The sequence below is a fragment of the Syntrophales bacterium genome (assembly GCA_023229765.1).
In the GTDB taxonomy this organism is placed as follows: domain Bacteria; phylum Desulfobacterota; class Syntrophia; order Syntrophales; family UBA5619; genus DYTH01.
Map to the genome: position 1 here is coordinate 1 of JALNYO010000020.1, position 57,671 is coordinate 57,671.

45 protein-coding genes and 2 pseudogenes (1 of these 47 running past the window's edge) are annotated in these 57,671 nt (G+C 50.5%); 32 read left to right on the forward strand and 15 right to left on the reverse strand.

From position 1 onward, the window contains the following. The 9 genes from M0P74_11365 to M0P74_11405 form a co-directional block, all read left to right on the forward strand. On the forward strand, positions 1-411 hold a 411-nt coding region (locus tag M0P74_11365), incomplete at its 5' end, for a hypothetical protein (protein MCK9364179.1). 57 nt (positions 412-468) lie between these two features. Then, entirely contained in the window at positions 469-2,160 is a 1,692-nt protein-coding gene (locus M0P74_11370; GenBank protein MCK9364180.1) for an FG-GAP-like repeat-containing protein, read from the forward strand. A gap of 137 nt (positions 2,161-2,297) precedes the next feature. Then, on the forward strand, positions 2,298-3,491 hold the full coding sequence (locus M0P74_11375) for an efflux RND transporter periplasmic adaptor subunit (protein ID MCK9364181.1): 1,194 nt from the start codon (positions 2,298-2,300) through the stop codon (positions 3,489-3,491). Next, positions 3,488-4,690, forward strand: a complete 1,203-nt coding sequence (locus tag M0P74_11380; protein MCK9364182.1) for an ABC transporter permease — start codon at positions 3,488-3,490, stop codon at positions 4,688-4,690. Before M0P74_11375 ends, M0P74_11380 begins: the two co-directional genes overlap by 4 nt. Then, a complete protein-coding gene (locus M0P74_11385) occupies positions 4,683-5,402 on the forward strand; it encodes an ABC transporter ATP-binding protein (protein MCK9364183.1) in 720 nt (239 codons plus the stop codon). Before M0P74_11380 ends, M0P74_11385 begins: the two co-directional genes overlap by 8 nt. Next, positions 5,399-6,961, forward strand: coding sequence for an efflux transporter outer membrane subunit (locus tag M0P74_11390; protein MCK9364184.1), 1,563 nt, complete (start codon positions 5,399-5,401; stop codon positions 6,959-6,961). Before M0P74_11385 ends, M0P74_11390 begins: the two co-directional genes overlap by 4 nt. A gap of 40 nt (positions 6,962-7,001) precedes the next feature. Continuing rightward, on the forward strand, positions 7,002-8,486 hold the full coding sequence (locus tag M0P74_11395; protein MCK9364185.1) for a transglutaminase-like domain-containing protein: 1,485 nt from the start codon (positions 7,002-7,004) through the stop codon (positions 8,484-8,486). Further along, positions 8,483-9,226 carry an ABC transporter ATP-binding protein gene (locus tag M0P74_11400; GenBank protein MCK9364186.1) on the forward strand — a complete coding sequence of 248 codons (744 nt, stop codon included), beginning with the start codon at positions 8,483-8,485 and terminating at the stop codon, positions 9,224-9,226. Before M0P74_11395 ends, M0P74_11400 begins: the two co-directional genes overlap by 4 nt. Continuing rightward, the gene (locus M0P74_11405) at positions 9,223-10,914 is read left to right on the forward strand and encodes a hypothetical protein (GenBank protein MCK9364187.1); all 1,692 of its coding nucleotides are present in this window, start codon (positions 9,223-9,225) and stop codon (positions 10,912-10,914) included. The genes M0P74_11400 and M0P74_11405 overlap by 4 nt, the downstream gene beginning before the upstream one ends. 16 nt (positions 10,915-10,930) lie before the next feature. Here the strand turns inward: M0P74_11405 and M0P74_11410 are convergent, their stop codons facing one another. Beyond that, entirely contained in the window at positions 10,931-11,899 is a 969-nt protein-coding gene (locus tag M0P74_11410) for an NlpC/P60 family protein (protein MCK9364188.1), read from the reverse strand. 275 nt (positions 11,900-12,174) lie between these two features. Between M0P74_11410 and M0P74_11415 the strand changes: the two genes are divergently transcribed. After that, positions 12,175-14,145, forward strand: coding sequence for a fused ferrous iron transport protein A/B (locus tag M0P74_11415; protein ID MCK9364189.1), 1,971 nt, complete (start codon positions 12,175-12,177; stop codon positions 14,143-14,145). 33 nt (positions 14,146-14,178) lie between these two features. Here the strand turns inward: M0P74_11415 and hemW are convergent, their stop codons facing one another. The 4 genes and pseudogenes from hemW to M0P74_11435 form a co-directional block, all read right to left on the reverse strand. Further along, a complete protein-coding gene (gene hemW, locus M0P74_11420) occupies positions 14,179-15,297 on the reverse strand; it encodes a radical SAM family heme chaperone HemW (protein MCK9364190.1) in 1,119 nt (372 codons plus the stop codon). A 2-nt stretch (positions 15,298-15,299) separates the two neighbouring features. Beyond that, a complete protein-coding gene (lepA, locus tag M0P74_11425) occupies positions 15,300-17,096 on the reverse strand; it encodes a translation elongation factor 4 (protein ID MCK9364191.1) in 1,797 nt (598 codons plus the stop codon). Positions 17,097-17,158: 62 nt separating this feature from the next. Continuing rightward, entirely contained in the window at positions 17,159-17,833 is a 675-nt protein-coding gene (locus M0P74_11430) for an adenylate kinase (GenBank protein ID MCK9364192.1), read from the reverse strand. 245 nt (positions 17,834-18,078) lie between these two features. Beyond that, positions 18,079-18,393, reverse strand: a pseudogene (locus tag M0P74_11435) (ISKra4 family transposase). A 599-nt stretch (positions 18,394-18,992) separates the two neighbouring features. On the opposite strand from M0P74_11435, the gene M0P74_11440 reads away from it, so the two are divergent. The 8 genes from M0P74_11440 to M0P74_11475 all read left to right on the forward strand — a co-directional run bounded on the left by M0P74_11440 (position 18,993) and on the right by M0P74_11475 (position 28,855). Continuing rightward, positions 18,993-20,249 (forward strand): ATP-binding protein, encoded by a 1,257-nt coding sequence (locus M0P74_11440; protein ID MCK9364193.1) that lies wholly within the window; start codon positions 18,993-18,995, stop codon positions 20,247-20,249. A gap of 20 nt (positions 20,250-20,269) precedes the next feature. Beyond that, positions 20,270-21,646 carry a sigma-54 dependent transcriptional regulator gene (locus M0P74_11445; protein ID MCK9364194.1) on the forward strand — a complete coding sequence of 459 codons (1,377 nt, stop codon included), beginning with the start codon at positions 20,270-20,272 and terminating at the stop codon, positions 21,644-21,646. 238 nt (positions 21,647-21,884) lie between these two features. Beyond that, complete coding sequence (locus tag M0P74_11450) at positions 21,885-23,084, forward strand: ABC transporter substrate-binding protein (protein ID MCK9364195.1); 1,200 nt, start codon at positions 21,885-21,887, stop codon at positions 23,082-23,084. 72 nt (positions 23,085-23,156) lie between these two features. Beyond that, a complete protein-coding gene (locus tag M0P74_11455; protein ID MCK9364196.1) occupies positions 23,157-23,984 on the forward strand; it encodes an ABC transporter ATP-binding protein in 828 nt (275 codons plus the stop codon). Positions 23,985-24,039: 55 nt separating this feature from the next. Further along, positions 24,040-25,968, forward strand: a complete 1,929-nt coding sequence (locus M0P74_11460) for an AMP-binding protein (GenBank protein ID MCK9364197.1) — start codon at positions 24,040-24,042, stop codon at positions 25,966-25,968. A 119-nt stretch (positions 25,969-26,087) separates the two neighbouring features. Continuing rightward, positions 26,088-26,966, forward strand: a complete 879-nt coding sequence (locus M0P74_11465) for a branched-chain amino acid ABC transporter permease (protein MCK9364198.1) — start codon at positions 26,088-26,090, stop codon at positions 26,964-26,966. Positions 26,967-26,973: 7 nt separating this feature from the next. Further along, the gene (locus tag M0P74_11470) at positions 26,974-28,044 is read left to right on the forward strand and encodes a branched-chain amino acid ABC transporter permease (GenBank protein MCK9364199.1); all 1,071 of its coding nucleotides are present in this window, start codon (positions 26,974-26,976) and stop codon (positions 28,042-28,044) included. 10 nt (positions 28,045-28,054) lie between these two features. Beyond that, a complete protein-coding gene (locus M0P74_11475) occupies positions 28,055-28,855 on the forward strand; it encodes an ABC transporter ATP-binding protein (protein MCK9364200.1) in 801 nt (266 codons plus the stop codon). Here the strand turns inward: M0P74_11475 and recJ are convergent. The 5 genes from recJ to purM all read right to left on the reverse strand — a co-directional run bounded on the left by recJ (position 28,852) and on the right by purM (position 34,152). Continuing rightward, positions 28,852-30,588 carry a single-stranded-DNA-specific exonuclease RecJ gene (gene recJ / locus M0P74_11480; protein ID MCK9364201.1) on the reverse strand — a complete coding sequence of 579 codons (1,737 nt, stop codon included), beginning with the start codon at positions 30,586-30,588 and terminating at the stop codon, positions 28,852-28,854. The two genes, M0P74_11475 and recJ, sit on opposite strands and share 4 nt — an antisense overlap. Before the next feature lie 109 nt (positions 30,589-30,697). Further along, positions 30,698-30,895 (reverse strand): 50S ribosomal protein L28, encoded by a 198-nt coding sequence (rpmB, locus tag M0P74_11485; GenBank protein ID MCK9364202.1) that lies wholly within the window; start codon positions 30,893-30,895, stop codon positions 30,698-30,700. A 65-nt stretch (positions 30,896-30,960) separates the two neighbouring features. Beyond that, complete coding sequence (locus M0P74_11490) at positions 30,961-32,409, reverse strand: ATP-dependent 6-phosphofructokinase (GenBank protein MCK9364203.1); 1,449 nt, start codon at positions 32,407-32,409, stop codon at positions 30,961-30,963. 14 nt (positions 32,410-32,423) lie between these two features. Then, a complete protein-coding gene (purN, locus tag M0P74_11495; protein ID MCK9364204.1) occupies positions 32,424-33,134 on the reverse strand; it encodes a phosphoribosylglycinamide formyltransferase in 711 nt (236 codons plus the stop codon). After that, complete coding sequence (gene purM / locus M0P74_11500; GenBank protein ID MCK9364205.1) at positions 33,109-34,152, reverse strand: phosphoribosylformylglycinamidine cyclo-ligase; 1,044 nt, start codon at positions 34,150-34,152, stop codon at positions 33,109-33,111. The genes purN and purM overlap by 26 nt, the downstream gene beginning before the upstream one ends. Before the next feature lie 196 nt (positions 34,153-34,348). On the opposite strand from purM, the gene recG reads away from it, so the two are divergent. The 14 genes and pseudogenes from recG to M0P74_11570 all read left to right on the forward strand — a co-directional run bounded on the left by recG (position 34,349) and on the right by M0P74_11570 (position 50,972). Continuing rightward, positions 34,349-36,799 carry an ATP-dependent DNA helicase RecG gene (recG, locus tag M0P74_11505; GenBank protein ID MCK9364206.1) on the forward strand — a complete coding sequence of 817 codons (2,451 nt, stop codon included), beginning with the start codon at positions 34,349-34,351 and terminating at the stop codon, positions 36,797-36,799. Positions 36,800-36,965: 166 nt separating this feature from the next. Continuing rightward, complete coding sequence (locus M0P74_11510) at positions 36,966-41,393, forward strand: NAD(P)-binding protein (protein ID MCK9364207.1); 4,428 nt, start codon at positions 36,966-36,968, stop codon at positions 41,391-41,393. 40 nt (positions 41,394-41,433) lie between these two features. Next, positions 41,434-41,874: a hydrogenase iron-sulfur subunit gene (locus M0P74_11515; protein MCK9364208.1), complete on the forward strand. Its 441-nt coding sequence runs from the start codon at positions 41,434-41,436 to the stop codon at positions 41,872-41,874. Positions 41,875-41,902: 28 nt separating this feature from the next. After that, positions 41,903-42,913, forward strand: coding sequence for a Coenzyme F420 hydrogenase/dehydrogenase, beta subunit C-terminal domain (locus tag M0P74_11520; protein MCK9364209.1), 1,011 nt, complete (start codon positions 41,903-41,905; stop codon positions 42,911-42,913). Between the two features lie 24 nt (positions 42,914-42,937). Further along, complete coding sequence (locus tag M0P74_11525; GenBank protein ID MCK9364210.1) at positions 42,938-43,480, forward strand: 4Fe-4S dicluster domain-containing protein; 543 nt, start codon at positions 42,938-42,940, stop codon at positions 43,478-43,480. 32 nt (positions 43,481-43,512) lie between these two features. Then, positions 43,513-44,361 (forward strand): CoB--CoM heterodisulfide reductase iron-sulfur subunit B family protein, encoded by an 849-nt coding sequence (locus M0P74_11530; GenBank protein ID MCK9364211.1) that lies wholly within the window; start codon positions 43,513-43,515, stop codon positions 44,359-44,361. Positions 44,362-44,409: 48 nt separating this feature from the next. Further along, a complete protein-coding gene (locus M0P74_11535; protein MCK9364212.1) occupies positions 44,410-45,432 on the forward strand; it encodes a 4Fe-4S dicluster domain-containing protein in 1,023 nt (340 codons plus the stop codon). A 14-nt stretch (positions 45,433-45,446) separates the two neighbouring features. Further along, complete coding sequence (locus M0P74_11540; GenBank protein MCK9364213.1) at positions 45,447-46,286, forward strand: FAD/NAD(P)-binding protein; 840 nt, start codon at positions 45,447-45,449, stop codon at positions 46,284-46,286. 44 nt (positions 46,287-46,330) lie between these two features. After that, positions 46,331-47,647: a homoserine dehydrogenase gene (locus tag M0P74_11545; protein MCK9364214.1), complete on the forward strand. Its 1,317-nt coding sequence runs from the start codon at positions 46,331-46,333 to the stop codon at positions 47,645-47,647. Then, positions 47,644-48,861, forward strand: a complete 1,218-nt coding sequence (locus tag M0P74_11550; GenBank protein MCK9364215.1) for a cofactor-independent phosphoglycerate mutase — start codon at positions 47,644-47,646, stop codon at positions 48,859-48,861. Before M0P74_11545 ends, M0P74_11550 begins: the two co-directional genes overlap by 4 nt. After that, a complete protein-coding gene (locus tag M0P74_11555; protein ID MCK9364216.1) occupies positions 48,854-49,270 on the forward strand; it encodes an acyl-CoA thioesterase in 417 nt (138 codons plus the stop codon). Before M0P74_11550 ends, M0P74_11555 begins: the two co-directional genes overlap by 8 nt. Positions 49,271-49,323: 53 nt before the next feature. Further along, positions 49,324-50,001 (forward strand): tetratricopeptide repeat protein, encoded by a 678-nt coding sequence (locus M0P74_11560; GenBank protein ID MCK9364217.1) that lies wholly within the window; start codon positions 49,324-49,326, stop codon positions 49,999-50,001. Between the two features lie 89 nt (positions 50,002-50,090). Continuing rightward, positions 50,091-50,231: pseudogene (locus M0P74_11565) on the forward strand (DnaJ domain-containing protein). Positions 50,232-50,330: 99 nt separating this feature from the next. Beyond that, the gene (locus M0P74_11570; GenBank protein ID MCK9364218.1) at positions 50,331-50,972 is read left to right on the forward strand and encodes an HSP40/DnaJ peptide-binding protein; all 642 of its coding nucleotides are present in this window, start codon (positions 50,331-50,333) and stop codon (positions 50,970-50,972) included. Between the two features lie 165 nt (positions 50,973-51,137). On the opposite strand, the gene M0P74_11575 is transcribed toward M0P74_11570, so the two are convergent. The 5 genes from M0P74_11575 to M0P74_11595 form a co-directional block, all read right to left on the reverse strand. Then, positions 51,138-51,878 (reverse strand): UPF0280 family protein, encoded by a 741-nt coding sequence (locus M0P74_11575; protein ID MCK9364219.1) that lies wholly within the window; start codon positions 51,876-51,878, stop codon positions 51,138-51,140. 96 nt (positions 51,879-51,974) lie between these two features. Then, complete coding sequence (locus M0P74_11580) at positions 51,975-55,448, reverse strand: DNA polymerase III subunit alpha (GenBank protein MCK9364220.1); 3,474 nt, start codon at positions 55,446-55,448, stop codon at positions 51,975-51,977. Positions 55,449-55,451: 3 nt separating this feature from the next. Then, positions 55,452-56,915 (reverse strand): IMP dehydrogenase, encoded by a 1,464-nt coding sequence (gene guaB, locus M0P74_11585; GenBank protein ID MCK9364221.1) that lies wholly within the window; start codon positions 56,913-56,915, stop codon positions 55,452-55,454. 15 nt (positions 56,916-56,930) lie between these two features. Next, a complete protein-coding gene (gene dtd / locus M0P74_11590) occupies positions 56,931-57,380 on the reverse strand; it encodes a D-aminoacyl-tRNA deacylase (GenBank protein MCK9364222.1) in 450 nt (149 codons plus the stop codon). 263 nt (positions 57,381-57,643) lie between these two features. Beyond that, positions 57,644-57,671, reverse strand: partial view of a DUF5666 domain-containing protein gene (locus M0P74_11595; protein ID MCK9364223.1) — the 3' end only. 1,838 nt of this gene lie beyond the right edge of the window; the window shows 28 of its 1,866 coding nt (coding positions 1,839-1,866); its start codon lies beyond the right edge, outside the window; the stop codon is at positions 57,644-57,646.

Genomic DNA, 57,671 nt, shown 5'->3' on the forward strand with positions numbered 1-57,671 from the left:
ATGAAGGGCCTGAAGTTCAGAAGCAAGAAGGCGGCCGCCTTCGGCTGTTACGGCTGGAGCGGCGAATCCGTCAAGGTGATCCGGGCACAGCTCGAAGCGGCGGGATTCCAGGTCGTGGACGACGGCCTGCGCTGCCTATGGAACCCGGACGCCGATAGCATCGCAAACTGCGTCGAATACGGAAAGAAGCGGATGTTCTTTACGACAACAAGTCAATGCTTAAAGTATTTGAAAAGGCGTCCTTTCCGATCAATGCCGTCATCAAATACGGGGTTTACAAACTGGAAATACCCTTCAAAAAAACATGGTTACCCTTGCAGCATTGATGCCCTCGTCAAAAGTCGAAAAATAGCTGCTTTGTCATTGCAAACGTTGCGCAACAATCCCGTTGAATTCTCAGGGACGAAGTGATAGCGGAGCCATGCGTCTGATGTTTTTTAATTTATTCAAAAATAGAGGAGATCGATAATGAAATATTTGCGAATGCCTGTTTTTTGCCTTTTAGTGCTGCTGTTTTTCGTACAGTTTTCCTGGGCGAAAGACAACTACCGTATTGCCGTTTTGCCTTTTTCTGTCCATAGTGCCGAAAATATTGATTATATCAGACAGGGCACTGAGGATATGCTGCTATCGAGACTTTCCCTGAATGAAAAGATGACGATTATCGGGAAGGATACGCTCCAGCCCTTGATAAAAGAAATAGCGGGGCAGGAGCTCACCGCTGCAGGCGTATCAGCTCTCGGCAAAAAGCTGAATGCCGATTATGTGGTCTGGGGAAGTCTCACAAAAATCGGCGCGATAATAAATATTGACGGTAAATTGCTGAATGCGGCAAACAGTTCTACCGATGTAAATTTCTCCGCGCAATGCAGCCTTGACGACATAATCCCCCGAGTCAACGATTTTTCGGAAAGAATAACAGCGCAGATATTGGGCGTTCAGCCTCTGGCTGCCGCAGGTCAGCCGACCACAAATGAAATCATTGTCTCCCGCAAGCCCTCCCCAACGGCAAAAAGGGAATCTGAAATCATTTCGGCAATGGGAAAAGGCAAGAAGGGCACATTTACTTCCTCGATTAACCCCTACTTTATCAACGCCGAACAGCCGCTTGACCGTAAAACCTTTTGGAAAAGCCAGCAGTTTTCCAATGAGTTCAGGGGAATTGATATCGGGGATGTAAACGGGGACAAGCTGAACGAAACGGTCTTTATCGATACCAAAAATATTTTTATCTATCAAAAAAAAGGCGACTCCTTCAAACTCCTCCAGCAAATTGCCGGGAAAAAGTATGACAATTATCTCAGCCTTGATGTTGCTGATATCAACGGCAACGGGATCAAGGAAATAATCGTGACGACCTATTCGGGGCAGGAGATTATTTCTTTTGTGATGGAATACCGAAACGGCAAGTATGAAACTATAGCCACCAATCTCCCTTGGTTCCTGCGCGTAATCCAGAATGGCGATTCCGAGCCAGTTCTTTTGGGACAGAGACGCGGTCTGGAAGAACCCTTCGACACGCCTATTTATGAAATTTTCTGGAGTGACGGAAGGTACCAGGAGCGAAAGAGAATGAATATTCCCCAGGGGCTTTCCATATACGGGCTTACCATGGACAAACTGGGCGCGAGCGGTGCGGAAAGGATAATCGCGTTAAACAGTGACGATTATCTCTGCATCTTTGAACAGACTACACAACCTCTGTCCAAGGTCTTGGTCTTTGGCGGCAGTGAGGAATTTGTCTGGAAGAGCGAGGAGAACTTTGGCGGAAGCAACACCTCTATCGAGCCCGTAAACATAACGCATTCGGGAGAAGCGGACAACCGGACTTATTTCATAAATTCGCGAATCATTACCTACGATACCAACAGAGACGGCAAACGGGAGATCATTATCCCGAAAAACATCTCTTCCTCTTCGCGGATGTTTCAGAATCTGAAGTTGTTTACGAGCGCCGAGGTATATGACCTCGAATGGGATGGTCTGGGAATCGTGGAAAGCTGGAAAACCAAAAAAATCAACGGTTATGTAGCCGACTTCCAGTTTAAGGATATTGATAATGACGGGGAAAACGACATCGTTCTCGCCCTTGTTCTGTCCACGGGCGGGGCAATACGAGAGCGCAGCGTCATCGTTTCTTATTCCTTGCAGGGCGAATAAACAACGAAGGGTTGACATTTGGCGGGAACTGCTGTCGGGCCTTTTGAAGTAAAAAATGCAAAGATGCAAGAAGCACATTGTGACGCAGTCATAACAAATCGGAAACCGATTTCTGCTTAGGGGAGGCCAAGGAGCCCATGAAATTCTTATCCATTAACCGCCGGGTGTTGGCGCTCTTGGCAGTCGTCGTGCCGCTGCTGGCCCTGTTGATCTACGTGGCATTGCGCTCCGGGCCGCTTGCGCCCATCCCCGTGACCGTGACCACCGCGGAAAGCCGTTCCATCGCACCGGCCCTGTTCGGCATCGGCACGGTCGAGGCCCGCTTTACCTATCGCATCGGACCAACGGTTGCCGGTCGGATCAAACGGGTGGAGGTGCAGGTGGGTGACAGGGTCCAGGCGGGGCAGTTGCTTGGTGAAATGGACCCTGTGGACCTCGACGACCGGGTCGCTGCACAGGATGCCGCGCTCAAGCGCGCCGAGTCGGGTGTGCTGGCCGCCGAAGCCCAGGTACGGGAGGCATCGGCGCGCAAGAGCTATGCCGAAAATCAGGCAAGCCGCTATGAACAATTGCTGCAGGCGCGATCCGTGAGCGAAGAGGCGGTTGAGGGCAAGCGTCAGGAACGCCAGGTGACCGAGGCGAGTTTCGCCGCCGCCCGAGCGAACCTCGATGCCGCGCGCCAGGAGTCGGCGCGGATCCACGCCGACCGCGGGGGGCTGATCCAACAGCGCGCCAATCTGCGCTTGATTGCACCGGTCCGCGGCCTGGTTGCAGCGCGGAACGCCGATCCCGGCACCACTGTGGTCGCCGGTCAGTCGGTAGTGGAGGTGATCGATCCCGCGGGTCTGTGGATCAATGTGCGCTTCGATCAACTGCGCGTATCGGGTCTGCGCACTGGGCTGCCGGTTCAGATCGTGCTGCGCTCGCAAGAGGGGATTCGATTTGCAGGGCGCGTACTGCGCCTGGAGCCGATGGCCGATGCGGTCACTGAGGAAACCCTGGCCAAGGTGATTTTCGATGCATTGCCGAAAAGGCTGCCTCCCGTCGGTGAACTGGCCGAGGTCACGGTTGCGATGTCCGTGTTGCCGGAGACGCCTGTGGTGCCCAATGCCAGTGTGCAGCGGGTCGCCGGCCGTCTTGGAGTCTGGCTGATCGAAGAGGACAAACTGCGCTTCGCGCCGATCAGAGTGGGCGCGACCGACCTCGACGGACGGGTGCAGATCCTCGAAGGGATCAAGGCGGGCGAGCGGGTGGTCGTTTACAGCCAGCGCGCCCTTGGACCCCGCAGCCGCGTCAAGGTTGTTGAGCGCCTGGAAGGGGTTTCGCCATGATCAGTCTTGCAGGCCGCGACATCCTGAATTCCTGGGGGAAGTTTGTCTTTACCGGCGTGGGGCTGGGGCTGTTGATCGGCGTGACGCTGACCATGGCCGGCGTGTACCGCGGCATGGTGGACGACGCCAAAGTGCTGCTCGATAACAGCGGCGCCGACCTCTGGGTGGTGCAGCAGGACACCCTCGGCCCCTATGCCGAGCCGTCCAGCCTCTACGACGACGTTTATCGCACCATTCGCGGAATGCCCGGGGTTGACCGGGCGGCCAACGTCACCTATCTGACTATGCAGGTACGGCAGGGCGAGCGCGACGTACGCGCCATGGTGGTGGGCGTCGTGCCCGGCGGCCCCGGCGAACCCGGGCAGCCCGGCTATCTCATCGCTGGTCGGCAAATCACGCGCAGCCACTATGAGGCCGTCGCCGATGTCGCCACCGGATTTAAACTTGGCGAGCGCATCCATATCCGCCGCAACCACTATGCGGTGGTCGGGCTGACCCGGCGCATGGTCTCCTCCGGCGGCGACCCGATGGTGTTCATCCCGCTCAAGGACGCGCAGGAGGCGCAGTTCCTCAAAGACAACGACGCCATTGCCCAGCAGCGCCGCCGAACTGCCGGGAACCCGGCCTTCAATCGTCCTGGGACGCCGGGTCTTCTCGATGCGGTGCTTGCCTCGCAAAGTGTCAACCCTTACATCAATGCGGTGCTGGTGCAGGTCAAGCCCGGCTTCATCCCCGAGGAGGTGGCTGAACCGATTAGGCGCTGGAAGCGCTTGCAGGTTTATACCCGCGTACAGATGGAAGAGATCCTGATCGGCAAGCTGATTGCCACCGCGGCCAAACAGATCGGCATGTTCCTGGTGATTCTCGCCATCGTCAGTGCCGCCATCGTTGCCTTCATCATCTATACCTTGACTCTCGGCAAGATCCGCGAGATCGCGGTGCTCAAACTAATCGGCACCCGAAACCGCACCATCGCCTGGATGATCATGCAGCAGGCGCTGGGCTTGGGTTTGATCGGCTTCGTCGTGGGAAAGATTGCCGCCACCTTCTGGGCGCCGATTTTTCCAAAATACGTGCTGCTCGAACCGGGCGATGCGCTGCTCGGCTTCGCCGGCGTTTTTGTGATCTGTGCCCTGGCGAGCGTCCTGGCCATCCGCGCCGCCCTCAAAGTGGATCCGGCGGAGGCGATCGGTGGCTGACGTGCTCGAAAAAGGGATCCGCATTGAGGGATTGCGCAAACGCTACGGAAAGGGCGACACCGCTGTCGATGCGCTCAAGGGGGTGGATATGCAGGTCGCCCCCGGCGAGGTGGTCGGGCTGATCGGTCCGTCGGGCTCCGGCAAGAGCACCCTGCTCAAATGCCTGGGCGCCGTGATCGAGCCGACCGCCGGGCGGATGACGCTGGGGGAAGAGGTGATCTATGACGACGGCTGGAAGATTCCCGATCTGCGCGCCCTGCGTCGCGACAAAATCGGATTCGTCTTTCAGGCGCCCTACCTGATCCCGTTCCTCGACGTCACCGACAACGTGGCTTTGCTGCCCATGCTGGCCGGACACCCCAATGCCGAATCCCGGAAGCGCGCGCTGGAATTGCTTGAAGCGCTGGACGTGGCGCATCGCGCCAAAGCCATGCCGTCGCAACTCTCCGGCGGCGAACAGCAGCGTGTCTCCATCGCCCGGGCGCTGGTCAACCGGCCACCGGTGATCCTCGCCGACGAGCCGACAGCGCCGCTGGACAGCGAACGGGCCTTGGCCGTGATTCGCATTCTCAATCAGATGGCCCGCCAATACGAGACCGCCATCATCGTCGTGACGCACGACGAGAAGATCATCCCGACCTTCAAGCGCATCTACCACATCCGGGATGGCAAGACCCAGGAGGAAGCCGGCGAGGGGCGGGCGTTCGAATGAGAACCATGCATTTTTTAGAAACGGAGTCGTCCATGAAAACACCTAGCCGCACACGCCCCATGGGCGCATTGCTTCGACCGGCCTGCTTGGTCCTGTGCGCGGGAATACTGGCCGGATGCGTCGTCGGTCCCGACTTCCAGCGACCCGAGCCGCCGCCGGTTTCCGGCTACACAGCCACGGCCCTGCCTGTGCAAACCGCTTCGGCCCCCGGCAGCCTGGGCGACGCCCAGCGCTTTGTCGCCGGCGGGGCAATCCCCGCCGCCTGGTGGCAGGAATTGGGTTCGGAAAAACTGAATGAGCTGGTACAACAGGCGCTGCAGTCCAGTCCCACACTGGAAGCGGCCAAGGCCACGCTTCGGCAGGCGCAGCGAACCTACGAGGCGCAGGCCGGATCATCGCTGTACCCTCAAGCGACCGGCAAACTGGGTGGACAGCGCCAGAACATCAACAACGCTCCCTCCGGCCAGGAGGGTGGGGAACGTACGTTCGATCTGTACAACACCAGCGTGGGTGTGAGCTACAACCTGGACCTGTTTGGCGGCAACCGCCGCGCCCTTGAAGCTCTTGCCGCTCAGGCGGACTACCAGCGCTACCAGCTCGAAGGTGCGCGCCTTACACTGGCGGCTAATGTGGTGACGACAGTCATCCTTCAAGCGCAACTGGCCGTGCAAATCCAGGCCAGCGAGACCATTCTTACAACGCAGGAAGCACAACTCGCCCTGACGCGCCGGCGTCTCGCACTCGGCGCCGCTTCTCAAAACGACGTCTTGCCGCTGCAAATCCAGTTGGAGCAGATCCGTGCCGGCATACCACCGCTACGCAACCGGCTGGAGCAGACAAATCATCTGCTGGCGATGCTCATCGGCCGGCCGCCGGGGAGCACCGCCATGCCGCAATTCGCCTTGGCCGATTTCATCCTGCCGACCGAATTGCCGCTTCGCGTGCCCTCCGAACTGGCGCGGCGGCGTCCGGACATTCAAGCTTCTGAAGCATTGCTGCACGCCGCCAACGCCCAATACGGCGTGGCCGTGTCCAAACAGTACCCGCGGATTACACTCAGCGCCGATCTTGGATTTCAAGCCCTCACTGCCGCCAGTCTGTTCGGCAGCGGCTCACTGGTCTGGGGGCTTGCGGGACAACTGGCGCAACCCCTCTTCAACGGAGGACTTCGAGCCGAAGTGCGTGCCGCCGAATCGGGATTCGACGCCGTCGCGGCCAACTATCGCCAGACCGTTCTGCAGGCGCTGCGCAACGTGGCCGATGTGCTGCGCGCACTCGACAACGACGCTCAGACCCTGGCGGCGCAAGCCGCCGCTGATGCATCAGCGCAGGAATCACTGCAACTGATGCGAAAACAGTATGCCCTGGGCGCAGTCAGCTATTTACAACTTCTCATCGCGCAGCAGCAAGCGCAGCAAACAGCCATTGCCCTGATCGCGGCAAGGGCTCAGCGCCTGGCCGACACCGTCGCATTGTACCAAAGCATGGGTGGCGGATGGTCGCACGACGAAGCGATTGCCAGACCAGGCGAGCTACCTGGCGCATCGTTGACAGATTGATTCAAAATCTCCAAACGGCGAAGGATAAGCAGGCTTAATAATGAAAAAATCAGGCGCTAAATGGCGGCATTACGGTACTGGGGGAGGGATGATCCTTCTTTTTATGGTACTGTTGTTTTTTCGCCTGGATATTCCGGATAAAATTTTAAAAGGGTTAGAGAAACAGACGCTTGTCACTAATATATCCTTCTCAAGCGGCGAGGTCTGGATGGAGATAACCCAAAACCAGAGAAAAATAGGTTATGCCTTGCGGCGGCAGGTGCAAACGGAGAAGGGGAGTGAATTTTCCGAGGATATCTTCATGAAAGTCAATACCATGGGAGTCATCCAGCCGGTAACTATTCACACCCAGGCGAATCTCAAGCCGGGAGGCGAGCTGTCCAGTTTTCAGTTCGCCCTTGGCTCGAACCTGTTTAAATTTGCCGCTGTGGGAACGATTGAAAATGGCAAAATGTCGGTTCGTATGGGCGATGACAACAAACAGAAGGTTTTTCCGATCCCGGCCCCCGTCTATTTAGGAGGCTCTGTAATCGCGGCCGCCGGGCGTGGAGAGCTGAAACAGGGTGAGCAGAGAAGCTTTCCGTTGTTTGATCCCGCCTCTTTGTCCAGCCGGGAGGTTAAGATAACGTCCCTCGGGGAAGATAAACTGACGGTCAGGGGAAAGGCAGTTTCGGCAAGAAAGCTGGCTCTTGATTTCATGGGGATGAAACAGGTTGCCTGGGTTTCTCCTGATGGGGTTGTCCTGCGCGAAGAGGGGATACTGGGGATCGTATTGCAGGAGGTTTCAAAAAAGGAGGCGCTATCCGGTCTTGATGACGCGGCCGGTTCCGATTTCACCACTGCCGCCGCAATCCCTGTGTCCCCGCCGATTGATGATGCCCCCGGCTTAAAGATATTAACCGTTCGTCTTCATAATCTTTCCGCCGGACATTTTCTGCTTGAGGGCGGGCGCCAGACATACCGTGATGGACTTCTGACCGTCCATCACGAGAAACAGCTCAAGCAGATGTACCCATTTCCAAGTGTGTCAGAAAATCCTGATCTTTATCTGAAAGAGGCGCCGTTTATTGAGGCGGATAATCCGAAAATACGGCGTAAGGTTTCCGAAATTGTCGCTGCCTCCGATGACGAGATGACGAAAGCTGAGAAACTGGTAAGATGGCTGCATAAAAACATTGCCAAGCGGCCGGTTCTTTCTGTGCCGGACGCTTTGCAAACACTGGAAAACATGGTCGGAGACTGCAACGAGCATGCAGTTTTACTGGCGGCGATGGGAAGGGCGGCCGGACTGCCGACGGAAATCGAAACAGGTCTTGTTTACATGCGCGGCAGCTTCTTCTTTCATGCCTGGAATGCCTTCTATATAAAAAAACTGGGCGGCTGGGTCACCGCGGATGCCACTCTCGGCCAGATGCCTGCGGATGTGACGCATTTGCGTTTTGCCCGTGGTTCTCTTGAGAAGCAAATGGACATGACTGGTCTGATCGGGAGATTGAAATTGGAGATCGTGAGAATGGGAAGATGATCGAACTGACAAATCTGACAAAAAGATATGGGCGCAACCTGGCCGTTGACCATTTGAACCTGACCGTAGAGAAGGGGGAGCTCTTTGGCTTTATCGGGCCCAACGGCGCCGGCAAGACGACCACCCTGCGCATGATGGCGGGAATCCTCGGCGCAACAGAAGGAACCATAGCAATTGCCGGGATCGATGTTGCGCAATATCCTGAAAAAGCAAAGAAAATCATAGGATTTATTCCGGACAGGCCCTTTCTCTACGAGAAGCTGACCGGGAGGGAGTTCATGGGTTTTATCGGCGATCTCTATGGAGTTGCCGAAGAGGACTTCCCTGAAAGAGTTAATGAGCTCCTGCAGAATTTTTCCCTCTACGATTGGGGCGATCATCTCATCGAGGCATATTCGCATGGGATGAAGCAGCGGCTTATCATCGCCTCGGCGCTTTTGCACAAACCGGAAATAATTATCGTTGATGAACCGATGGTAGGTCTGGATCCGGCCGGGATCAGAGTGGTCAAGAACATCTTCCGGGGCTTGGCCGCAAACGGCGTTACCATTTTTATGTCCACCCATACGCTGGAGATAGCAGAGGATCTCTGTGACCGGATCGGAATTATCCACCAGGGCCGGATGATCGCCCTCGGAACCACCGGTGATTTAAGGGGAACCGCCCGCCTGAACGAGGGGGATCTGGAGGAGGTATTTCTCCGGCTTACCCAAAAAAGCGAAGGGGAGGGGGCTTCATGAAAGAGATATGGCTGTTGCTTCTGCCGCGCTGCCTCTCTTTCAAAAACGCGGGCATTTCCCAGAACGGGGGAAACCGTCGCCGGCGGATGCTGATTTTTACCTTTATTGGCATCCTCTTCTGGACAGGCGTGTTCATTGCTTTTTATCGAGTGCTGACATATTTTCGAGGCATCGAGGAATTCGGCGATATACTTGCCCAGAAGCTGCTTTCGATGGTGATCATGACCATCTTCTCGCTGCTTGTCTTCAGCGGCATAGTCGTCTCCCTCTCCAAACTCTACCTGAGTCGCGACCTTATTCTTGTGCATTCTCTGCCGGTAAAACGCGAAAAGATCTTCCTCGCGCGCTGGATAGAAAGCGTCATCGACAGTTCCTGGATGGCGCTTTTCTTCAGCATGCCGGTTTTTCTTTCGTATGGCATTGTTTATAAGGCGCATGCATTTTATTATCTGACGGCAGGCATGACGATGATCTCACTTTGCATCACCGCCTCGGCGCTGGGAGTCTTTCTGGTATTGATGGCAGCTTATATTCTTCCCGCCGGGAGAATTCGCGCTCTTTTCGTTTTCCTGGGGCTGCTTTTTGTCGTCGCGCTGATCGTGGCCTTTCGTCTGATGCGCCCGGAAAGGCTGGTTAATCCGGAGAGCTTCGCCAGTCTTATTTTGTATTTGAAGGAGATGCAAACAGCCGGCTCGCCGCTCCTGCCGACAACCTGGGCATTTGACAGCCTGACAATGGCACTGGAAAATCTAAAGGGGAAGGCCCTTTTTCATCTGGCTCTCTGCTGGAGCTGCGCGGGGGCGCTTTACTTTATCGTCAACTGGACGGCTGGGGTTGTTTATTTTAGCGGATATACAAAGGCGCAGACAGCGTCGGCAAGGCTTCTTATCCACAAAACACTTATCTCTCCCCGGCGTCAGCGACTCTCCGGAATGATTGCCAGACCCGTCAGGGCGATGGCAGTAAAGGAAGTCCGGACCTTTTTCCGCGACCAGACTCAGTGGACGCAGCTTTTTTTGATCGCTGCCCTGATTATTATCTATCTTTACAACTTTTCCGTTTTGCCGGTAAATCAGGCAAAAATCCGAACGGTGTATGTACAGAATATCTTCTCTTTTTTGAACATGGGACTGGCAGCCTTCGTTCTGACGGCAATAGCGGCCAGGTTTGTTTATCCGGCTGTGAGTTGCGAGGGAGATGCCTTCTGGATCATCAGGGCGGCGCCCGTTGAACTGCGCAAGTTTCTCTGGGTAAAATTCCTAGTATATTATATTCCGCTGGCAGTTCTAAGCGAGTTTCTTATCGTTATTTCGAATATTCTTCTTCAAGTTGCGCCATTTATGATGGTTTTATCGGTTGTGACAATTTTTCTTGTGACACCGGGGATTATTGCTCTGGGAATAGGACTGGGCGCTGCATACAATGATTTTCATTCCGAAAATCCCGCTCAGTCGGTCACCAGTTTTGGCGGACTGCTGTTTATGCTGATTTCCGCTGGGTTTATCGCGGCGGTAATTATCCTTGAGGCAGGGCCCGTCTATCAGTTTTTTATGGCGGACATTCAGGGCAGAAGACTTGCCACTCTGCAATGGGTATGGCTGGCAGGCTCCTTCTTCATGGTCTCACTGATCTGCGTGCTGACGGTCATTCTGCCTATGCGTCTCGGCGAAAGGCGCCTGAATGGTTAATCAGGCGTGTTGCCGCTTAGGTGGCATTATCGCTTGCCTTCAGGCGAACGGCCCTTTTATAATGGTTTTTATAGTAAGAAGAATTGAGGCTGTCCACGCGGACTCCCTTGTTTTGCGAGGCAGCATGGACAAATTTATTTCCGCCGATGTAAATGCCGACATGACCAATCCTGTTATTGTTATTGAAGAAGATAAGATCCCCTTCCACCAGGTTGCTCTTGGCAACTTCGATGCCGACATGGGATTGTTCGGCAGCCGTTCGCGGAAGATCAATGCCGAACAACGAATATATTTTCTTGACAAAACCGGAGCAGTCTATCCCCTGGACAGAAGACCCGCCCAAACGATAGGGGGCGCCGAGGAAGGCAAGCGCTACCTTGACGAGCAGTTGCTGTTCATCAGGGGTGTTCCATTCGCCCAGCAGTTCCCTTTTTTCGTTATCGCCAATAACCGCTTCATTTTTTTCAGGTAGGTCGGAGAGAGCGGCAAGATTGATATCCTCTTTTTCGTTCTCTATGCTGGGTTGGGCATCTGTGAGGTTCCCGGCAGACGGCTCCGTTATTTTTTTCGTATTATTTTCTTTATCTAAAGCAATTTTTTGTCCGATCTCTATGCGGGTCGAGGAGAGATTATTGATTCTTCTCAGCTCCTCCGCGGAAACGCCGGTTTTTGCTGCTATCCGGGAGAGGGTATCCCCTTTTTTAACAGAGTAAAACTCAGCTTTTCTCTTTGGGGACAGATTTGCAGTTTCCAGTTCTGCTTTTGCAGAGGGTATAATCAAAGTCTGTTTTAGATTGAGTTTGCTGTTTTTCAGGTGATTGGTCTCTTTAAGGGCAGTTACTGTGACGGCGTTTTTCTCGGCGATTGACGATAGGGTGTCGCCGCGCTGGACCTTGTATTGCTGCTTGGCAAGGGCATTTCCGGATAACAAAATTAGCGCAAATAGAATGCCCAGTGCAATCCGTGGCAAATCAATCCATTTCATAAATATCCCTCCCGGCCGATCCGAAATCGCTACTTATTTGTTGATATTGCTGATATTTTCAACGCATTATCATAGATATGCTTAAATGTTTCGTTCGCTTCTATCGAAATTGTGAAATAAAGTCAAATTAATTTTATAAGGCATGTTGAAACATGGCCTGGCCGCCGCCGCTAAAAACTCCTTGACACCGAGTGCGGCTGAGGATAAATCTCGCAAAGGAAAGATAAGGTTAAGTTGCGACTATTGTACAAATTCATTTCAAAAGGGGCGGCATTATGAATCCTGTGGATGTGGCTACGCTCCTTTCACTGCGTGAAAATGAAACTGCCCAAATAATAGAGATCCAGGGCGGAGCGCTCCTGGAAACAAAACTCAAAGCCATGGGTCTTTACAAGGGCAGGAATATCGTGAAGCGTTCGCCGGCCGATTCTAAGGGACCTTCCATTGTTGAAGTAATGGGGACAAGTCTCGCCTTAGGTCAGGGCATGGCGGCCCAAATTATTGTAAAAATACAACCGCGCAAGTTGATGCTGGCGGGCAATCCCAATGTCGGCAAGAGCGTCGTTTTTGCCCGTCTGACTGGACTCGAGGTCATTTCTTCAAATTACCCAGGTACAACCGTTGAATATACCTCCGGGCACACTGTTTTGGCAGGAGAGCGTTTCACCATTATCGATGTGCCGGGGGCTTACAGTCATCAGGCGACAAACAAGGCGGAGGAGGTCGCTTCCGGTTTGCTTGCCGGCGAAGACAAGTCCCTTATTCTAAACGTAGTCGATGCCACCAATCTGGAACGTAATCTTTTTTATACACTTGAGCTATCTTCACTGGGCGTCCCCATCATCATTCTGCTGAACAAGTGGGATATAGCCAATACTCACGGCGTGAACATCGACACAACCATTCTGCAAAAACATCTGGGGATAAGGGTTATTCCTTTTGTGGCGACTACCGGAGAGGGGATTGCCGAACTGAGAGCCGCCATGGATGATTTTAAAAAGGGGCTATTGTCTCTGCCTGCCCAGCCTCCCGAAAACGCCGACGACCGCTGGAAATTGATTGGACGCATCACGGCGGAATGTCAGAAAATAACTCATCGTCATGCCACATTTCTCGAAAAAATGCAGGATGCGACCTCGCGTCCTGCTACCGGGCTGCCTTTCGCAGCCCTCGTCATGTTCGCCGTTTTTCTGATAATACGCTATGCTGGGGAAGGGCTTATCAATTATCTCCTCGACCCTCTTTTTACAAAAGGGTGGATGCCGCTTCTGAATCTTTTGCTGGACGGCCTCGACGACGGGTTTATTAAGACAATACTTATGGGCGCTACTCCGGAACCGATGCAGTCCTTCGGGCTTTTGACGACCGGGCTCTACATACCGCTCGTAACGGTGCTCCCATATATAGTTTCCTTTTACTTTGTTCTCAGTCTGCTGGAGGATGTTGGTTATCTGCCGAGACTGGCGGTTCTGCTCGACAGTTACATGCACCATCTTGGTCTGCACGGTTACGGGACGATCCCGCTCATGCTTGGCCTTGGATGCAAGGTGCCGGCAATTCTGGCGACGCGAGTGCTGGAAACAACGCGCGAGAGGGTTATCGCGACGGCGCTTACCCTGTCTCTTGCCCCCTGCATGCCGCAGACAGCGATGATCTTCAGCCTGCTTTCCCCTTATCCAGTAAAATACACGCTTACCGCTTTTCTATCGATAGCTTTGGCCGGAATTATCAGCTCGTTTATTCTCAGCCGGATGCTGAAAGGGGAAACGCCTGAACTTTTTATTGAGATTCCCCCGTATCAGATTCCTTCCGCTTCCATTCTGGGCAAGAAATTATATTTCCGCTTAAAGGATTTTATCGTCGAGGCGGTCCCGATGATCATTTTCGGAGTCCTGCTTGTCGGTCTGCTGGAGACTGCTGGTTTACTGAAGGGGCTGTCGCAGTTTTTCAAGCCCGTGGTAACGGGCCTGCTCGGGTTGCCCCCGGAAACGGTATCCGTACTGACGCTGGGGTTTCTCCGCAAGGATGTATCCATAGCCCTGCTTATCCCGTTTAATCTGGCCCCTGGCTCGATCGTGGTTGCAAGTGTCTTTCTCACTCTTTTTCTCCCCTGTGTGGCGAGCTTTATGATTACCTTAAGAGAACTGGGAGCTAAAAATGCGGCACTGGTGTTTTTTTTCAATTTGACGGCCGCCGTTGTTTTCGCGTCTCTGCTGAATTTGTTTTTTGGATTGATCAACTGGTAGTTTTCCTGCGTCTTGTCGCCAATAGTCAACCGCCTATATCAGCGCCAGACTGTCGGCAATGGCCATACCGCGACGCGTCGGTTTCAGAAAACCCTCGCTGAGCTCAACAAAACCGCCCGCAACGAGCTGGTCGATCGCCGGTTTTTTTTCTTTTAGTAAATCCTGACCGTAGCGAACCCGGAACCCCTCGAGACATATTCCCCGCTGTGTCCTGAGTCCCAGAAAGAGGGCCTCCAGCCGGAGCTTTCCCGGAGTGAGCCTTTCTCGTTCCTCGACAGGCAATCGTCCTGCTTGCAGTTCTTCGATGTAGGAGGCGACGGAGGTGCGGTTCCAGCTCCGTTCGCAGCCGGAAAAAGAGTGGGCGGATGGTCCTAACCCGAGGTATGGTATGTGGTTCCAGTATTTTTGATTGTGACGCGACTCTCTGCCCGGAAGAGCGAAATTCGAAACCTCGTACTGGCGATACCCCTCCCTTTCAAGCAGTTCGGCTGTGCGGAAAAAGAATTCCGCCTGCAGTTGTTCGTCGGGAAGAACGACCCTGCCTTGGGAAACAGCTTGCGCAAAAGGCGTTCCTTCCTCAATGGTCAACTGGTAACAGGAGAGATGTTCGGGATGGAGGGAGATCGCTTGACGGAGCGTTTCCTCCCATTTCTGTATGCTTTGTCCGGGTATGCCATAGATCAGGTCAAGGGAGATGTTCGCAAATCCGGACTTGCGGGCGGCTTTCACGGTTTCCATCGCCTGTCTGGCCCGATGGCGTCTGCCCAGAAAAGTCAGGATGTCGTCGTTGAAGGATTGCACGCCGATGCTAAGCCGATTCACGCCGGCTCGATAAAGAAATAACAACGTTTCGCGTTTAGTGTCGGCGGGGTTTATTTCGACAGTAATCTCCGCCCCCGCCGCAATGGCAAAGGAGGCGCGGGCATTCGCGATCAGATTTTCGATTTGCTGGCGAGTAAGGACGGAGGGGGTGCCACCCCCGATATAGAAGGTGTCAAAGGTTTCTGTCCAGTTTTTGTAATAATCCATCTCCCGGCAAAGGGCGTCAAGGTAGCCGTCGATCAGGGAGCTGTCGGTAATTGAGTAAAATCCGCAATAACGGCATTTGCTTAAGCAGAAGGGAACATGAATGTACAGTCCCGGCGAGAGCACTTTTATTCCGTATCTGATTTTAAAACGGAGAGGAAGGCGCTTTGCGGGATGCTCACGTTGCCGATCATCTTCATCCGTTTTTTGCCCTTTTTCTGTTTTTCGAGCAGTTTCCTTTTGCGGGAGATGTCGCCGCCGTAGCACTTCGCGATTACGTCTTTTCGGAAGGCGGAAATGGTTGTGCGGGAGATTACCTCGCCGCCGATTGCCCCCTGGATCGCAATCTTGAACATTTGGCGGGGGATCTCCTCCTTGAGCCTTTCGCATGCCTGAAGTCCGCGGGAACGGGCCCGCTCGCGGTGAACGATTTGCGACAGCGCATCCACCTTTTCCCCGTTTACCAGAATATCTAGCAAAACGAGGGTGCTTTCCCGATAATCGATGATGTCGTAGTCAAAAGAACCGTATCCCTGGGTAATGGATTTGAAGCGGTCATAGAAATCGAAGATCACCTCGGCGAGCGGCATCTCATAGGTAAGCTCGGCGCGCCCGGGGCTTGGGTAGTTCAACGTTGAGTTGACGCCCCTTTTTTCCATGCAGAGCTTCATGACGACGCCCAAATACCTCTCCGGCAGCATCATCGCTGCCCGTATGTACGGTTCCTCAGCTTTCATTATGGACAACTGATCCGGATAATGCGCTGGGTTGTCCACAAAAAATGTCGTGCCGTCCTTCAGCGTGAACCGGAAGCGGACGCTGGGGACGGAAATGATAATAGAGAGGTCGAATTCCCTCTCTAAACGTTCCTGGACGATATCGAGGTGGAGAAGACCGAGGAACCCACAGCGGAAACCTTGACCAAGCGCCGCGGAAGAATCCTTTTCATAGATGAATGAGGCGTCATTGAGCTTGTATTTTTCCAGAGAATCAGACAGATCGGAGTAATCGTCAGCGGCGATCGGATAAATTGAGGCGAAAACAACCGGTTTTACCTCCTTGAAGCCAGGGAGTGGTTTTTCGCAGGGACGATTTTCGAGCGTTATCGTGTCGCCGGTGCGCACATCCGAGACCGTCTTCACGCCGGCGATAATGTAGCCAACATCCCCGGCGCGGAGGCTTTCCCTTTTTACCCGCTGGAGCAGAAAATGGCCGACCTCTTCAACCCTGTACGAAGAATTGTTATAAACAAAGCGGATAATGTCTCCGGCCTTTATGGTTCCATCAAATATCCGGCAATGGATAACCGTTCCCCGGAAGGAATCGTATTTTGCGTCAAAGATCAACGCGGCAAGCGGCGCATCCGGATTGCCCTGCGGCGGGGGAACACGAGCCACAACAGCTTCAAGTATCTCCTCTATGCCGATACCCATTTTTGCTGAACATTTCAGGTGGTCGGTCGCATCCAGCCCCAGTTCCGATTCGATCTGCTCGATTACCCTGTCCACATCCGCGGACGGCAGGTCTATCTTGTTGATGACGATGATTATCTCCAGATTGTGTTCCATGGCCAAATAGAGGTTGGCCAGGGTCTGGGCCTGCACCCCTTGCGCGGCGTCGATGAGCAGCAAGACCCCTTCGCAGGAGGCCAGCGAGCGCGACACTTCATAGCTGAAATCTACGTGACCAGGGGTATCGATCAGATTAAGCGTATAATCAATGCCGTTCTTGGCCCGGTAGGGTAAAGAAACTACCTGGCTTTTGATCGTAATTCCCCGCTCGCGTTCTATGTCCATATTGTCGAGTATCTGATCCTGAAAATTGCGATCCTCGACAATGCCGGTAAACTGGATAAGCCGGTCGGCAAGGGTTGACTTGCCGTGGTCGATATGAGCTATAATGCTAAAATTTCTTATGTTGTCCATTATATGTGTGTATAGTGTCTCTGTTTATTTGCTTTGCCTCACGACTTTCATGAAACGCTCAATCAGGCGAGCTTGGGGAGGAGTGACGCAGAGACTTCCTCTACGCCGGGCGCTCCGTCAACTTCTATTAGAGTAGTGAGACTCCTGAAATAATTGATCGCGGCAAGTGTTCCCGATTTCTTGTCGTAGTAGATGTCGTGACGTCTGTCAATCGCCGCCTCGTCCTGATCATCGGCCCGGACGCCCAATTGGTCGGAACCGCAGATACGGCAATGCAATTTTCCCTCTTTTTCGATGGGTTTTATCGCGTCAATGAAGATATTGTTGGGGTGATTGTTGTCAACCGCGCAAATACGTCGTCCCATGATCCGTTTCTTGGCGATCTCACGGGGAAGGACTATTTCGATAACATAATTGAGTTTTATTCTGGCTTCATTCAATGCATTTGCAAGGGCTTTGGCCTGGGTCAGATTGCGGGGAAAGCCGTCGAGCAGCCAACCGTTTTTGCAGTCGCTTTCCTGCAGACGATTGAGGATCATTGGGACGGTTATCTCATCGGGCACCAGCTCTCCCCGCTCAATAAATTCTTTGGCCCTGTTCCCCAGATCTGTCTTTTTCTTGATATTCTCCCGAAAAATGACCCCTGTCTCTATGTGCAAAACGTTGAACTTTTTTTTAATGGAAGCACCCTGGGTACCCTTGCCGCTTCCATTAGGTCCAAAAATCAGCATGTTCATAGTATCACACCCCCTGTTTGATAATATTTTGTTGCTTCTTGATACTTTTTGTAGATTCAAAAGGCACTCAATTTTGCCGACCCCAATACTGCGGAGTTGAGAAGATAGTCGCCACTCTTGCAGGGGCAGTTTTAGAGCAGAACACGGTAAGTTGCCTGAAAAACAGCGGGACATTAGTGCAAGAAGGAAAAAATGTCAAGTAAGAACAATTATAGGGGTGTGCGACAAATTTATGGGTAACAATTTCAAGCGGCGGCCCGATGCTCCCAAAAATCTTCCCAGCGGTTGCTAAGAATGCTGCAGCGCAGGGCTACGATACTGTCTGCACTCTTTACGGTCCAGTGCATTCCCGATTGTTTCAAACGCTGTGCTGCCAAGGTTCTACAGCCTGCTTCCATGACTCCAGAGCCTACAAAGAACCCACGTCTCCGAAAATCCGCATACCGCATCCGCTCCTTGTTTTTCTCAAAATAACCAGCTTCCCTTTCACCTGCGGCTTTATCGTATCCCGTCAGGGATGAACAACGACTGATGGCGGCAATAACATCTTCCGGCAGTCTCTTTTTACCCATATTTTTGTCGCAGACCCCAATTATAACAACAATCGCAAATCGAAGATTAATGTTCATAATTTGTCAGGTTGACTTTTCAACGGACTGAACGTATTGAAAGAGAAAAAGAAACCTTTAACCTGCGAAATATTTTACCACACAACGGGGACATGAACGATAAATATTTACAAAAAGATAATATAAAAGAGCGAATTCGTTTACTTATCCTCTCTCGGTTATTTATCGTTACGTTTATTATGGGGATAGCCGTTTTCGCCAAGGTAAATGCGGGCGGTGAAATTTCTGATATCTACAGATCAGCTCTTTTTATTACGATAATATCCATATACATTACTTCCATTGGATTCTTTCTCGTTTTCTACTATCTCCGGAATGTTTTAATAAATATTTATATTCAAGGCATCGCTGATGTAATTGCCATAACGGCAATGGTTTACGGTACCGGGGGAATTCACAGTTTATATTCGGTTTTCTATCCTCTTGTTATAATTTATACTGTTACATTTCTTGGCCGGGGGGGAGGGTTGCTTATCGCCTCCGCAGCTGCCATATTTTATGGTTTTCTTGCTGTTCTGGAGTATTACTCTTTGATTATCCCGGCTGTGCTTACACCTTTTGATATTTATCAACCGAATGCCGGGTATGTCTTGGCAAGGGTTTTAACCCATATCATATCCTTCTATTTCACCGCCTTCCTGTCAATATTTGTTGTCGATCAGGAGAAAAAGACGAGGGCGCTGCTTGCCGAAAAACAGGATGCCTTCACCAAGCTCGACATCCTTCATAAAAGCATAATTGAGTCTATAGACGCGGGCATTATGACTGTCAATCCGGAAGGGCGGATAAAGTCTTTCAATCGTGCTGCGTCGGAGATAACCGGCTTTAATTTAAGTGAAGTTGAAAACCAAAGACTTGCCGATATATTCCCAGATTTTTTTGATTTTTCACAGAAGCAAAAGAAGGGCGCCAACAACCCCCCTTTTTTCACACGTTTTGAAGGGGTATTTAATACAAGCAAGGGGAAAAAGTTAAAGCTTGGCGCTTCACTCTCACAGCTTCGCGATCCGCAGGGCCGAATTATCGGAGAGATTATCATCTTTGAGGATGTTGCGGAGATTATCGAGATGCGGGAATCTCTGGAAAAAAGCCGCCGTCAGGCCTTTACCGGAGAAATTGCCGCCAATCTTGCCCATGAGATACGCAATCCCCTTGCCGCTATTGGTGGCTCAATACAGCTGCTGCGCGAGGATACCCCCCTTGACCATGTCAATCAGAGACTATTTGACATAATTATGAGGGGAAAGGAGCAATTGGAGAGTTTTCTAAAAGACTTTTTATTACTGGCAAGACCTGCTCCGGGTATTTGCGAGGAGGTTGAGCTGCGAAAAACAATCCTTGATGTTATTGATTCACTTCGTCTTGTTCCTGATTGGCGCCAAGCGTTAAAACTTAACCTCAGACTGCCGGAAGCCCCGTTATTGATCAATGTGAATAAAACAGAGATCAGGCAGGTTCTCTGGAATCTGACTCTGAACGCTCTTCAGGCGATGCCTGCAGGCGGAGTTTTGACCATTGAAGTTGCGTTGTGCCGGAAGAACGACGCCGATGCCGTCCAAATAAGGATCAGCGATGACGGTTGCGGCATTGATAAAATTGACCTACGGCGGATATTTGAACCTTTTTATACGACAAGGGAAGTGGGCACTGGTCTGGGATTGGCGGTAGTCAGTCGGATAATTGAAAACTGGCAGGGGACGATAGCGGTGGAAAGTGAATCAGGAAAGGGGACAACGTTTGCAATAACGTTTCCTCCTGCGCGTTCGTGCCCGGGAAAAGCGATGTGATATTGGAAGGTAACAAGCTTATGGCAATGGCAAAAATACTCGTTGTTGATGATGAGCAAGGCATGCGGGAACTGCTCGAGATCATGCTTGTCCGGGAGGGATACAGGGTTGTAACGGCGGCAGACGCAACCAAAGCGCTGCAGCGCTGCCGCAAAGAGGTCTTTGATCTGATCATCACGGACCTCAAAATGCCTAAGGTTGACGGATTAACCTTTCTGCGGGAGGCAAAGAAAATTTCTCCCGGCGTCATGGTGATCCTGATCACTGCGTACGCCTCGGCGGAAACGGCGCTCGCGGCGATGAAGGAAGGCGTTTACGACTACCTCGAAAAGGATTTTGCGATTGATGATTTAAAAAGAATCATCCGCAATGCTCTGACTAACAAAGGGGAAAAACAGAAAGACCTCCTTTTTCTGAAGGAAGTCGGCCAGCAGGTGCGCTTTGGAGAAATGATCGGGAAAAGCAGCGAGATACTCAAAATATACGCAACCATAAGAAAGATTGCGCAAACCCTCACAAATATTCTGATTCTCGGAGAAAGCGGCACCGGAAAGGAGCTTGTGGCAAGGGCAATCCATGAGAACAGTCCCCGCAACGGAATGCCTTTTGTCGTGATTAATTGCGGAGGCATACCGGAAAATCTTCTGGAGAGTGAACTATTCGGTTATTGCAAAGGCGCTTTCACCGGAGCTTACACGGATAAGCAGGGGCTTTTTGAGTTTGCCAGGGGGGGGACAATTTTTCTTGATGAGGTAGCGGAACTCTCCACGTTTCTCCAGGTTAAACTGCTTAGGGTTGTTCAGGAAAAAACCTTTCGCCGGATCGGCGGTTCCGATGACATTAGCGTAGATGTGCGCATTATTTCCGCCACAAACAAAAATCTTGCTGAAATGGTTAAAGCCGAGAAATTCCGAGAGGATTTGTACTACAGGCTAAATGTGATCCCGCTTTTTCTGCCTCCTCTCCGAGAGAGGAAGGAAGACATCCCCATTCTCACAAATTACTTTATCGAAAAATATTCAAAAGAGTTGGGAAAAGACGTAAAAACGATATCAACCTATGCAATGGAACTGCTTCTTGGGTATCAATTTCCCGGCAATATACGCGAGTTGAAGAATATCATAGAACGGAGCGTGGCTCTGGAGACATCTAACATCATATTGCCAGATAATTTGATTCTTTCCGAAAGTATAGGGAGGATAAACAGCGGAACGTCTTCCCTCGGCATTGCCGATGGCGCGGTGAATCTCAATGAGGAACTGGCGATCTGGGAAAAAAATCTGATCGAAAAGGCACTCAAACAAGCGAATGGGGCAAAGAGCAAGGCAGCGGAGTTATTAGGAATAACCTATGATTCCCTTCATTATCGCTGTGAAAAACTGGGGATATCCTCATGAATGGTAAAATTTGCTTGACATCCGGTAGTTCATGCTTTATAACGCCCGCACACAGACACGCAGACACGAGAAAAACACTCCAGCGAAATGTAGTTTCAAACGAAAACGGTTGTATTGTTTTTTTAGTTTGGCAGAGCCATGGGCAAGGGTGGTTGGCTTCCCACGGACAGTTGGTTGTCCACGACGGCAATGGTTTGTCGTGGGCAAATTTTTTTGTGATTAAAAGGAGGGCTTGAACATGAAATTATTTAAAAGAGGGTTTCTGGTTGGCATCCTTGCCATTTCTTTTCTGTGGCCGGGGATGGCGTTTTCGGAGTCTATCAAGGTAGGCGCCGCTATCAATTTAACTGGTCCGGCATCAAGCTGGGGAAAATTTCACGCTAAAGGACAGCAGGATTATTTCCGTTATGTAAATGAAGTAAAAGGCGGTGTTAACGGCAAAAAGATTGAAATGATCCTTGTGGATACAGCTTACAAGGTTCCCGAGGCGGTAGCCGCGGTTAGAAAGTTCGCCGTCCAGGACAAGGTTGACATGATCGCCACCTGGGGGACAGGGGAAGGACTCGCCGCCAAGCCGGTCATTCAGAATTACAAGATACCTACCATTAATTATTCAACTGGGTGGGAGATACTGGAAGCGCCGATAGAATATATGTACCTGCCTTTTGGCAGTTACCGCCTGGATTCCGAGGCCGTTCTTGATTACATCATGGCTGTCCACAAAGGCAAGGAACCGCCGAAGGTCGGGCTTCTCACCTACAACAATGCCTACGGACGCTCGATTCATAAACCCACCAAGGAATATGCCGCCAAAAAGAAGATAAATATTGTTGCAATTGAGGAATTTCCCGCGAAAACGGTTGATCTTTCAACGGAACTGCTGCGGCTCCAAAAAGCCGGTGCTGAATATATCTTCATTCAGATGTTGCCGGCGGCTATCATAACGGCCCTGCGCAGCGCCGATCGAATCAACTACAACCCACCATTTATCGGTACGTGGACCTCTACCGATCCGGATTTTTTCAAGATGGGACAGGGCCTGATCAGAAACCGGCTGAAAATGCAGTTCCCCGGCTGTCTGCCTGGCGATAATAATCAGGGAATAGCGCTTATGCAGGATTTGATCAAACGATACAAGACAGTCGATAAATTCGATAACGCCTATTGGGAAGGGGTTGTCGTTGGCAGCATCATGGAGCGGGCGATGGTGCGGGCTGACGAAAAATTCAAGGCCGTCAACAGCAAAACCATTAACAGTGCGATGGAATCCTTTAAAAATGAGGATTTTGGCGGCTTGATTCCAGCCGTTTCATACTCGCCTTCCGATCACGAAGCATCCTTTAGCGGGCGCATGGTTTCCGTGAATGAAGATGGTTCGTTTACGCCTCTGACGAATTTCTACGTACCGGGCAAAGAAAATGTGAAATTCCTTAAATAGTAGATGAGTATAATCTATTAATCGCGTCGCGGATGATGATTTCGATGCAGGCGAAACGGGGGAAACAGGCAGATGAAGGCGTTCAGGGGACAGCCGTCCATTTACGAAAACACAAAAAACGCCAGAAGACCGGCGGAGATTGAGATAAGGGGGCTGTCCCTTTCCTTTGGAGGCGTCAGGGCGCTGACAAATGTTGATTTGACGGTGAAGAGCGGCGAGCTCTTCGCCGTCATCGGCCCTAACGGCGCAGGAAAAACCAGCCTGATGAACTGCATCACCGGTTTCTATCATCCAGAAGCAGGCAAGATCATCTACAACGGAAAACAAATTGAAAATTTACATCCCCATCAGCTGGTAAAAATTGGCATTGGCAGAACCTTTCAGAATATTGAATTGTTTCCCGGAATGACCGTTATTTCCAATCTTTTCCTTGCCCGGCACATCCACTACCGTTACGGTTTTTTACCGGCCTGCTTTTTTTTGAAATCGGTACGTCAGGAGGAGATTGCCCACCGTCGCATTCTGGAGGAGATCATTGATTTTCTGGAAATCCAGTCCGTTCGCAACAAACCGGTCGGTTCGCTGCCTTACGGAATGATGAAGCGAATCGAGCTGGGAAGAGCGCTTGCCCTCCAGCCTGATCTGCTTGTGCTTGACGAACCGTTCGCGGGAATGAATCTTGAGGAAAAAGAGGATATGGTGCGTTTTCTGCTCGAGCTTAACAGGGCTTGGGGGCAAACCATGATTCTTGTTGAGCACGATATGGCAATTGTCATGAGCATTGCCAAAAGGATTGCCGTGCTCAATTTTGGAGAAAAGCTGGCAGAGGGAACTCCCGGTGAAATTGTCAAACACCCGGAGGTGATCAAGGCATACCTCGGTGATGATAAAATTCTCTGAAATCGAAGATTAATGTTTATAAATCGAAGATTAATGTTCATAAAGGGGAAGATTTTTGAGCTTCGACAGCAACGAGCAAAATAAAGATTTTCGGGGAACTATCCCGCAGCTCCTGGCTTCACAGGCTGAAAGCATTATTGGAGACCAGGCCGCCATCAGGGAAAAAGCTTACGGCATCTGGGACGTTTACAGTTGGAAAGCTTACCTTGGCTACGTAAAGAAAATTGGGCTCGGCCTGATCGCGATCGGATTTAAACGGGGCGATGTGGTGGGGCTCATCACTGACAATCATTCGGAATGGCTGTTTGCCGAAGTGGGGACACAGGCGGTGGGCGGCATCAGCTTGAATTTGTTCACATCGGCTGTCTCGGCGGAACTTGCTATTGCCTTGAACCGGGTCAGCGCCGCTTTTGTCTTTGCCGAAAATCAGGAACAGGTTGACAAGCTCTTGGAGAGCCGCGATAAACTGAGCCATGTCAAAAATGTTATCTACATTGATCCTACGGGAATGCGCTCCTACGATGACAATCCCTGGATTATTTCCTACCGTGATCTGCTTGCGCAAGGCGAAAAACTTGATAACGAGCGCGCGGAGCTTTTCCATGAAGAGCTGAAAAAAGGCAGGGGCGAAGAAACAGCCCTGATGATTCAGACGTCAGGGACAACAGGCGTGCCCAAGATGGCGATGCTGTCGCACCAGAACATCATCACAATCGGCAAAATGTGGACCACGGCGATAGATATAAAACCAGGCGAAAACTGGCTTTCAATGTCGCCGCCGGCATGGATTGTCGATCAGATGTGGGCCTTTGGCGTAGCGCTTTACTCGGGAATGACGATGAATTTCCCGGAAATGCCGGAGACAGTGGTGGAGGATTTTCGGGAGATCGGGCCATCCCGCATAATCACGGCATCGCGTTTCTGGGAGGACATGGCGTCGAAGATTCGCGTCAAGATGGGGGATGCAGGGTTCATCAAGCGCTATCTTTTCAACCAGGCAGAACGAGTGGGACGCTTGATGGAAAACACCCGCATGCAGAAAAAAACCCCCTCATTCCTTTTGAGTTTCCTTCACAAACTATCCTCCATAATAATTTATCGTCGTCTTCTCGATCGCGTGGGGTGTGCGAACTTTCTTGGCGCCTACACCGGCGGTCATCCGATCAGCCCGGATGTTATAATCTTTTTCCGTTCCTTCGGTCTTAATTTGAAGCAGTGCTATGGTTTGACCGAGTCCGGGGGAATCTTTCAGATTCAGCCGGATGACGAAGTGAAACCGGAAACGGTCGGCAAGCCGCTCCCCGGCGTCGAGATAAAAATTGATGAAAATCAGGAGGTGCTGATTCGCAGCGGTTCCTCCTTTCAAGGATATTATCAGAATGAGCAGGCGACCGCGGCTGCCTTCTTGGATGGCTGGCTGCGGACCGGAGACGCCGGTTATCTCGATCAGGATGGTCATCTGTTGATTATCGGTCGTAAGGAAGAGGTTATCCGCAATAAGAGCGGTGAAGCCTTTTCCCCTGATTTCATTGAAACAAGGCTTAAGTTCAGCCCCTTTATCAAAGAGGCCGTTATCTTCGGCGAGGGGCGACCGTTTTTGACGGCGCTGATCAACATCGATCTCGGCAACACCGGGAGCTGGGCGGAAAAAAGAATGATCCCCTACACGACTTATATAGATCTTTCTCAGCAGCCGCCCGTGGAAGAGTTGATCCTATCGGAAGTGCGCACCGTCAATCAGCAATTGCCGGATGTTATGAAAATCAACAAATTCATCCTGCTTTATAAGCTGCTGGATGCCGATGATGAGGAATTGACCAGAACCGGCAAGGTGCGCCGCCACTTTGTCAGTGAATCGTATAACCTCTTGATAGAGGGCATGTACACAGGCAAAAGCGAGATTCCGATCAAGGGGAAAATACGCTATCGCGATGGGCAGGTAGGCGAGATAGATACAATCGTGCGGGTTATGACTGCATTATAAGAAACAGGCACAGCCGTCCGTTTATGAACATTAATCTTCGATTTATGAACATTAATCTTCGATTTGATGGTTTCAAAAAAAACGATTTTTAAGACACTGCAAGGTTAGGGAGGGTTAAGGTGGATTTTTTTTTGCAGCTGCTGATCGGAGGTCTTTCCGTCGGGTTCGTATATGGACTTTCCGCGATGGGTTTTGTAATGATCTTCAAATCGTCAAGCGTTTTGAACTTTGCGCATGGTGAATTGCTCGCACTGGGCGGTTATTTCTTTCTGATCTTTATCACGGTTGTCAAGCTGCCTGTTATTCTTGCGTTTATCTTTACGCTTGTTGCCTGTTTTATTACCGGAATCCTGATTGAAAGGGTTTTTCTCAGGCCCTTGATTGGAGAGAAACTGATCTTTGTCATAATGCTGACGGTTGGTCTGGCGGCAATGTTCAAAGGGATAATTCTGCTTATCTGGGGGGGTAATCTCTACACATACCCCAATTTTCTTCCGGAATCGATGGGCTTTCGTTTAGGGGTGGTCAGCATCCCGCCTGTTTATGTGGCGACTTTTGGCATAGGCATCTTCTTTTTGATAATCTTCGGTCTTTTCTTTAAATTTTCCTCACAGGGGATTTACATGCGCTCTGTTGCCGACAACCAGCGGGCCGCCCTTTCTCTCGGCGTCAATGTAAGACGCGTTTTTGCCCTTTCCTGGGCGATAGCCGCCCTTGTAGCCGGGATGAGCGGCATAGTTCTGGGAATTATCAACGGCGTCAATGTTCACGATCTGTCCGCTTTGGGTTTAAAGGTGTTTCCGGTAATCATTCTTGGAGGGCTTGACAGCATCGGCGGCGCGATCGTCGGCGGTCTGATTATTGGTCTTTTGGAGACGTTTACCGGGGGATATATCTCCCCCTCGCTGCGCGATGTTGTGCCTTATATAATCCTGGTGCTTATTCTGCTGATCAAGCCATACGGTTTGTTCGGGTTAAAAGAAATCGAACGGGTTTAAAAAAAAGATGAAAAAAATCCAATTACATCCCTGCGGCAACTTCAACGAGTCTTATGACCGGGAGCTTACGGTCTTTTCTACCGACTTCGGCAGGATTTGGGCCATAGTCGGCATTATCTTACTTTTATCCGTGCCGCTGATGCCGCTCAGCCCTTATCTTATTTATGTGATGAATATCACCGGAATAGCGGCAATTTCAGTAATCGGGTTGAATCTGCTGACCGGTTTTACCGGGCAGATATCGCTCGGCCACGGGGCGTTCTTCGGGGTTGGCGCCTATGCAGGGGCAATTCTGGCGACCAGGCTTAATCTGCCGATATTTATCACTATCCCTGCTGCCGGATTGATCACCGCCGGGGTAGGCATGATTTTCGGCGTGCCCTCCGGACGACTCAAGGGACTGTATTTGACTATCGCCACCCTGGCCGGTCAGTTTATAATCGAATATGTACTGGTGCATTGGGAATATATGACAAAGGGAACGATGGGAATCACGATGCCAATGCCCGTGTTCTTCGGATTCACCATCCAGGGGGATATTCCCTTTTATTATATAATTTTCCCGCTGCTCGCTTTGATGCTGTGGATCGCCGTTAATCTGATCCGCACGCGTTTTGGGAGAGCATGGATTGCGATCAGGGATAACGACAGGGCGGCGGAAGGAATGGGAATTCCCATTTTCCCTTACAAGGTCTTTGCGTTTGCCGTCAGCTCTTTTTATGCCGGTTTTGCCGGCGCCCTTTGGGCGTATTATATGGGCAGCATCACAACGGAACCATTCAATCTCGCACTTTCGGTGGAGTATCTGGCGATGGTGATCATCGGCGGCTTGGGAAGCATTTCCGGTTCCATTTTTGGAGCCGTGTTCATTACAGTGCTCAACGAGCTACTGCGTTTTATGACCGATTTCCTGATGAACAGCGCAATCGTCACGCAACTGGGTCTGAGCCTGGCGCCTCTGCGGGAGTTTTTTTACGGGGTTGCCATCGTTCTCTTTATTCTGTTTGAACCGCGCGGATTAGCGGAGGTGTGGCGGATCGTTCGCTCCAACTTCCGCCTCTGGCCTTTCCCTTACTGAAGGTTTTTAAATGGCACAAAAATTATTGCAACTCAACAACATTTCGGTTGTTTACTCGGACGTAATTCAGGTTCTTAAGGGTGTTTCGCTGTCGGTTGAGCAGGGTCAGATTGTCTCCCTGCTGGGAAGCAACGGGGCAGGTAAAACGACAACCCTGAAGGCAATATCGGGACTTCTGAAGCCGGAAAACGGGATGGTAACGGAGGGGGCGATTCTTTATAAGGAGCGCCCGATGCATAACAAATCTCCGGAAGAAATCACCCGAAACGGCATTATCCAGGTATTGGAAGGGAGACAACCGTTCAAATATTTAACAATAGAGGAAAATCTCCGGGTGGGAACGGCGACAAGGTCAGGGAAACCCTATCAGGAAGACCTCGACAAGGTTTATAATTATTTCCCCGCCTTAAGTACAATGCGCAAAAGACTCGCCGGTTACTGCAGCGGCGGAGAATTGCAGATGCTCGTTATTGGACGGGGGCTCATGGCCCATCCGGAATTGCTGCTTCTGGACGAGCCCTCCCTTGGTCTGGCGCCGATCCTTGTACGGGAAATCTTCGGCATAATTAAAAGGATAAACGAAGACGAGGGAACCACTATCATCCTTGTCGAACAAAACGCCCAGATGGCCCTCCAGATTGCCCATTACGGCTATGTAATGGAAAACGGCAAGATTGTTATGGAAGGCTCCGCGGAGGCCGTCCGTGAAAACCCGGATATTAAGGAATTCTATCTGGGAATGTCGGTAACAGGGGATGCCAAATCTTATGACGAGGTAAAATCCTACCGGCGTAGAAAAAGATGGCTTTAGTTTTTTTTGACTATCGCGTCCCTCATTATCAATTGGATGTTTTCCGCTCCGTTCCAGTCATTAATTTTTGGGGTAAAGACAATATCGAGCACAGCTTGGCTGATTATGGGCAGGTATTGACCCTTGTTGAACCAGATAGAGTCCCGGGAGATGCCGTTATTACTGACGCGCATTTTTAAATGGTTGTTTCCGACAATTGCCGGAGATGAAACGCTAACATTTCTGGCGCAGAGGATCGGTTCCTGATTGCCGCTGCCAAAAGGGGCCAGCATCTGAATTTGTGTAAGCAGTTCATGGTTTATGTCGGCCAGCAGGCACTGGGCGTCAATTGCGGTGCATGAGGCAAATTCCTGTTCCGGACAGCTGTCGTTGATAATTTCACTTAACTGCTTTGTGAACGGGGCTATATTTTCTTCCTCGATCAGGATGCCGGCCGCATAGCGATGGCCGCCGTAGGCCAGCAGATGCGATTCACAACGCTTGATCCCCTCGAAGAGATTAAAATCTGCGGCGCTGCGTCCTGAGCCCTTGCCCAATCCATCTTTGATGCTGATAAGTATCGCCGGTCGGCCAAAACGGTCCGCTAGTTTTGAGGCGACAATCCCTATCACGCCTGGATGCCAGTCCGGAGAGGAGAAAACCATTGGTTCATTATCACCGGAAGTTGTGGCCTTTGACACTGTTTCCAGCAGTTGAGCGAAAATCGCTCTTTCCAGTAACTGTCTTTTTTTGTTAAAACCTTCAAGTTTTTGCGCGAGAATGAAAGCCTCTTCTGAATTTTCGGAAAGGAGCAGTTCGACGGCATTTGCCGCCGACGAAATCCTGCCCGCCGCATTTATCCGGGGGATGAGGGTAAAGGATGCCCTGCTTGCTTCTATCGGCTTTCCTTCCAGGCCGCAAACCATTTTCAGCGCGCGTATCCCAATTCTTGTGTCCTGCGATATAAGTTCCATACCTATTTTAGCGAATATCCTGTTTTCATCGACCAGCGGGACAACATCGCCAATGGTACCCAACGCAACGAGATCAAGATAGCCCCGCAGATTAGGGCAGTTGCTGTTACTCCAGAACCCCTCGGTACGCAGGGCGCCGCGCAGGGCGATCAGGAAATTAAAAACAATGCCGACGGCAGCCAGTTGTTTGAAGGGAAAGCTGCAATCGGAGCGCTTCGGATTGACGATTGCGTCTGCCGGCGGCAGGGATTCCGAGGGTTCATGGTGATCGAGGATAATAACGTCGATGCCCAGCTCTTTGGCGAGCGCTATTTCCTCATGATTTGCCATGCCGCAATCAACGGTAACAATAAGCCCCACCCCTTCGGAGTGGAATCTTTTAACGGAGGCAATGTTAAGACCATATCCCTCCGACATCCTGTCCGGTATGTAGAAACTTGCATTGCCATGTATTTCGCAAATAAAACGCAAAAGCACTACGACCGAGGTTATTCCGTCTGCGTCGTAATCGCCAAAAACAACGATTTTTTTCTTTTGATGGAAAGCGGTGATAAACCGCTCAACGGCCTTTTTCATGTCCCGCATTAAAAAAGGATTATGAAGATCGTGAAGGGAAGGGGACAGGTAATGTCTGATTTCTTCAGTAGTGCCGATGTCACGATTGATAATGATTCCGGAAACGATAGGGCTTATTCCCAGATCCCGAACGAGCAGATACTGAGCTTCCCTGTTTTCTTCCCGCAAATGCCAGCGGGTTGTCGGGAGATCATGAACGGACATTTCACTCCGCTTGAAAAAGCATGATAAACATATCGGTAAAATAACCGAGAAAGGCCGGGGCAACTATAATCAAGTTCCCCCGGCCTTTTGTGGTTCTTGAATGATATTCTTAAACAATTTTTTTGACAAAACCGGACCGGATGCAGCGGGTACAAACCTTAACCTGCTTGACCCCTCCTGATTTATCGTCAACGCAACGGATCTTCTGGAGATTTGGTTGCCAGACCTTGGAATGCTTGTTATTGGCATGGCTTACCTTATGGCCCTTCAACGACTTCTTCCCACATACTTCACAAACTCTTGACATAGCCGAACTCCTTATTGAAATGTTGGGTGCACTTAAATCATATTGGTCAGAAATGCAAGCATTTTTTAATCATTAGTAAGGGAAGGGGGCTGGCCGGTAGCTTCCAGAACCCTCATCCAGATATTTCCAAGGGGATCGAGCTGCGTGCCGGAACCAATCATCTTGAGGGGAATATGGACGTATTCATCCTTCACCATGCCTACAATTATCCCTGTTTTCCCTGCCATTCCAGCATGAACGGCATATTGTCCGAGGGCACCGCAGTAGCGGCTGTCACTGGCGTTTGCCGGAACGCTGCGGATCATGTAGCTGGGGTCGATATACTTAATGTTAACTTCAATGCCTGTTTTTTCAAAGTGATCAGCAATTTCTTTTTTCAGGAAGGCGCCGATGTCATGCAGCCGGGGGTTGCCCGAGGCGTCTGTCTCAATAGTCAACTGTCGCCGGTTGGCCGGATATGGACAAGTTGCCCCCTGCAAAGGGCTGCAGAGGGCAGGGTCCCCCCTTTTCCAGTCCTGAGACATGATGTCCTGTCCTGCGCCTTCGGCGACAAGAAGAACACAATGGGCGCTTTCTTTCAGCCTTTTTTCGATTTGCCTGAGCAGCCCCTTTTCACCATCCAAATCAAAGGGAACCTCCGGGATAAGAACAAAATTTACATCATTTTGTGCCAAAGCGGCGCTTGCCGCAATATGGCCGGCTTCCCGTCCCATGATCTTGACAAGGCCAATTCCATTGGGCGCTCCCTTAGCCTCTACATGGGCGCACTGGATTGCCTTGACCGATTCGGAAACGGCTGTATCGAAGCCGAATGACTGCTGTATCAGGTTCAGGTCGTTGTCAATAGTCTTAGGTATCCCGACAACCCCAATATTCAGACCGCGGCGCGCAATCTCTTCGCAGATGCCCTCCGTTCCCCGTATGGTACCGTCTCCGCCTATTGTGAAAAGCAGGTCAATGTTCATTCTTTTCAGGGCGTTCACCATCTCGTCTATATCCTGACGTCCCCGGGAGGAGGAGAGAATTGATCCCCCCAGGTTATTGATGTCTTTTACGACATCGGGCGTGAGCTGAATTACCGGATGGCCGTATTTATGAATAAATCCCTGAAATCCATACTTGATGCCAATAACATTTTGAACGCCATAGCGATAATAAAGTTCCATAACCAACGAGCGGATAACATCATTTATGCCGGGGCAAAGCCCGCCGCAGGTAACAATGGCGGCTTTTGTTTTGGAGGGATCGAAGAATATTTTCTCACGCGGTCCGGCCATCTCAAAGGAAAGCGGCAAGCCCTCCGGCGATTTCAGGGAATCAAACTCGTTCAGATAGGTATTGAAAAGCAATCTCCTTTCTTCGGGAACAAAATAGCTGACGTTTACAGGAGACGGGATGGTGCATTCGCCGAGAGCATGTATCGTAAAATCATAAACGATGTCTGTTTTATGAACATTAAGCTTAGCATTGTAAACATTAAACTCCGTTTTGCGAACATTAAACTCCGTTTTCATGCTATGAGTCTCCCTTAAGTTATTGTCAAAGGCGGGTTGATAAGGGCTGTATCCTCACGCCGGGTGGAGTTAAGAATGCACACCTTGCGGCCATTTATCTCTATTCTGCCTTCAGCGTAGTACTGGATGGCCTGGGGATAGATACGATGCTCCTCTGCCAAAATGCGTTTTGAGAGGCTGCTTGCATCATCATCGTCATAAACCGGAACTACAGCTTGGATAATTACGGGACCGGAATCTACTCCTTCATCGGCAAAATGAACGGTGCATCCGGAAAATTTCACCCCATAATCGATAGCCTTCTGCTGGACATGGAGTCCTGAAAAAGCGGGAAGGAGAGCCGGGTGGATATTAATTATTTTCATCGGGAAGGCGCGAAAAAAGAGGGGAGTCAGTATTCGCATGAACCCTGCCATCACAACAAGTTCGACTCCCGAGGCTTTGAGGATTTCAATCACGCGTCTGTCAAAATCCTCTCTCGCCGCAAAGCGACGATGATCGACTACCGCCGTGGGAATATTATGTTTTCGACACCTCTCCAAGGCGTAGGCGCATGGATTGTTGCTGATCACTACGCTAATCTGGCCGTCGAGTTTTTTGTTTTCTATATTTTCTATAAGGGACTGGAGATTTGAACCGTTTCCCGAAACAAGAACGCCAAGGACAGTCTTGCGCCGTGCCTCTCTTACCCCTTGAGTTTCAGATGAAGTAAACTGATCGGTCATCTTTCCCTCTCATTTCAATTTCTCCTAAGGCATAGCCGTGCTCACCCATTTTATCCAGCCGGTCGATAATCTCTGCTTCATCATTTTTTGCGACAATCAGGACCATTCCGATCCCCATGTTGAACACCCGAAACATCTCTTCATCATCGATCTTGCCGATGTCGCGGAGTAAATCAAAAATCGGCAGGGTGGGCCAGCTTCCTCTGCGAATTACGCTGCAGCACTGAGCAGGGATAATGCGGGGGATGTTTTCGGTAAAGCCCCCTCCGGTAATATGCACAATTCCGTGGATTTGGAAATTTTTGATCAGATTGAGAATAGGTTTTACGTAAATTTTGGTTGGGGTGAGGAGCTCGAGCCCCAATGACTGGTCAAAACCGGCTATTTTGGCGGATGGTTTCAGTTTCCCTTCGTCAAAGAGGATGCGCCGCACCAGTGAAAAGCCATTGCTGTGCAACCCGGAGGATGCTATTCCGATAATCCGGTCGCCGACGCGGATTTCGGATCCGTCGATCAGCTTATCAGCTTCGACAACGCCGACGCAAAAACCGGCAAGATCATACTCGCCGTTTGGATAGAAACCCGGCATCTCCGCCGTTTCCCCGCCGAGCAGCGAGCAGCCGGCATCCTGACAACCCGTGACGATTCCTTCAACAATTTGAACGCTTTTATCTACATCCAGCTTGCCGCATGCTATGTAGTCGAGAAAAAAGAGCGGCTCCGCTCCCTGAACAATGATGTCGTTTACCGACATCGCAACAAGGTCGATTCCGACCGTATCATGCTTGTCCATCAATTGCGCGATTTTGAGTTTGGTGCCTACGCCGTCCGTGGAAGAGACAAGCAGAGGGTCTTTTATTTTCCCCGTATCGAGGTGGAAAAGGCCGCCGAAACCGCCAATTCCACTCATCATTTCCCTGCGGGTGGTGTTTTTTATCAGAGGTTTTATTCTCTCGACAAAGGAATTGCCCGCATCAATGTCAACTCCAGATTTTCTGTAAGTAAGTTTGTCTGTCATTCAGCTTCTCTCCCCAAACGATAATTTAAAAATCCTTAAATCGCAGATTAATGTTCATAAATCGCCGGCCGTTTATTATCTTAGCTTTATCATAAAGTCAATTATTTACTTGTCTCTAAATGTATAATATGCTAAAAAGACTAACGTTTGTTAAGTTATCTCTATAAATTTCCTCATGTCCGCGGCCAGGGTAAAGATGGAGCCATTATTAAAAATCATCGAAAAAATGGAGGCGCCGCTTTTTTTTGCAGCATGGAACTCTTACAGCCGCCTGTCGCTTGTCGAAAATCTCGGCGAGGCGATGACGTCTCTTCTGAAGCAGCTCCGAGGAGCTGTCAATCCCAAGGGCAATAAACTTACCCGGATTAAGGATAGGGATGCCATCATCAATGAACTTTCAAGGCTGTTTCTCGATTATGATGGGTCAGGCGCCGAAGAGAAGAAAGTACGGATAGATAATGCAGTCAAAGCGCTTGCTGATTTGAAAGGCATTCTGCAAAGAGATTCTGATAGTGAAAATGGAAAAGGTGGGGAGGGGGCGTTACGTGTGCAAACTGCCCTTTCCCTTCCTATTACTTCTATCTCCGGGGTGGGACCGAGGATGGCCGCTCTTTTCACCCGTAAAGATATAAAAACGATAGAGGAGCTTCTCTACTTTCTCCCTCGCCGCTACGAAGACCGCCGGAATATTTCCCTGATCGCGGAAACTGTTCCTGGAGTAAAGCAGATTGTCGTAGGCAGAGTCGTGCATGCTGAGCTGCGTTTCTATGGCAGGAAAAAGGTGTTCGAAGCTCTAATCGAGGACTCTTCCGGGGTTATAAAGGCCAAATGGTTTAAAGGACAGGAACTGTTTTTTCGTAATGCCTTTAAGCCAAACGCCCGCGTCATCCTTGCCGGCGTGATTGTCGGGTTTCCTTTTGAACGGGAAATAATCCATCCTGATTTCGAGATTCTCAGCGAAGGTGAGGATCAGCTCCTCCACTTCAAGAGGATTGTGCCGATCTATTCCGAAACAGCCGGGCTTCCCCAAAAAACTATTCGGCGGATAACGTGGCGAGCTATGCGCGACTTTGCGCCCCTCATGATGAGCCCGATCCCTGAAAATATAATCAAAAGCCGCTCCCTGATGGATTTTCGCAATGCTTTTCGTATGGTCCATTTCCCCGATAACGACCACAATATCGATGACTATCAACAGATGCATTCGGCGGCCCATCGGCGGCTCATCTATGATGAGTTTTTCTTTTTTCAACTGGGAATGGCCTTGAGAAAAAAGGGACAGCTTCTCGAAAAGGGCATTTCTTTCAACGTCAATCCGGAGATGCTGCGCAATCTCTACAATATCCTCCCTTTTTCTCTAACCGGCGCCCAAAGTCGCACTATCGCGGAAATCGGGAAAGACATGGCCTCTCCGTTGCCTATGAACAGGCTTTTACAGGGGGATGTGGGCTCCGGAAAGACAATTGTTGCGACTGTCGCTGCCGTGGTTGCCTGTGCGAATGGATATCAGACGGCAATTATGGCCCCGACCGAAATTCTTGCCGAACAGCACTACCGCAATATATCTGAATTGTTGGATAAGCTGGGAATCAAATGCGAGCTGCTGACCGGCAATCTGTCGGCGCCCCAAAAGGCGGAGGTTCTGGAGAAAATAGAAAACGGACGGAGTGGGTTTGTAGTAGGCACACATGCCCTGATTCAGGGCAAGGTTGTTTTTAAAAAGTTGGGGCTCGTTGTGATCGATGAACAGCACCGCTTCGGCGTCGTTCAGAGGGCAGCCCTCCGCAAAAAAGGGCAAATTCCCGATGTCCTGGTCATGACCGCAACCCCCATCCCCCGCACCCTGGCAATGACGGTTTATGGCGATCTGGACGTCTCGATTATCGATGAAATGCCCCCCGGAAAACAGCCAACGCGGACGAAGGTTTTTTCGGAAGCGCAACGGTCGCGCGTTTATGAAATTATCCGCCGTGAGGTTAAAAAAGGCAATCAGGTGTTCATTGTCTATCCCCTGGTAGAAGCTTCAGAAAATCTTGACCTTAAGGATGCCGTTTGTATGGCGGAACACCTCCACAAGAATGTTTTTCCGGAGCTGAACGTCGGCCTTGTCCATGGCCGGATGAAAGGTAAGGAAAAAGAGCAGGTTATGAGTGATTTTGTCGGGATGAAAATAAACATTCTCGTCGCGACAACGGTCATTGAAGTTGGGATTGACATTCCCGCCGCGTCGCTGATGGTAATCGAACACGCGGAGCGGTTCGGGCTATCCCAGCTTCACCAGCTGAGGGGGCGTGTGGGCCGGGGCGGTGCTCCGTCTTACTGCATCCTGCTTGTTCAGAAGCCTTCCTCTGAAGACGCCCGCAAAAGATTGCGCATTATGGAGGAGACTAACGACGGCTTCCGCATTGCCGAAGAGGATCTGGCTATACGGGGGCCGGGTGAATTCATGGGAACCAGACAATCCGGCCTTCCCGATTTCAGGATAGCCAACATCGCACGGGATGGCAGGATTCTCTCTGAGGCGAAGGAAGATGCCTTTTCGGTTGTGGATAATGATCCGTATCTGACAGACCCGAATCACTCTGAACTCCGGGATGTCCTGCTGCGCAGATGGGAAGGCAGACTGTCCCTGGCGAAAACCGGATAGCTCTGGGTCTTAGGCACGGGGCGCATTTCTGATTTCCTCTATTGCGAATGTAAACTGCGCTTGACAGGGCAGTTTAATTATGGTTAAAAATTCAAATTAGGTCTGCCATTTTATCAGATATTTTTTGCCATGGCGTTTATTAAAAAAATCAACGAGGCTTAGATCAGTGCTGAAAGATAACGAAAAAGTAGGCGCGGTAATGGTGGTCGGTTCGGGGATCGCGGGCATTCAGGCTTCCCTCGATTTAGCGAATTCGGGAATAAAAGTTTACCTGGTGGAAAACGGGATCAGTGTCGGCGGCGTAATGGCGCAGCTCGATAAAACTTTTCCGACAAATGACTGTTCCGCCTGCATATTGTCGCCCAAGCTGGTGGAAGTAGGCCGCCATCCCAATGTCGATATAATGACGCGGCGCACGGTGGAAACAGTCGAGGGCGAACCGGGGCACTTTAAAATAAAAATGACTCGCGCCCCGCGCTTTGTTAATCTCGATAAATGCACCGGTTGCGGTGATTGCGCCAATGTCTGCCCGGTTTCCGTTTTGTCCGGGTTTAACGGTGATTTAAGTGAACGAAAGGCGATTTACCGCCATTTCCCCCAGGCGATTCCCAGCGCCTTTGCCATTGACAAGCTTGGAACTTCTCCCTGTAAAGCCGCTTGCCCCGCACATATCAGCGTGCAGGGCTATATAGCTCTCATTGCCGCCGGCAAATACCGCGAAGCGCTGAAACTCATTAAAAATGATAATCCGTTCCCCTCGGTTTGCGGCCGCGTCTGTAACCATCCCTGTGAAACAGCCTGTAAAAGGGGCGAGGTCGAGCAACCTGTTGATATTATGCACTTGAAGCGGTTTGTTGCCGATCTGGATTTGAACGATGCCTCCAAATTTATTCCCGAAATAGCGGAAAAGAAAAACAAGAAGGTGGCGATTGTCGGCGCCGGCCCGGCCGGTCTTACCGCCGCCTATTACCTGGCCATCGAAGGTTATGACATTGAAGTCTTTGAAGCGCTTCCGGTAGCGGGAGGCTGGCTGGCAGTCGGCATCCCTGAATATCGTCTCCCGAAAAATATCTTCAACGCCGAAATCAGAATCATAGAGGATCTGGGCGTTAAAATAAAATTGAATACCCGTGTCGGCATAGATGTCACGCTTGCCGAACTTAAAAATAACCATGATGCCGTATTCATCGGCTGCGGTTCGCATATCAGCTCCAAACTCGACATTCCCGGCGAGGATTTGGAAGGCGTTATTCACGGCATTGATTACCTGAAGAGGGTTAATCTCGGCGACAAAATATTCCTGGGTAACCGTGTTGCGGTAGTCGGAGGCGGAAATGTCGCAATGGATGCTGTCCGCACGGCAATTCGCACCGGCTCCAGGGAAGTCTTCATTCTTTACCGCCGGACGAGGGACGAAATGCCCGCGGCGCCGGATGAAATTGAAGAGGCGCTGGAAGAGGGAATAAGGATGGAATTTCTGGCGGCGCCGGTTAGGATTATCGGCAATAACGGCCGTGTCACCGCCGTTGAGTGTCTCCGCATGGAATTGGGCGAACCCGATGCCAGCGGAAGACGCCGTCCCGTGCCCATCAAAGGTTCGGAGTTTACCATAGAAGTTGATGCTGTTGTCCCGGCAATCGGCCAGGCCAACGAACTATCCTTCATCAGCAAGGAGAGCGGCATAACCATTAATAAATGGAATAACATTGACGCGGATGCCGTAACCTTCGCAACCAGTGTGCCGGGAATTTTCGCGGGCGGCGACGTTACAACCGGGCCTGCAACGGCTGTCAAAGCTATTAATGCCGGAAAACAGGCGGCGATTTCCATTAGTCGTTATCTGAATGGCGGGGACCTCGGGGCGGGACGCGCCCATGACTGGACAAAAGGCCTGGCGGATCATGGCGACAACAGCAAGGTCAAAAAAGTCAAACGCGTTGAGTATCCACTGATGGAGGTCAAGAAAAGGAAATCAAATTTTGATGAGGTAGGCCTTGGTTTCACCGAAGAGCAGGCCAAAGCCGAAGCGGCGCGGTGTCTTTCCTGCGGCATCTGTTCGGAATGTTATCAATGCGTTGATGCCTGTCTTGCCAAGGCAATCGACCACGATATGATTTTTGAAGAAGAAACAATTGATGTCGGCGCTGTCATTGCCTCCCCAGGTTTTGAGATTTTTGACGCCCGGCTGCGTGGTGAATACGGCTACGGCATTTATAAAAATGTTGTCTCCAGCATTCAGTTTGAACGGATTCTTTCCGCTTCCGGCCCTTTCTTCGGGCATGTGCAGAGAATTTCCGACGGCAAAGAGCCCAGGAAGATCGCCTTCATTCAGTGCGTCGGTTCCCGCGACACCTCCTGCAACAACAGTTGGTGCTCTTCTGTATGTTGCATGTACGCGACGAAGGAAGCGATTATCGGCAAGGAGCACGCCAATGGGCTGGATGCTACCATTTTCTACATGGATATTCGCGCCCACGGCAAGGATTTTGATCGCTTTGTCAATCGTGCCAAAGAAGAATACGGCATCCGTTACATCCGTTCGCTGCCTTCGGTTATTAAAGAATTACAGCAGACGAACAATTTGCTGATCACTTACGTAAAACCCGACGGCACACTGGTGGAAGAAGAATTTGACATGGTCGTTCTTTCCGTCGGACTCACGCCGCCCAAAGAAGCCAATAAACTCTCCGCCAGTCTTGGCATCGAACTGGAAAAGCACGGTTTCTGCAAAACCACCATGGAAAACCCGGTGCAGACGTCGCGCCCAGGCGTCTTTGTCTGCGGCGCTTTCGGTGGGCCTAAGGACATTCCCGAGACGGTCATGGAAGCGAGCGCTGCTGCTGCCTGTGCGGAAGGCCTGCTGGCCGCCAAACGCGGCACGCTGACGATCGCCGAGGAGATGCCCGAGGAAAAGGATTTGCGCGGCCAGGCAGTCCGCACCGGTGTTTTTGTCTGCCATTGCGGCATCAATATCGGCGGTGTTGTCGATGTTCCATCCGTCAGGGATTATGCGTCAACCCTGCCGTCGGTTGTTTATGCTGCGGACAATCTCTTCACCTGTTCCCAGGATACGGCGGTCAAGATGGCGGAAGTCATCAAGGAACATAATTTGACGAGGGTAGTCGTGGCTTCCTGCTCTCCGCGTACCCATGAAGGCCTGTTTCAGGAGAATTGCGAAAAGGCCGGCCTGAACAGATACCTGTTTGAGATGGCTAACATCCGCGATCAGGATTCCTGGGTTCACGTGCATGAACCGGAAGCGGCAACGCAAAAAGCCAAGGATTTGGTCAGAATGTCTGTAGCCAAGGCGCACTATTTAAAACCCCTGAAGCCCGGTCAGCTTCCCGTCAATCACGCGGCCTTGATTATTGGCGGTGGTCTGGCCGGGATGACGGCAGCACTGACGCTGGCTGATCTGAATTTCCCGTCCTTCATTGTGGAGAAGGAAGATCAGTTGGGTGGCAATTACCGTCGTTTGTATAAAACTCTCGAAGGGCTCGATACCCGCGACCACCTTAAAAACCTTTTGGGAAAGGTAGATGATAATCCGTTAATCACCGTCGTTCAAAACGCGCAAATCAAGAAAATTGAAGGCTTTATCGGCAATTACAAAACAACCGTACTGGCCAGGGATGTTGAAAAAGTTTTTGAACACGGCGTTGTGATTGTCGCGAGTGGAGCCTATGAACATAAACCGCAGGAATATCTCTACGGTCAAAACGCCAAAATTAAAACACAAAGAGAGCTGGAGAGTCTGATTTGCGAAGAAGCCCCTGAACTTGCCGCTGCTAAAAACATCGTCATGATTCAATGCGTCGGTTCCCGCGATAAGGAGCGGCCTTACTGCAGCCGATTCTGTTGCAGCGAGGCCATAAAGAATGCACTGATATTGAAGGCTAACGATCCGTCCCGGGACATTACAATAATTTACCGTGATATCCGTACATACGGCTTTAAGGAAGATTATTACAAAGAGGCGCGTGAGGCGAATATAAAGTTTATCTCCTATGAAGAGGCGATAAAGCCGGAAATTGTTGCCGCCGGCGATAAAGTGACGGTAAATATTCTGGATCCTATTCTTGATGAAGCAGTCAGTCTGCCTGCCGATATTGTGGTCTTGAGTGTCGGCGTTGTGCCCAATCCGGAAAATGTGATGATCGGCAATATGTTGAAAGTGCCGACCAATCAGGACGGGTTTTTCCTCGAGGCGCATGTGAAATTGCGCCCGGTGGATTTTGCGACCGATGGTGTCTTTATGTGCGGTATGGCGCATTCGCCGAAGTTCAGCGACGAATCCGTTACCCAGGCAAATGCCGCTGTTTCTCGCGCCTGTATGATTTTGACACAGGATTACATTGAGGCGGAAGGAAAGACGGCTTTTGTCAACAAAGAGCTCTGCTCGGCGTGCGGGCTTTGCGAAATCAACTGTCCGTTCGGCGCTATTGCGGTCAACGTCATTGAAGGCTGCGCTGAAGTCAATGCCGTCCTTTGCAAGGGCTGCGGCGTCTGCACGGCATCCTGCCGCATGAACGCCGCTGATTTGAACGGCTTTAACAATGAGGAAATACTCTCCCAAATTGGGGCATTTTATTAACGATAAGCATCGCGGCAAAAACGCCGTGCAGGGAGTATATATGGCTGAAAATTTGGAAAAAGAAAAATGGGAACCCAAAATTGTCGCAATTGTCTGCAACTGGTGCACCTATGCCGGTGCCGATCTGGCGGGCATCAGCAGAATTCAGTATCCGCCCAATGTGAGAATTATCCGGGTTCCCTGCACCGGCAGGATTAATCCTTTTTATATAGTGAAAGCACTTCAGGAAGGGGCAGACGGGGTTCTGGTTTCCGGTTGTCATCCCGGCGAGTGCCACTATATATCGGGAAATTTGGTTGCCCGCCGCAAGTTTGCCGCGTTAAAAAGTTTCCTGAATTACATCGGCATCGAAGGCGACAGGACGATATTTACCTGGGTCTCCGCCTCCGAAGGCGACCGTTTTGCGCAAGTCATCAGGGGTGTGACCGCCAAGGTCAAGGCCCTCGGACCTGCTGAAAAAATGATCAAGCAAATTGGTTAATTGGAAAATAGATTATTGATGGAGCCCAATGGTGGAAAACATCGAAATAAAATTACGGGACGAAGCAAAAAGGCTGCTTTTGGAAAAAAGTGTTGATGTCATTATCGGCTATGAAACGGGAACATTGCCTTTGACTGCGACCCCATGCTTTATAAACTCTCCGGAAGAAGCCGAGAAACTGGTCTTCAACGAGCTCTGCACGCAAAATATTGCTAAATATGTCCATGATTTTATCACTAATCACAAGAATTCCCAGAAGCGCGTCAAACCGGAAGACCGCAAAAAGAAGGTTATCGGCGTTGTCGCCCGCGGCTGCACAACCAGGTCACTTGTTCTCCATCTCCAGGAGAGACAGTACGACCGCGATGAAGTGCATATCATCGGCGTCCCCTGCGAAGGGTATCTGGACAGAAAAAAACTGGAGAAAACGTTGCAGGGTGAAGAAATTCTGGATGGGAATGTTGAAAACGGACAGATTAAAGTCAAGACCGCCGCCGGGGATAAAACTCTTTCCCGGGCCGATCTTCTTGCCGACAACTGCCGCGCCTGCCGGTTTAATAATCCGATTATTTCCGACATCATTATCGGGTCTCCGGCCCCGGCCATGAACCCGGATAATGAATACGAAAAAATTAATGAATTTGAGAAAAAATCCCTTGCAGAGCGCTGGGCTCACTTCACAAAGGAAATGGGGAAATGCCTCCGCTGTTACGCCTGCCGTCAGGCCTGTCCTTCCTGTTACTGTCCGACGTGCTTTGCCGAACAGAGCCAGCCGCAGTGGGTGGGCATCGGTGATGACGAGAGCGATACGCAGGTATTTCAATGTATGCGCTTATTTCACATGGTCGGCCGTTGTGTTGATTGCGGCTCCTGTGTTTCCGTTTGCACGACGGGTGTTGACCTGCGCAACTATTTGAAAAAGGAAGAAAAGGATTGTTGGGAACTTTTCGGCAGCAGGGCGGGCTCTTCGCTGGAAGAGATGCCGCCCTTGGGCAAATACGGCGAGCATGACAAGCAGGATTTTATCTACAACCCATAATAAGTTCGGGTAAAAAAGGTGAATATGAAAACTTTCCTGAATGAAGTTAATGAGCGGATTGACGGAGTGGTCCTGCAGAGATGCTATCACTGCCGCAGGTGCACTGCCGGCTGTCCCGTCGCTGCCTACATGGAATATAACCCGAACAAGGTTATAAGGATGATTCAAAACGGCAAACGCGCTGAAGTACTCAACAGCTCGACCATCTGGCTTTGTCTTTCCTGCGAAACCTGCGTAACCCGCTGTCCCAATGAGGTGGATATAGCGCGGATGATGGATGTTTTAAGGCAGATGGCAATTGAGTCCGGCGTTGTCGCTCACGAGAAAAACATCCTGAAATTCCACGAGGCCTTCCTTTCCAATATCAAAATGTTGGGCAGAATCAATGAGCCCCTGCTGATGGTGCAGTATAAATTAAAATCCGGTGATTTGTTTTCGGACATGCTTCTGGGTGCAGATATGCTTGCCAAAGGCAAATTGTCCCTGTTGTCGCCACGGACTAAGGATTTGAAATCCGTGAAAGACATCTTTGAAAAAAATCAGGCCCAGGGGGATAAATTTCTTTAGAAACAAAGTGTTGGTAAATAAGGAGGTTGGTGTTGAAGGTTTCCTACTATCCCGGCTGCTCTCTGCATGCGACGGGAAAAGAATATGACCAGTCAATGAGGACTGTCAGCAGCGCACTGGGGATTGAACTCAGGGAAGTTGAAGACTGGTCCTGCTGTGGGGCTTCGTCCGCGCACAGCACAAATTTCGACCTCTCCATTGCCCTGTCGGCGCGCAACATGATTATCGCTCAGAGGGACGACAGGGATGTCATGGTTCCCTGCGCCGCCTGTTTCAATCGTTTCAAAACGGCTGAACATCATCTGAAAACCGACGAGAAACTGAAAACAAGGATTGAAGGCATCGTCGGCGCCAAATACGAGGGTGGAAACGCAATCCGCAATCCGATAGATATTATTTACAATGAAATCGGTTTGGATACGCTGGCAGCAAAAGTGACTAAACAATTGTCCGGGTTAAGGCCGGTTGCCTATTACGGCTGTCTGCTTTTACGGCCCCCGGAGGTCTGTGCCTTCGATAATTACGAAAACCCTCACCTGCTTGGCGACATATTGGATGCGCTCGGCGCTGATGTACACAACTGGTCCTATAAAACCTGTTGCTGCGGTGGCAGTTTGGCCATCAGTAAAACAAACATTGTTGTAAACATGGTTGACAGACTGATGCGAGCGGCTCGGGAAGCGGGAGCTAACTGTGTGGTTACCGCCTGTCCTTTGTGCATGAATAATCTCGACATGCGTCCCTCTCCGGAATTGAAAATGCCTGTATTTTATTTTACCGAACTAATGGCGCTGGCCATGGAATTATCTGGAGCAGAGGAGACTTTCAAATCACACATCTTTGATCCGCGGCCATTACTCCGCGGGTTGAAGCTTATTTAACGGTGCGGCAGATTTGCTGAAACGAAGGCACATAAGTTAGAGGAAATTATGGAAAAGCGGTTAATCAACAAAGATTCGCTTGCAGGTATAGCCAGAAAGATGGCGATGGAATTGACGGTTTGGGTTCCGGTAAGAGAGGAGGATAACGTGCTTTTCGCGCCCCTGTCTCAAGATACGGAGCCATTTTTCGCCTATCTCAATTCCCGAAACGCGCCCAAGCAGGTATTCTTCCCGCATACGGAAAAGCTGATGAAATACACCCGCACTCCGAAAGGAATGGTCTTTTCTGAGGAAGAAAGTAAGGCAGATAAAGCGGTCCTTTTCGGCGTTCGTCCCTGTGACGCCCAGAGCTTTGCGCTACTGGACATGCTTTTTGATCAGGAAAAGTACAGGGATCCATACTATGTCGCCAAAAGAAACAATACCACGGTCATTACTCTGACCTGTGTGCAGCCGCCGTACGCTACCTGCTTCTGTACCTCTGTGGATGGTGAACCGCTTTCCGGCGGGGGCGCGGATATTCTGCTGACGGAGCTTGACGCAAATTATCTGGCGGAATTCATCACGGCCAAAGGAGAAAAACTGCTGAAATATTTCGGCGATCTCAAAACCGATGAAGCTGACGACAGCAGGAAGATGGAGGTCAGCGAAAAGGCAAAGCAGGCCATCAAATCCAAAATACCGGCTCATGAAATAAAACCGCTTCTGGATAGCAATTTTGAGCATCCCTTCTGGGCGACAATCCACAGCAAGTGCCTCGCCTGCGGAACCTGCACCTATCTGTGCCCCACCTGCCATTGCTTCGACATCAGCGATGAGGCTACGGGAAGCGACGGGGTGCGGATTCGTTCGTGGGATTCTTGCATGTTTCCTCTTTTCACGAAAGAAACGTCCGGACACAATCCGCGAACCTCGCAGAAAGAGAGATGGCGCCAGCGCATCATGCACAAATTCAAGTATTATGTGGATAATTTTAACGCCATCGCCTGCGTGGGTTGCGGCCGTTGTGTGAGATCCTGTCCCGTTAATCTGGACATCAGAAAAGTCGTGGAAGATATTTCCAAGTTATAGTCATGGAGCAAGTAATGCAAAATCCTTATATCCCGTATCCTGTTGAGATCGCCAAAATTATCACGGAAGTGGACACGAAAGACATCAAGACTTTCCGTTTGAAATTCGTGAATAAGGAAGACGAAGAGGCATTCCAATATATTCCCGGCCAGTTCGGCGAGCTTTCCGTTTACGGCAAAGGGGAATCTCCCATAGGGATTGCCTCCTCGCCCACGCAGAAGGGCTATATAGAATTTACCGTGCAGAAAGCGGGAGTCGTTACCAGCGCCCTCCATGAAATGGAAGAAGGAACCATGATGGGTGTGCGCGGCCCGATGGGCAATTCCTGGCCGATCGAGTATCTGGAAGGGAAAAACCTGGTGATTGTCGGTGGTGGTTTTGCCTTTACAACTTTGCGATCCCTGATTAATTACATGATTTATGAAGACAACCGCAAACGTTTCGGTAAAATTACCATTATTTACGGTTCCAGAAATCCTGGTTTGCTGCTTTATAAAGACGAACTTGCCGCCTGGGAAAAAAGGGACGACCTGAACGTAAATATCACGGTTGATAAGGGAGATGCGACGTGGAAGGGCAGGGAAGGATTTGTCCCCACAGTGTGCAAAGAGGTGGCGCCCAGTTCCGAAAACGCAGTGACCGTTATCTGCGGCCCGCCCATCATGATCCGCTTTACGCTGCCGGTCTTTTTCGATTTGGGATTCTCGAAGGAAAATATCATCACATCGCTGGAAATGCGGATGAAATGTGGTATAGGCAAGTGCGGTCGCTGCAATGTCGGCAATAAGTACGTCTGCAAAGACGGCCCGGTATTTTCCCTGGCGGAGTTGGACAAACTGACTAAAGAATATTAATAAGCTCAATACGTTATAACAATAAACCGGCAGGATTATAAAAAATGAAAAGGGTTATTAATTTAGGACTTATCGGTTTTGGCACAATAGGTACAGGTGTAATCAAGCTGCTCCAGAAAAACGGCGAACTGATCGCCGGACGACTTGGCGCGGAGATTCGACTGAAGAGAATAGCGGATCTCGACATCACCACCCCCCGGGGGGTCGATATCCCGGAGGGTATTCTGACAACAAAAGCAGACGACATCCTCAATGACCCGGAAATCGACATTGTCATCGAGCTGATGGGTGGATACGAGCCGGCCCGCACCTTTATCCTGAAGGCGATGGACAACAAAAAACACATTTGCACAGCAAATAAGGCGCTTTTGGCGACTTATGGGGACGATATTTTCCGGAGTGCGCATAGAAACGGTGTCAATATCGGCTTTGAGCCCAGCGTGGGCGGCACGATCCCGGTCATCAAAACGATCAAGGAGAGTCTGATCGGCAACCGGATCGAATCGATCATGGCGATTGTCAACGGAACGTCAAACTTTATCCTCAGCAAAATGACCGATGAGGGCGGTTCCTTTGAGACTGTCCTTAAAGAAGCGCAGACACTTGGCTTTGCAGAAGCCAATCCGACCTTTGACATCGAAGGAGTGGATGCCGCGCACAAGCTTGCCATTCTTCTTTCCCTTTCCTATGGGAAGAGGGTGTGCCTTGAAGATCTGCACAGGGAAGGGATAGCGAGTATTGGCGAACAGGATATCGCTTTTGCCAGGGAGCTCGGCTATCGGATAAAATTGCTTGCTATCGCCATCCGGAGGGGTGAATTAATCGAGGCGAGACTACACCCGACGATGGTTCCGTTTGGTCACCTTCTTGCCAATGTCAACAGCAATTTCAACGCCTTTCATATCATAGGCGATGCAGCTGATTCCGTGTTTCTCTATGGCCAGGGGGCGGGTATGATGCCGACGGCGAGCGCCGTTATCAGCGACGTGGTCGATATCGCCCGGGATATCATCAAGGGGAGCGCGGGACGGGTTCCGCCCCGGGTCTTTGACGAAGAAAAAATAAGCGATATCAATCTTTTGCCCTTTGAAGAGATTATCACCAATTATTATTTTCGTTTTTCAGTTGCCGACCGACCGGGTGTCCTTTCCCGCATCTCCGGCATCCTCGGACAGAACAACATCAGCATTGCTGTGGTGATCCAAAAGGGACGAAGGCAGAATGGCGCCGTTCCAATTGTAATGACTACCTACAAAGCCAAGGAGCGTCATGTCCAAAAGGCTCTTGCGGAGATTGATACGCTTGATGTCGTGATGGGAAAAACCATGCTGATTAGAATTGAGGATGATAAACTTTCATGAAATACATAGTGTTACTGGGAGACGGGATGGCAGATTACCCCATTGACTCCCTGCAAGGGAAAACCCCGCTCGAATACGCCTACACCCCCAATATGGACAGGATCGCAGCGGAGGGAACGTTGAGCCTGATCGACACAATTCCCTTGGGGCTTGCCCCCGGAAGCGATGTGGCGAATCTTGCCGTCCTCGGTTATGATTCCCGTGTCTTTTATTCGGGAAGGGCGCCGCTCGAGGCGGCCAATATGGGGGTCCAGCTTGCGTCGGAGGATGTCGCCTTTCGTTGCAATCTTGTGACATTAAGCGACTCTGCGGAGCCGGTTATGGAGGATTTTACTGCCGGCCATATCTCCTCTGCGGAGGCGGCACCCATTATAAATGATTTGAACGCTGCGCTGGGCTCGGAACAGTTCCGGTTTCATCCCGGCGTCGGGTATCGGCACCTGTTGGTGTGGCACGGAGGAGAGCCTGGCATGAAGACGACTCCGCCTCACGACATCACCGGCCAAAAGGTTGCGCCGTATCTGCCCAGCGGGGAGGGCGCTCTGGAGATATCCCGTCTGATGAAGCTATCCCAGGAGTTTCTTGCCGATTACCCGCTTAACCGGGAACGACTAGCGAAGGGGCTGAAACCAGTAACGTCTATCTGGCTTTGGGGGCAGGGGAGGGCGCCCCTGATTCAAAAAATGACGGAGAGATTTCAAATTACAGGCGGGATGATATCCGCCGTTGATCTGCTGAACGGAATCGGGGTTTATGCCGGGCTCGAGGTCCTCAAAGTCAAGGGGGCAACCGGCTACACCGATACCAATTATGTCGGCAAGGCCGAAATGGCATTGTCTGCGCTCCAGAATCTCGATTTTGTCTTTCTCCACGTCGAATCCCCTGACGAGATGGGGCACGAAGGAAATCTCAGTGGGAAGATAATGGCGATTGAGGATTTCGATAAGAAGGTTGTTGGTACAATCCTTGACGGGATTCCCCTGCTTGGTGAATACCGGGTTGCCGTTTTAAGCGACCATCGGACTCCGATTGCGCTAAAAACCCATATTGCCGATCCGAGCCCACTGGCGTTTCTCTCTTCCCGACCCGGTGAAAATCAGGGCCGGGGAGTTTCGTTTGGGGAAACCAGCGCTCATAATTCCGGCAACATGGTATCGCCCGGATATAGATTCATGGAACATTTTATCGGTGGTTTGGAGAGGCTCTTTGAATAGAAGCCCGCTGAAAATTAGAGTCATTTACGCGGACACCGATGCGATGGGTATTGTCTATCACACCAATTACATCCGCTGGTTCGAAATAGGAAGAACCGAGCTTTTTCGCGATCTTGGGATTGTTTATAAGGACCTTGAAGCATCAGGATGCAATCTGCCCGTAACCCAGGCCTACTGTCATTACCACCTGCCTGCCCGCTATGATGATCTGGTTCTTTTGGAAACCGAGATAGACTTTATTAAGCGGGCCAGTATTAAATTTACCCACAAGATATGGGACGAAGCGCATATCAATTTGCTGACCGAGGGCTATACTGTGCATGCCTGCACCGACCGCACCGGAAAAATTATCCGCATGCCGGCCATAATAACCGACAAACTCAGAACATTTGTTAATAATCCGCATTAACACGGATATCTTTTAAACGATTAATCACGCCGTAAAGGAGAGAATTGAAAATAATGACAAATAAGTTAGAAAAAAAAGAACTCGAAGAACCTGACAAGCTCACTATTTTATTCACTAAAATAAGATCATTTGTCGAAACCCACCGGAGTAAAATATATCTTGGAGCAGGGATAGCGGTCGTCATCTTTCTCATTGCCGGCGGCTTTTATCTCTATCAGGCAAATTACGAAAACAGAGCAGCCGGATTTTACAATGGGATATTGACGGCCCAAATGAAAGCGGGTTCCCCCGCCGGCGACGAAGCATTGACGAAAGGATTGAAGGAACTACTCTCCAAATATCCGCGGAGCAATGCCGCTTCTCTCGGTCACTATCGCCTGGGGAATTTATATTACAACCGTCGCGCTTATGATGAGGCGGAGGCCTCCTATCATGCGTTTATCAAAAGCGCTTCTTCCGATAACGATTTAATCGCCCTTGCCTATAATGGTTTGGGCGCATGCGCAGAACAAAAAAAAGACCTTAAAAAGGCCCTGGAATTTTATGATCTGGCGATGAAAACGAAGGCCGGTTCATCGTTTGAAAGTATAAATTACTCAAATATTGCGAGAATTTACGAGGAATTGAAGGATAACAAGAAGGCCGTTGAGTTCTATCAGAAGGCGCTTTTGAAAACAACTGATCCGGCGAGGAGCATCTTGATAAAAAGAAAGCTGTCGCTATTGAGTTGATTTTGACGTCTTCTTTTTAAAAGGTGAAATTTATGACGGAAGATTACTATAAGACGCTGGGTATAGAAAAAGGGGTTGATCAGGAAGAGGTAAAGAAGGCCTACCGGAAACTGGCGATGAAGTATCATCCCGACAAAAACCCCAATAACCGCGAGGCGGAAGAAAAATTTAAGAAAATCAGCGAGGCGTACGCCGTGTTAAGCGACGCTGAAAAGCGCAAGCAGTACGATACCTATGGCTCTGATCAGTTCAGTCAGCGCTACAGTCAGGAAGACATCTTCCGCAATGTGGATCTCAATGAGATCTTGAAGGGTTTTGGATTTGGCGGTATGGGCGGCGGGTTTCGCAGTACCGGCAGGCGGGGCGGCTTCAGTTTTCAAACGGGAGGAGGAGCCTACGATGATCGCTTCAGAGGGGGACAATCCGCTTACTCTGTGCCGCAAAAAGGGGAGGACTTGCATTACAATCTTTCCATTACGCTCGAAGAGGCTGTTGCGGGTGCGGAAAAACAGATTTCCCTCCGCAGTGAAAACGGGATCAATGAAATAACGGTAAAAATTCCCGCCGGCATCAATACCGGCAAGAAGCTGCGGCTCTCCGGAAAAGGCTACCCGGGAACAAACAACGGTTCCAATGGCGATTTATACCTGAACATTAATGTACTTCCTCATCCGCTGTTCGCCCGGGATGGAAATGACATATACATTGAAAAAACGATATCATTCACCCAGGCTGCTTTGGGAGGCAGCATCGAAGTCCCGACGATCGATGGTTCTGTTAAAAGGCTTAAAGTTCCGTCAGGGACGCAGTGCGGCGCCAAGATCCGTCTGAAGGGTTTGGGAATTCCCCCCCTCAAAGGATCTGGCACAGCGCATGGAGACCAGTTTGTAAAGATCAACATTGAGGTTCCCAGAAAGCTTTCCGCAAGCCAGACGAGTTTGATCAAAAAACTGGCTGAGGAAGGGATTTGATTAATTGCCTATAAGATATGTTATGTAAACTTAAGCCGATACATTTTAAAATCAGACCCCTTTTGACGTTTTACGCGGTTGGGAATGTAGCTACTCCGGTTGATTAGACAGACTAGCCCCTGAGTAGTTACAAATAAAGTGCAATAAGACTGATAATCGGAAGGATTATGTTTCCAGCATAGTGATATCGCCGATCGCCCCGAGATGTTCCCCGACAATTATCACTATCCCCAGCACGCCGCCTATTTTCATTCCTTGCTCAAGAACCGCCTTGATATCCCTTACAGATTTCACCATATTGCCGACTGCGGTTGCTGCTGCGTCGGCAAGGGCTGCCGATTTGGCCTTCACACAACAGACGTCCGCTTTGCCAAAGCTTAGCGAGTGTCCCACCGTTCCCGACGAGGTGCAGATGCCAATGGGCATCTCTTCTTGTTTTATATGAATTGCCACACGCTCGCTTAGTGGAGATTCTCCTGCGAAAATTCCGATTTGTATGTCACTTGCTGTATCAGCGTAGATGTCTCCGCCGTTTTCTATTATTACATTGCGCGAGTATTTTCTAAGCTCTCTTCCCACATATTCCGCTATTGTGCCGGCGACTGCCGCCATCGGGCCTACCCCTGCCTCCCTTGAGGCTTGCAGCATTTCGCTTACCGGCGATGGAGGCATTATCTCAAAATTAATCGGTTTCAGAGAGGTTAGAAAATCAGGATGGTCTTTTATGCATGCCTCAATTATCTGGCGGGCTTTGTATAATGAAGTCAGGGATTCTTGTGCAAGGTCGTAGTCAGCACTGACAAATATATCAGACTCTTCAATACTTACATTAAATACTTTAAGGTTGTTCTTTACTATGTTGTTACGATAAGCGCGAATAAGATAATCTGCCGGTTTTTTCTCCATGGCATCAAACCCTCATCCCCGGCGACAACTGATAGTTATTTCCCGCTATCCGCCTAAACACATACAGACTATCCACCTGTGCAGTTACCAAATTCGCTATACAAACTGCAGTGAACCGGCGCCCAGTATCCGTTCCGCTTCCGATCTCAGCGGTACGGAAAGATCGAGCTTCATATCCTCGCCCAAGTATATCAAGGTTTCGCACCTTGGCTCGACCAGCTTGATATATCCATCCAGCTTTCCCGAGTAGCGTTGGAGGCAGTGAAAGAGGGTTTCGATATCATCGGGAACGGTCTGTCTCATGTCAACCGTGAAATAGGCCGCGCTGTAGGATTTTTCCGCGGCTTCAGTCAGCAGTGTTACCTCGGAGGCGATCACCTTCACATTCTCTTCCCCGGCGTCAATGACTCCCTTGATCAGCAGCGGCGCGTCGCCGTGCAGAAGTTGATAGCTGTTTTTATATGTTTCCGGGAAAACAATTATGTCAACCGAACCTTTCAAATCCTCCAAGAGGATGTAAGCCATCGTCTCTTTGCGCTTTGTCTGAACGTCGCGGATGCTGCTGACGATTCCGGCTATCATCACCGCCTCGCGATCCGTTTTGGATCTCAGATTCGCTGAATCAGCCGTTACGATCATCCCGAGCCGTTCCTTGTAAGGTGAAAGGGGGTGGCCGCTGATATAGAAACCGATCGTCTCCTTTTCATAGGCGAGCAGATCCTTATGTTCCCATTCTGCCATTTCAGGAAGCGAGTTTTCTTTTTTTAAATTTATATTACCTGTAGTTGACGCTCTTTCTTCAAGTTGATCAAGAAGGTTTGTCTGATTGCTGTTTTTCTCCTTATGGCGCTTCTGCGCCTTCTCCATAATCTCTTCATAGAAGGTCATTAACTGGTTCCGGTTATTTCCAGTTGAATCAAACGCCCCGCACTTGATCAGGCTTTCGATAACCCTTTTATTGATCTTGCGGGGATCGATGCGATCGCAAAAATCAAAAAACGACGTAAACGGGCCGCTCTCATCTCTTGACTCGATTACCGAATCGACAGCGCCGGCCCCAACATTTTTCACCGCCGCAAGGCCAAACCGAACGTGGTCTCCGGCGACGCTGAAGTCTCTCATTGACTCATTTATGTCCGGCGGGAGGACATTTATCCCCATCTCCCGGCAACTGCTGATATGACTTATGATCTTGTCGCGGTTATCCTTTTCGCTGGTTAAAAGCGCCGCGACAAATTCCGCCGGATAATGGGCCTTGACGTAGGCGGTTTGATAGGTGACTATCGCGTACGCTGTACTGTGCGATTTATTGAATCCATATTTCCCGAAGGTCTCCATCTGCTCCCATATTTTGAGGGCCTTTGCTTCGGGAATATTTTTACTCTTTGCTCCCGCGATGAACTTTGGCTTTTCCCGGTTTTCCATCTCATCGGTCTTCTTTTTGCTCATGACCTTGCGAAGCGTGTCGGCCTCAGAGAGTTTGTAGTTTCCGATGGCTACGGCGATCTGCATCACCTGTTCCTGATAGACGATAATGCCGTAAGTTTCTTTGAGAATTGCCTCCAGTTCGGGGGTTTCGTAAACGATTCTGGTTCGGCCCTGCTTCCTGGCGATAAACTCCGGAATATTTTCCATTGGGCCGGGACGATAAAGGGCGATCAACGCGATTACGTCTTCAATGCAGTCCGGCTTCATCCGGATCAGCATATCCTTCATGCCGGAGCTTTCTAACTGAAAAACGCCATCGGTGTCCCCGCGCATCAGAAGCTCATACGTTGGGCGGTCATCAAGAGGAAGGTTGTCGATATCGATCGCCACTCCCCTTCCCTCTTTCGCGAAACGAACGGCGTCACTGATAACGGTAAGTGTTTTCAGGCCCAGAAAATCGAATTTCGTAAGCCCCACATCCGCCACTTCATTCATCGCAAACTGGGTAAAAACAATGTCTTCTTTCAGGCTTTTGGCAAGCGGGATTCTTTCTACAAGGGGGATGTCGGAGACTACCACCCCTGCCGCATGGATCGATGCATGGCGGTTCAGTCCCTCTAAAGTTTTTGAAAAATCCAGTAGCTTTTTAACCTGCGGATTGTTTTTCTCTTCATCCTGAAGGCGTTTTTCGGATTTAATTGCATCCGCAAGTTTGATATTGAGAACGTTGGGGATTAATTTGGCAATCTTGTCAACCTCGCCATAAGGCATGCCCATCGCCCTGCCAACATCCCGGATAACGGCTCTGGCCTGCATTTTCCCAAAGGTAATGATTTTCGAAACCTTGTCCGCACCGTATTTATCCGTCACATAATTGAATATCTGTTCCCTGCCTTCCGGGGCGAAATCGGTGTCGATATCGGGCATGGTGACCCTGTCCGGGTTGAGAAACCTCTCGAAAAAAAGGTTGTAACGGATTGGATCGACCTTAGTAATTCCGGTAGCTAAGGCAACCAGGCTGCCGGCGGCGGAGCCTCTTCCCGGTCCCACCGGAATGTTTTTTTCTCGCGCCTTTTCGATAAAATCGGCAACGATCAGAAAGTATCCCGGGAAACCCATTGTCCGGATCATCTCCAGCTCCTGTTCGAGCCTTTTTTCGTATGTTTCCCGGAGATTTTCCCTGCCGTCGCGAAGCAGATTCGGGAGAAGAGCCGCGAGTCCTGCACGCGCCTTTTGCTCCAGCCTGCCGTCTAACGTTTCGTCTGTGCCCACCTCCAGCGTCGGGAGATAAAACTTCCCGAATTCGAAGGAAATATTGCATCTGTCTGCTATTTTTCCTGTATTTTCAATGGCATCTGGGCAATAATTAAAGAGCCGCTTCATCTCTTCCGGGGAGCGGAAGTAGAACTGATCAGTGGAAAAACGCATCCGCTCAACATCTCGCAGTGTTTTGCCGGTTTGTATGCACAGGAGCACTTCTTGCGCCTCGGCGTCCTCCCGGTTGAGGTAATGGCAGTCGCAGGTGGCGACAAGCGGGATAGAATACTTGCGGCTCAGCTCAATCAAACCCTCGTTTGCCTGCTTCTGTTCGGGAATGCCGTTTTCCATGATTTCGAGAAAGAAATTCCCTTCGCCGAAAATGTCACGGTACTCCAGAGCCTGCCTGCCTGCCTCGTCCATATTTCCGTTAAGGATGGCTGAAGCGATTTCCCCATGAAGACAGGCGCTCATGCCGATGAGCCCTTCGTGATACTCGCGGAGAATCTCCTTATCTATCCGCGGCTTGTAGTAAAAACCCTCAAGAAACGCCAATGTAGATAATTTCATCAGGTTCTTGTATCCCTGCAGATTGGAGGCAAGAACGATCAGATGGTAGGCGTTTTCCCCCGGTCCAGAGCCGGCCCGATCGGTGCGTTTGTGCGGCGCCACGTACAGTTCGCAGCCGATGATCGGCTTTACCCCATGTTTAGTGGCCTGTTTATAGAAATCGATCGTACCGTAGATATTACCGTGATCGGTCATTGCCACGGCCGGCATTCCGTACTCTTTTGCCTTCTGGAAAAGGTCGTCGAGACGGATCATCCCATCGAGCAGGCTGTAATGCGTGTGGACGTGCAGATGCACAAAATCGGAGAATCCCATTGCTCAATCCAGCCAGTAGTTGGGCGCTTCTTTGGTTATGATGACGTCGTGCACATGACTTTCCCGAAGCCCCGCCGTGGTAATTTTCACAAATCTGGCCTTCTGGTGCAATTCGCTTATCGTGCGGCAGCCGACATAGCCCATGCCCGCCTTTATCCCTCCGAGCAACTGGTGGATGCCGGCAGAGATGGAACCGCGATAGGGTACCCGTCCTTCTATTCCCTCCGGCACAAGCTTCGAGTTGCTCTCCAGATCATCCTGATAGTAGCGATCCTTGCTTCCCATTTTCATGGCCTCCAAGGAGCCCATCCCGCGATATACCTTATAACTGCGCCCCTGAAAAAGCACTGTCTCGCCAGGGCTTTCCTCGGTTCCCGCAAAAAAGCTCCCAATCATTACCGTTTGTGCGCCTGCCGCAAGCGCCTTGACGATATCGCCGGAATACTTGATCCCTCCATCGGCAATAATCGGAATATTGTGCTCCTTGCCAATCTTGTAGGCGTCGCGAATCGCGCTCATCTGGGGAACGCCCACCCCGGCTATTATTCTTGTGGTGCAGATGGACCCGGGGCCGACCCCGACCTTGACGGCGTCAACCCCGGCTTTTATCAGAGCCAGGGCGCCCTCGGAGGTGGCGATGTTTCCGGCAATAAGTTCGCATTGGGGGAAATTTCTCTTCGTATCCCGAACGGCATCCAGAACACCGGAAGAGTGGCCATGCGAGGTATCTATTACGATTACGTCTGCCCCGGCTGCCAGGAGCGCGGCAATCCGCTCTTCGCGATCAACGATGCCGACCGCAGCCCCGACCCGCAGTCTTCCCAGCGGATCCTTGCAGGCAAGCGGATATTTTTTTATCTTTTCGATATCCTTGATCGTAATCAGACCTTTGAGATTGTAGTTTTCATCAACGACAAGGAGTTTTTCAATGCGGTGTTTATGGAGGAGTTTTTTCGAATCCTCCAGGGAAATATTGGTGGAGGGAACCGTTACCAGATTCTCCTTCGTCATGACATCGGCAACGGATTGGTCAAGATCGGTTTCAAAGCGTAAATCGCGGTTCGTCAAAATACCGACCAGCACCTTGTTTTTAACAACTGGAACGCCGGATATCCGGTATTGATTCATCAGCGCCAAGGCATCCCTGACCTTACGCCCCGGTTCAATGGTAATCGGATCGACAATCATTCCGCTTTCCGACTTCTTAACCTTGTCAACCTCGATAACCTGTCTTTCGATGCTCATGTTTCTGTGGATGATTCCGATTCCCCCCTCCTGGGCCAGACTGATCGCCGTTCTGGATTCGGTGACGGTATCCATCGCCGCGCTGATTATCGGGATATTAAGCCTGATATTATTTGTTAAAAATGTTGCGCCATCAATATCCCGCGGCAGAACGTTCGATTCCGCCGGAATCAGCAACAGATCATCAAACGTATATGCATCAAGTACGGTATCATCTAACATAAGACCTCCAGTTTATTAAAAAAATCGTTTGCTGTCCAAAAGCATTGTGACCGGTCCGTCATTGGCTATTACGACCGTCATCATGGCCTGAAATTCTCCCTCGGCGACAAACCGCACTTGTTTTTTTGCCTGAGACACCAGGTGGTCATACAGGGGGCGCGCCTGCTCCGGTCGTTCGGCATTTGTGAAGGAGGGTCTTCTGCCCTTCCGACAATCGCCAAGCAGCGTAAACTGGGAAACAACGAGCAGCTCGGCATCCATGTCGAGCAGCGAAAGGTTCATTTTCCCCGTTTCGTCCTCAAAGATGCGGAGGTTAATGATTTTTTCCAGAAGATAATCCGCGTCAGCTTCGCTGTCGCCCAGCTCAATGCCGAGAAATACTAATATTCCCTTCCCTATTTCCGATATTAATCGATTACTTACAGTTACACTTGCCGATTCAACTCTTTGCAATACCGCCCGCATAGCATCCACCTTTTCAGCACGCTGATGCTATCAATAATCAGTTCGCTCTTCAAGCTATTTTTCTGAACTTGGATGTGAAAGAGGTGTCAAACCTACACTATTGACAAAATAGCAGCTTTAAGATGCGGGACTAACGGAATTTTTCAAAGCGGAGGCGAAAGATGAAGCCGTAATCGGCAGAAATATAAAAAGTGTAGGTTTGGCACCTATACAAGACGGCGCCTTTGGGGGCGCCGTCTTGTATGCCAAAACCAGGATGTTTATCAGTCCTTGAATTCCAGCCGGCTGGCA

Bases quoted from the DNA above. Each gene is read 5' to 3' on its own strand.
- M0P74_11490 (MCK9364203.1), bottom strand. From the start codon at position 32,409: ATGAAAACGGAGTTTAATGTTCGCAAAACGGAGTTTAATGTTTACAAT.
- M0P74_11445 (MCK9364194.1), top strand. From the start codon at position 20,270: ATGGCAATGGCAAAAATACTCGTTGTTGATGATGAGCAAGGCATGCGG.
- M0P74_11560 (MCK9364217.1), top strand. From the start codon at position 49,324: ATGACAAATAAGTTAGAAAAAAAAGAACTCGAAGAACCTGACAAGCTC.
- M0P74_11380 (MCK9364182.1), top strand. From the start codon at position 3,488: ATGATCAGTCTTGCAGGCCGCGACATCCTGAATTCCTGGGGGAAGTTT.
- M0P74_11515 (MCK9364208.1), top strand. From the start codon at position 41,434: ATGGCTGAAAATTTGGAAAAAGAAAAATGGGAACCCAAAATTGTCGCA.
- M0P74_11575 (MCK9364219.1), bottom strand. From the start codon at position 51,878: ATGGAGAAAAAACCGGCAGATTATCTTATTCGCGCTTATCGTAACAAC.
- M0P74_11580 (MCK9364220.1), bottom strand. From the start codon at position 55,448: ATGGGATTCTCCGATTTTGTGCATCTGCACGTCCACACGCATTACAGC.
- M0P74_11520 (MCK9364209.1), top strand. From the start codon at position 41,903: ATGGTGGAAAACATCGAAATAAAATTACGGGACGAAGCAAAAAGGCTG.
- recJ (MCK9364201.1), bottom strand. From the start codon at position 30,588: ATGTCCGTTCATGATCTCCCGACAACCCGCTGGCATTTGCGGGAAGAA.
- M0P74_11370 (MCK9364180.1), top strand. From the start codon at position 469: ATGAAATATTTGCGAATGCCTGTTTTTTGCCTTTTAGTGCTGCTGTTT.
- M0P74_11450 (MCK9364195.1), top strand. From the start codon at position 21,885: ATGAAATTATTTAAAAGAGGGTTTCTGGTTGGCATCCTTGCCATTTCT.
- M0P74_11525 (MCK9364210.1), top strand. From the start codon at position 42,938: ATGAAAACTTTCCTGAATGAAGTTAATGAGCGGATTGACGGAGTGGTC.
- M0P74_11405 (MCK9364187.1), top strand. From the start codon at position 9,223: ATGAAAGAGATATGGCTGTTGCTTCTGCCGCGCTGCCTCTCTTTCAAA.
- M0P74_11390 (MCK9364184.1), top strand. From the start codon at position 5,399: ATGAGAACCATGCATTTTTTAGAAACGGAGTCGTCCATGAAAACACCT.
- lepA (MCK9364191.1), bottom strand. From the start codon at position 17,096: ATGGACAACATAAGAAATTTTAGCATTATAGCTCATATCGACCACGGC.
- M0P74_11540 (MCK9364213.1), top strand. From the start codon at position 45,447: ATGCAAAATCCTTATATCCCGTATCCTGTTGAGATCGCCAAAATTATC.
- rpmB (MCK9364202.1), bottom strand. From the start codon at position 30,895: ATGTCAAGAGTTTGTGAAGTATGTGGGAAGAAGTCGTTGAAGGGCCAT.
- M0P74_11475 (MCK9364200.1), top strand. From the start codon at position 28,055: ATGGCACAAAAATTATTGCAACTCAACAACATTTCGGTTGTTTACTCG.
- M0P74_11535 (MCK9364212.1), top strand. From the start codon at position 44,410: ATGGAAAAGCGGTTAATCAACAAAGATTCGCTTGCAGGTATAGCCAGA.
- M0P74_11545 (MCK9364214.1), top strand. From the start codon at position 46,331: ATGAAAAGGGTTATTAATTTAGGACTTATCGGTTTTGGCACAATAGGT.
- M0P74_11570 (MCK9364218.1), top strand. From the start codon at position 50,331: ATGGGCGGCGGGTTTCGCAGTACCGGCAGGCGGGGCGGCTTCAGTTTT.
- M0P74_11470 (MCK9364199.1), top strand. From the start codon at position 26,974: ATGAAAAAAATCCAATTACATCCCTGCGGCAACTTCAACGAGTCTTAT.
- M0P74_11550 (MCK9364215.1), top strand. From the start codon at position 47,644: ATGAAATACATAGTGTTACTGGGAGACGGGATGGCAGATTACCCCATT.
- M0P74_11395 (MCK9364185.1), top strand. From the start codon at position 7,002: ATGAAAAAATCAGGCGCTAAATGGCGGCATTACGGTACTGGGGGAGGG.
- purN (MCK9364204.1), bottom strand. From the start codon at position 33,134: ATGACCGATCAGTTTACTTCATCTGAAACTCAAGGGGTAAGAGAGGCA.
- M0P74_11455 (MCK9364196.1), top strand. From the start codon at position 23,157: ATGAAGGCGTTCAGGGGACAGCCGTCCATTTACGAAAACACAAAAAAC.
- M0P74_11430 (MCK9364192.1), bottom strand. From the start codon at position 17,833: ATGAACATGCTGATTTTTGGACCTAATGGAAGCGGCAAGGGTACCCAG.
- purM (MCK9364205.1), bottom strand. From the start codon at position 34,152: ATGACAGACAAACTTACTTACAGAAAATCTGGAGTTGACATTGATGCG.
- guaB (MCK9364221.1), bottom strand. From the start codon at position 56,915: ATGTTAGATGATACCGTACTTGATGCATATACGTTTGATGATCTGTTG.
- recG (MCK9364206.1), top strand. From the start codon at position 34,349: ATGGAGCCATTATTAAAAATCATCGAAAAAATGGAGGCGCCGCTTTTT.
- M0P74_11375 (MCK9364181.1), top strand. From the start codon at position 2,298: ATGAAATTCTTATCCATTAACCGCCGGGTGTTGGCGCTCTTGGCAGTC.
- M0P74_11415 (MCK9364189.1), top strand. From the start codon at position 12,175: ATGAATCCTGTGGATGTGGCTACGCTCCTTTCACTGCGTGAAAATGAA.
- dtd (MCK9364222.1), bottom strand. From the start codon at position 57,380: ATGCGGGCGGTATTGCAAAGAGTTGAATCGGCAAGTGTAACTGTAAGT.
- M0P74_11400 (MCK9364186.1), top strand. From the start codon at position 8,483: ATGATCGAACTGACAAATCTGACAAAAAGATATGGGCGCAACCTGGCC.
- M0P74_11410 (MCK9364188.1), bottom strand. From the start codon at position 11,899: ATGAAATGGATTGATTTGCCACGGATTGCACTGGGCATTCTATTTGCG.